This window comes from Leucobacter sp. USCH14 (assembly GCF_037619215.1).
Taxonomy (GTDB): domain Bacteria; phylum Actinomycetota; class Actinomycetes; order Actinomycetales; family Microbacteriaceae; genus Leucobacter.
In genome coordinates this window covers 56320-100014 of sequence record NZ_JAQPZP010000011.1, presented here as the reverse complement: position 1 = coordinate 100014, position 43695 = coordinate 56320, and the positions used below count along the sequence as shown (strand labels likewise).

At 68.0% G+C, this 43695-nt stretch carries 51 protein-coding genes (1 of these 51 only partly in view); 20 read left to right on the top strand and 31 right to left on the bottom strand.

What is annotated here, in order from left to right; all coding sequences use genetic code 11:
- Window positions 1-212 precede the first annotated feature (212 nt).
- The 7 genes from PQI23_RS11580 to PQI23_RS11550 all read right to left on the bottom strand — a co-directional run bounded on the left by PQI23_RS11580 (window position 213) and on the right by PQI23_RS11550 (window position 6873).
- Window positions 213-593: a nuclear transport factor 2 family protein gene (locus PQI23_RS11580; RefSeq protein WP_339974670.1), complete on the bottom strand. Its 381-nt coding sequence runs from the start codon at window positions 591-593 to the stop codon at window positions 213-215.
- Window positions 594-654: 61 nt separating this feature from the next.
- On the bottom strand, window positions 655-1761 hold the full coding sequence (locus PQI23_RS11575; RefSeq protein WP_339974668.1) for an ABC transporter ATP-binding protein: 1107 nt from the start codon (window positions 1759-1761) through the stop codon (window positions 655-657).
- Window positions 1762-1780: 19 nt separating this feature from the next.
- On the bottom strand, window positions 1781-2815 hold the full coding sequence (locus tag PQI23_RS11570; RefSeq protein ID WP_339974666.1) for an SIS domain-containing protein: 1035 nt from the start codon (window positions 2813-2815) through the stop codon (window positions 1781-1783).
- A 56-nt stretch (window positions 2816-2871) separates the two neighbouring features.
- Window positions 2872-3732, bottom strand: a complete 861-nt coding sequence (locus PQI23_RS11565) for a carbohydrate ABC transporter permease (protein ID WP_339974664.1) — start codon at window positions 3730-3732, stop codon at window positions 2872-2874.
- Window positions 3729-4649 (bottom strand): carbohydrate ABC transporter permease, encoded by a 921-nt coding sequence (locus tag PQI23_RS11560; RefSeq protein WP_058593688.1) that lies wholly within the window; start codon window positions 4647-4649, stop codon window positions 3729-3731. The genes PQI23_RS11565 and PQI23_RS11560 overlap by 4 nt, the downstream gene beginning before the upstream one ends.
- 6 nt (window positions 4650-4655) lie before the next feature.
- Window positions 4656-5957 (bottom strand): extracellular solute-binding protein, encoded by a 1302-nt coding sequence (locus PQI23_RS11555; protein WP_339974661.1) that lies wholly within the window; start codon window positions 5955-5957, stop codon window positions 4656-4658.
- Between the two features lie 28 nt (window positions 5958-5985).
- A complete protein-coding gene (locus PQI23_RS11550; RefSeq protein WP_339974656.1) occupies window positions 5986-6873 on the bottom strand; it encodes an N-acetylglucosamine kinase in 888 nt (295 codons plus the stop codon).
- Window positions 6874-7025: 152 nt separating this feature from the next.
- Between PQI23_RS11550 and PQI23_RS11545 the strand changes: the two genes are divergently transcribed.
- From PQI23_RS11545 to PQI23_RS11530, 4 genes are all read left to right on the top strand, one after another.
- Window positions 7026-8228, top strand: coding sequence for an ROK family transcriptional regulator (locus PQI23_RS11545; protein ID WP_339974654.1), 1203 nt, complete (start codon window positions 7026-7028; stop codon window positions 8226-8228).
- An 86-nt stretch (window positions 8229-8314) separates the two neighbouring features.
- The gene (locus PQI23_RS11540; protein ID WP_339974674.1) at window positions 8315-8722 is read left to right on the top strand and encodes a RidA family protein; all 408 of its coding nucleotides are present in this window, start codon (window positions 8315-8317) and stop codon (window positions 8720-8722) included.
- Window positions 8723-9062: 340 nt separating this feature from the next.
- Window positions 9063-9698, top strand: a complete 636-nt coding sequence (locus tag PQI23_RS11535) for a hypothetical protein (RefSeq protein ID WP_339974652.1) — start codon at window positions 9063-9065, stop codon at window positions 9696-9698.
- A 60-nt stretch (window positions 9699-9758) separates the two neighbouring features.
- The gene (locus PQI23_RS11530; RefSeq protein WP_339974651.1) at window positions 9759-10262 is read left to right on the top strand and encodes a PRC-barrel domain-containing protein; all 504 of its coding nucleotides are present in this window, start codon (window positions 9759-9761) and stop codon (window positions 10260-10262) included.
- A 13-nt stretch (window positions 10263-10275) separates the two neighbouring features.
- Here PQI23_RS11530 and PQI23_RS11525 read toward each other — a convergent pair whose 3' ends face one another.
- Entirely contained in the window at window positions 10276-11274 is a 999-nt protein-coding gene (locus tag PQI23_RS11525) for a cation diffusion facilitator family transporter (protein ID WP_339974649.1), read from the bottom strand.
- Window positions 11271-11717 carry a transporter substrate-binding domain-containing protein gene (locus PQI23_RS11520; RefSeq protein ID WP_339974647.1) on the bottom strand — a complete coding sequence of 149 codons (447 nt, stop codon included), beginning with the start codon at window positions 11715-11717 and terminating at the stop codon, window positions 11271-11273. The genes PQI23_RS11525 and PQI23_RS11520 overlap by 4 nt, the downstream gene beginning before the upstream one ends.
- Window positions 11718-11818: 101 nt before the next feature.
- Between PQI23_RS11520 and PQI23_RS11515 the strand changes: the two genes are divergently transcribed.
- The 3 genes from PQI23_RS11515 to PQI23_RS11505 are packed head-to-tail and all read left to right on the top strand — an operon-like array spanning window position 11819 to window position 14187.
- A complete protein-coding gene (locus PQI23_RS11515) occupies window positions 11819-12799 on the top strand; it encodes a diacylglycerol/lipid kinase family protein (protein ID WP_339974645.1) in 981 nt (326 codons plus the stop codon).
- Window positions 12800-12803: 4 nt separating this feature from the next.
- On the top strand, window positions 12804-13655 hold the full coding sequence (locus PQI23_RS11510; protein ID WP_339974643.1) for an alpha/beta fold hydrolase: 852 nt from the start codon (window positions 12804-12806) through the stop codon (window positions 13653-13655).
- A gap of 22 nt (window positions 13656-13677) precedes the next feature.
- Window positions 13678-14187, top strand: a complete 510-nt coding sequence (locus tag PQI23_RS11505) for a DUF6328 family protein (RefSeq protein WP_339974641.1) — start codon at window positions 13678-13680, stop codon at window positions 14185-14187.
- A gap of 14 nt (window positions 14188-14201) precedes the next feature.
- Here PQI23_RS11505 and PQI23_RS11500 read toward each other — a convergent pair whose 3' ends face one another.
- From PQI23_RS11500 to PQI23_RS11460, 9 genes are all read right to left on the bottom strand, one after another.
- On the bottom strand, window positions 14202-14537 hold the full coding sequence (locus PQI23_RS11500; protein ID WP_339974639.1) for a hypothetical protein: 336 nt from the start codon (window positions 14535-14537) through the stop codon (window positions 14202-14204).
- 102 nt (window positions 14538-14639) lie between these two features.
- Complete coding sequence (locus PQI23_RS11495; RefSeq protein ID WP_339974637.1) at window positions 14640-14960, bottom strand: hypothetical protein; 321 nt, start codon at window positions 14958-14960, stop codon at window positions 14640-14642.
- Between the two features lie 49 nt (window positions 14961-15009).
- Window positions 15010-16203 carry a carboxylate-amine ligase gene (locus PQI23_RS11490; protein WP_339974635.1) on the bottom strand — a complete coding sequence of 398 codons (1194 nt, stop codon included), beginning with the start codon at window positions 16201-16203 and terminating at the stop codon, window positions 15010-15012.
- A gap of 136 nt (window positions 16204-16339) precedes the next feature.
- Window positions 16340-17236, bottom strand: coding sequence for a prenyltransferase (locus PQI23_RS11485; protein WP_339974633.1), 897 nt, complete (start codon window positions 17234-17236; stop codon window positions 16340-16342).
- Window positions 17223-17549 (bottom strand): lycopene cyclase domain-containing protein, encoded by a 327-nt coding sequence (locus PQI23_RS11480; protein ID WP_339974631.1) that lies wholly within the window; start codon window positions 17547-17549, stop codon window positions 17223-17225. Before PQI23_RS11480 ends, PQI23_RS11485 begins: the two co-directional genes overlap by 14 nt.
- Entirely contained in the window at window positions 17546-17893 is a 348-nt protein-coding gene (locus tag PQI23_RS11475; RefSeq protein WP_339974629.1) for a lycopene cyclase domain-containing protein, read from the bottom strand. Before PQI23_RS11475 ends, PQI23_RS11480 begins: the two co-directional genes overlap by 4 nt.
- Window position 17894: 1 nt before the next feature.
- Window positions 17895-19580 (bottom strand): phytoene desaturase family protein, encoded by a 1686-nt coding sequence (gene crtI / locus PQI23_RS11470; protein ID WP_339974627.1) that lies wholly within the window; start codon window positions 19578-19580, stop codon window positions 17895-17897.
- An 11-nt stretch (window positions 19581-19591) separates the two neighbouring features.
- Window positions 19592-20527, bottom strand: a complete 936-nt coding sequence (locus tag PQI23_RS11465) for a phytoene/squalene synthase family protein (protein ID WP_339974625.1) — start codon at window positions 20525-20527, stop codon at window positions 19592-19594.
- Entirely contained in the window at window positions 20524-21666 is a 1143-nt protein-coding gene (locus tag PQI23_RS11460; RefSeq protein WP_339974624.1) for a polyprenyl synthetase family protein, read from the bottom strand. Before PQI23_RS11460 ends, PQI23_RS11465 begins: the two co-directional genes overlap by 4 nt.
- Window positions 21667-21701: 35 nt before the next feature.
- Here PQI23_RS11460 and PQI23_RS11455 point away from each other — a divergent pair, with 35 nt between their 5' ends.
- Window positions 21702-22328 (top strand): MarR family winged helix-turn-helix transcriptional regulator, encoded by a 627-nt coding sequence (locus PQI23_RS11455; RefSeq protein ID WP_339974622.1) that lies wholly within the window; start codon window positions 21702-21704, stop codon window positions 22326-22328.
- A 45-nt stretch (window positions 22329-22373) separates the two neighbouring features.
- Here the strand turns inward: PQI23_RS11455 and aztD are convergent, their stop codons facing one another.
- The 4 genes from aztD to aztB are packed head-to-tail and all read right to left on the bottom strand — an operon-like array spanning window position 22374 to window position 26756.
- Window positions 22374-23600, bottom strand: coding sequence for a zinc metallochaperone AztD (aztD, locus tag PQI23_RS11450; RefSeq protein WP_339974620.1), 1227 nt, complete (start codon window positions 23598-23600; stop codon window positions 22374-22376).
- Window positions 23601-23629: 29 nt separating this feature from the next.
- Window positions 23630-24556, bottom strand: a complete 927-nt coding sequence (aztC, locus tag PQI23_RS11445; protein ID WP_339974618.1) for a zinc ABC transporter substrate-binding protein AztC — start codon at window positions 24554-24556, stop codon at window positions 23630-23632.
- Complete coding sequence (locus PQI23_RS11440) at window positions 24553-25815, bottom strand: ABC transporter (RefSeq protein WP_339974616.1); 1263 nt, start codon at window positions 25813-25815, stop codon at window positions 24553-24555. The genes aztC and PQI23_RS11440 overlap by 4 nt, the downstream gene beginning before the upstream one ends.
- Before the next feature lie 8 nt (window positions 25816-25823).
- Window positions 25824-26756, bottom strand: a complete 933-nt coding sequence (gene aztB / locus PQI23_RS11435) for a zinc ABC transporter permease AztB (protein WP_339974614.1) — start codon at window positions 26754-26756, stop codon at window positions 25824-25826.
- A gap of 55 nt (window positions 26757-26811) precedes the next feature.
- Between aztB and aztA the strand changes: the two genes are divergently transcribed.
- The 3 genes from aztA (at window position 26812) to PQI23_RS11420 (ending at window position 29786) form a co-directional block, all read left to right on the top strand.
- Window positions 26812-27471, top strand: a complete 660-nt coding sequence (aztA, locus tag PQI23_RS11430) for a zinc ABC transporter ATP-binding protein AztA (protein WP_339974612.1) — start codon at window positions 26812-26814, stop codon at window positions 27469-27471.
- 103 nt (window positions 27472-27574) lie between these two features.
- Window positions 27575-28693 carry an alanine racemase gene (gene alr / locus PQI23_RS11425; protein WP_445238430.1) on the top strand — a complete coding sequence of 373 codons (1119 nt, stop codon included), beginning with the start codon at window positions 27575-27577 and terminating at the stop codon, window positions 28691-28693.
- A 253-nt stretch (window positions 28694-28946) separates the two neighbouring features.
- Complete coding sequence (locus PQI23_RS11420) at window positions 28947-29786, top strand: aldo/keto reductase (protein ID WP_339974609.1); 840 nt, start codon at window positions 28947-28949, stop codon at window positions 29784-29786.
- Window positions 29787-29825: 39 nt separating this feature from the next.
- Here PQI23_RS11420 and PQI23_RS11415 read toward each other — a convergent pair whose 3' ends face one another.
- Window positions 29826-30221, bottom strand: a complete 396-nt coding sequence (locus tag PQI23_RS11415; protein ID WP_339974607.1) for a winged helix-turn-helix transcriptional regulator — start codon at window positions 30219-30221, stop codon at window positions 29826-29828.
- A gap of 99 nt (window positions 30222-30320) precedes the next feature.
- Here PQI23_RS11415 and PQI23_RS11410 point away from each other — a divergent pair, with 99 nt between their 5' ends.
- The gene (locus PQI23_RS11410; protein ID WP_339974605.1) at window positions 30321-31190 is read left to right on the top strand and encodes an SDR family oxidoreductase; all 870 of its coding nucleotides are present in this window, start codon (window positions 30321-30323) and stop codon (window positions 31188-31190) included.
- An 82-nt stretch (window positions 31191-31272) separates the two neighbouring features.
- Here PQI23_RS11410 and PQI23_RS11405 read toward each other — a convergent pair whose 3' ends face one another.
- The 6 genes from PQI23_RS11405 to PQI23_RS11380 form a co-directional block, all read right to left on the bottom strand.
- Window positions 31273-31776, bottom strand: a complete 504-nt coding sequence (locus tag PQI23_RS11405; RefSeq protein WP_339974603.1) for a CarD family transcriptional regulator — start codon at window positions 31774-31776, stop codon at window positions 31273-31275.
- A gap of 212 nt (window positions 31777-31988) precedes the next feature.
- A complete protein-coding gene (locus tag PQI23_RS11400; protein WP_339974601.1) occupies window positions 31989-32540 on the bottom strand; it encodes a TspO/MBR family protein in 552 nt (183 codons plus the stop codon).
- Between the two features lie 199 nt (window positions 32541-32739).
- Window positions 32740-33315 carry a DUF3618 domain-containing protein gene (locus tag PQI23_RS11395; protein ID WP_339974599.1) on the bottom strand — a complete coding sequence of 192 codons (576 nt, stop codon included), beginning with the start codon at window positions 33313-33315 and terminating at the stop codon, window positions 32740-32742.
- On the bottom strand, window positions 33312-33725 hold the full coding sequence (locus tag PQI23_RS11390) for a phage holin family protein (protein ID WP_339974598.1): 414 nt from the start codon (window positions 33723-33725) through the stop codon (window positions 33312-33314). Before PQI23_RS11390 ends, PQI23_RS11395 begins: the two co-directional genes overlap by 4 nt.
- Window positions 33703-34599 (bottom strand): hypothetical protein, encoded by an 897-nt coding sequence (locus PQI23_RS11385; protein ID WP_339974597.1) that lies wholly within the window; start codon window positions 34597-34599, stop codon window positions 33703-33705. Before PQI23_RS11385 ends, PQI23_RS11390 begins: the two co-directional genes overlap by 23 nt.
- A gap of 124 nt (window positions 34600-34723) precedes the next feature.
- Window positions 34724-35230 carry a metallophosphoesterase family protein gene (locus PQI23_RS11380; RefSeq protein WP_339974596.1) on the bottom strand — a complete coding sequence of 169 codons (507 nt, stop codon included), beginning with the start codon at window positions 35228-35230 and terminating at the stop codon, window positions 34724-34726.
- A gap of 113 nt (window positions 35231-35343) precedes the next feature.
- On the opposite strand from PQI23_RS11380, the gene PQI23_RS11375 reads away from it, so the two are divergent.
- The 3 genes from PQI23_RS11375 to PQI23_RS11365 are packed head-to-tail and all read left to right on the top strand — an operon-like array spanning window position 35344 to window position 39006.
- Window positions 35344-37143 carry a glycoside hydrolase family 15 protein gene (locus PQI23_RS11375; RefSeq protein WP_339974595.1) on the top strand — a complete coding sequence of 600 codons (1800 nt, stop codon included), beginning with the start codon at window positions 35344-35346 and terminating at the stop codon, window positions 37141-37143.
- A 49-nt stretch (window positions 37144-37192) separates the two neighbouring features.
- Window positions 37193-38089: an SDR family oxidoreductase gene (locus PQI23_RS11370; RefSeq protein ID WP_339974594.1), complete on the top strand. Its 897-nt coding sequence runs from the start codon at window positions 37193-37195 to the stop codon at window positions 38087-38089.
- Between the two features lie 2 nt (window positions 38090-38091).
- Window positions 38092-39006 (top strand): SMP-30/gluconolactonase/LRE family protein, encoded by a 915-nt coding sequence (locus PQI23_RS11365; protein WP_339974593.1) that lies wholly within the window; start codon window positions 38092-38094, stop codon window positions 39004-39006.
- A 19-nt stretch (window positions 39007-39025) separates the two neighbouring features.
- On the opposite strand, the gene PQI23_RS11360 is transcribed toward PQI23_RS11365, so the two are convergent.
- Complete coding sequence (locus PQI23_RS11360; RefSeq protein ID WP_339974592.1) at window positions 39026-39385, bottom strand: hypothetical protein; 360 nt, start codon at window positions 39383-39385, stop codon at window positions 39026-39028.
- 177 nt (window positions 39386-39562) lie between these two features.
- Here PQI23_RS11360 and PQI23_RS11355 point away from each other — a divergent pair, with 177 nt between their 5' ends.
- The 5 genes from PQI23_RS11355 (at window position 39563) to PQI23_RS11335 (ending at window position 42455) form a co-directional block, all read left to right on the top strand.
- Complete coding sequence (locus PQI23_RS11355) at window positions 39563-39892, top strand: DUF7882 family protein (protein WP_339974591.1); 330 nt, start codon at window positions 39563-39565, stop codon at window positions 39890-39892.
- A gap of 27 nt (window positions 39893-39919) precedes the next feature.
- Complete coding sequence (locus PQI23_RS11350; RefSeq protein ID WP_339974590.1) at window positions 39920-40258, top strand: hypothetical protein; 339 nt, start codon at window positions 39920-39922, stop codon at window positions 40256-40258.
- Window positions 40259-40325: 67 nt separating this feature from the next.
- The gene (locus PQI23_RS11345) at window positions 40326-41126 is read left to right on the top strand and encodes a nitroreductase family protein (protein ID WP_339974589.1); all 801 of its coding nucleotides are present in this window, start codon (window positions 40326-40328) and stop codon (window positions 41124-41126) included.
- Window positions 41126-41914, top strand: a complete 789-nt coding sequence (locus tag PQI23_RS11340) for an alpha/beta hydrolase (protein ID WP_339974588.1) — start codon at window positions 41126-41128, stop codon at window positions 41912-41914. The genes PQI23_RS11345 and PQI23_RS11340 overlap by 1 nt, the downstream gene beginning before the upstream one ends.
- Window positions 41904-42455: a DUF488 domain-containing protein gene (locus PQI23_RS11335; protein ID WP_339974587.1), complete on the top strand. Its 552-nt coding sequence runs from the start codon at window positions 41904-41906 to the stop codon at window positions 42453-42455. Before PQI23_RS11340 ends, PQI23_RS11335 begins: the two co-directional genes overlap by 11 nt.
- Here PQI23_RS11335 and nhaA read toward each other — a convergent pair.
- Window positions 42440-43695, bottom strand: partial view of a Na+/H+ antiporter NhaA gene (gene nhaA / locus PQI23_RS11330; RefSeq protein ID WP_339974586.1) — the 3' portion only. Its footprint extends 82 nt past the window's final position; the window shows 1256 of its 1338 coding nt (coding positions 83-1338); its start codon lies beyond the right edge, outside the window; the stop codon is at window positions 42440-42442. The two genes, PQI23_RS11335 and nhaA, sit on opposite strands and share 16 nt — an antisense overlap.

Here is a 43695-nt window from a genome sequence, read left to right as displayed (position 1 = left end):
CGGCCTCCGAGCCGGGTGCGGTTCGCGCGCGCCGAGCGCAACGAACAGCCCCATCCGTTCTAGCGACGAGCCCGGCCAATACACTACGACGCGTTCAAAGTGGAGTTGCTCGTTACAGTCGTGCGTACTGGTCATCGGCGAACGGTCTACGAGAACGAAACTGCTCGAGGTCACTTAGCGCGCGCGTACTTCCGTCGCAGACCGGCGTTGGCTCAAGTGGTGATCGACGTCTGCTGGTACAGCGCCAATGCAGGTCGGCCTTCGACGAGCGTGTAATGGCTGGTCATGAGCGCGACGAACGGATCAGCTTCTCCCTCGCGTGACGCGCGCGCTCGATAGACGAGTGCGGCACTGCTACCGCTGACCGGGACGAGCTGCGCGTCCTCGATGAGGTACGACGACCACGGAGGCGCCGCGTTCAACGATGCGACGACACCGGGTCGGTCGAGCACCATCCCGTTCACGAGCACCATCACGGCATCGGGCGTCATGAGGTCGCCGTAGAACGAACCGCCCTCCGAGCGGCACAGTGCCGTCCACCCATCGTGTTCAAGGGTCAACAGGTGATCGATCGAGAGCGACTCGGATGACATGCATCGACGGTACCCCGGTCTTCTGGTTCCATCTACGGAAGGACGACATCACGTGCGCGGGTCAGTGCACCTCTACTCGGGCCGAGTCGATCCGCTCGCCTGTCGTGTGATCGAACAGGTGGACCCGGGACGGGGCAACCGGAGCGACGGTCACCGCATCGCCGATCTGCGGATGGTCGCGCCCGTCAACGCGGACGACGAGTTCGGTGCTCTCGTCATCGAGCGACGTCTCCCCGTACAGGTAGCCGTCCGCGCCGAGCTCCTCGATGAGTTTCGCGCGCACCGAGAGCCCGGGAGATCCAGTTGTGGAGACGGCGAAATCTTCGGGCCGCACCCCGACGGTGACCGTATCTGCCGAGAGTCGAGCGCGCGCCTCGCGGGAGATGGGGACGGTGAGGTCGCCGATCCTGACACCATCGGCGTCGACCGTCGTGGTGAACAGGTTCATGGCGGGTGAGCCGATGAACCCGGCGACGAACGTGTTCACGGGAGTGTCCAGCAGCTCTCGCGGGGTTCCGACCTGCTGCAGCACCCCGAGCTTCATCACCGCGATGCGGTCGCCCATGGTGAGGGCCTCGGTCTGATCGTGCGTCACGTAAACCGTGGTGACTCCGAGCTCGCGCTGCAGGGCCGCGATGCGGGTGCGGGTCTGCACGCGCAGTTTCGCGTCGAGGTTCGACAGGGGTTCGTCCATCAGGAAGACCTGGGGTTCGCGGACGATCGCCCGCCCCATCGCGACGCGCTGGCGCTGGCCGCCGGAGAGCGCCTTCGGCTTGCGGTCGAGGTACTCGGTGAGATCGAGCTGCTCGGCGACCGCCTCGACGCGCCGCCGGCGCTCCTCCTTGCCGACCTTCGCGATCTTGAGCGCGAAGCCCATGTTCTCCGCGACGGTCATGTGCGGGTAGAGCGCGTAGTTCTGGAACACCATGGCGATGTCGCGATCCTTCGGCGACAGATGAGTGACCTCCGCATCGCCGATGATGATGCGTCCGTCGGAGATCTCCTCGAGGCCGGCGAGCATGCGCAGCGCGGTGGATTTTCCGCAGCCCGAGGGGCCGACGAGCACGAGGAACTCTCCATCGGCGATCTCGAGATTCAGGTTCTGCACCGCCGGACGGTCGGTGCCGGGGTATGACAGGGTGACGTTGTCGTAGGCGACGTTTGCCATGGCGCGTTTCCTTCCGTGGTTAACCGGCGATCGGGAGTTTCGTGTCGTTCTGCTCGTAGCGCGTGCCTTCGACGGTGACCCCCTGGCGGCGCGCGACGGCATCGACGATCAGTTGCAGGATCACGGTCTCCTCGAGCACGCGGGTCAGGCCCGCGTCGGTGTGCCGCACGCGCACGACCGTCACGTTCTCGTGCGCGAGAGCGGCGACCCGCTCGTCGCTCGCACCCGTGATCACGAGCACGCGCGCTCCGGCCTCGGCCATCTGCAGCACCACGTCGAGCTCGCGGCCGTCACCGATGGTGACGAGCATGTTCTTCGAGTCGATGACCTCGTGGGGTCCGTGCACGAACTGGAACGTCTCCCAGCCGGTCGCCGGGAGACGCACGGCTTCGCGCAGCATGAGGGCGCCTTGAGCGGCGGACGAGACGCCCATCCCGCGACCGATGAGGTCGACTGCGGCGATGTCGTCGAAGATCGGGGCGAGTGACTCGGCGAGGTCTCGGTGGTGCCTGAGGAGGTCCGCGACCAGTCGCGAAGCGCCGGTGACATCGAGGTCGCTCTCGAGGCCGGCGCTCTGCATGATGGCCGAGTAGGACAGGAGTGTTGAGAGGTAACCAGAGGTGTAGACGGGGGAATCATCGATGCCGCCGTATCCGACGACGAAGTCGCTCACCTCCGAGATCGCTGCTCCAGGAAAGTTGGTGATCGCGACGCGCCGTCCCGACCCGCGACCGCGCGCCGCCGCAATGGGTTCCGGGCTGCGCCCGGATTCCGAAACGATGAGGTAGTGGTCGCCCGGCTCGAAGTCGCTCGGGTAGGCAGCGACCTCAGACGCGGTGAGATTCACACCTCGAACCCCCTGCTGTGCGAGGGCGGCCACCAGAGCGTGGCCGGAATTGCTCGACGCGCCCATGGCGAGTACAACAACCGTGTCGCCGGCGTTCCAGCGCGGAAGCTCAGCGGCGGCCAGCGATGCGGCGATCGCCGGGGCTGCCATCGTGAGGAGCTCCGGCTGCTGGTGAATGGCCTGGTGGAAGGGAATGCGATCGGACAAGGGTTCTCCTGAGGTGGAATGCGAAACGGCGAGAGGAACAAGTGGAGGTCGGGACGTCAGCCCTTTACTGCGCCCGCAGCCAGACCACTGACGATCTGACGCTGGAAGATCAGTGCAATGACCAGCGGCGGGATGGCCGCGATCACTCCACCGGTGGCCACCAGGCCGAAATCGGTCGTGTACCGTCCCGCGAACTCTGAGATCGCAACGGGAATGGTCTTCGACGCGTCGGACGAGGTGAAGATGAGGGCGTACATGAATTCGTCCCAGGCGAGAAGGAACGCGAACATCACGGCTGCGAAGAGGCCGGGTTTCGCCGAGGGCAGGATGATGCGGAACAGTGCCCCGAGACGGCTGGTGCCGTCGATGCGCGCGGCGTCCTCGAGATCCGCCGGCACGGTCATGAAGTAGTTGCTCAAGATCCACAGCGTGAACGGGATGACGAGCGAGCAATCCACCAGGATCAGTCCGATCGTCGTGTCCAGCATTCCGAGCGAATTCAGAATCATGTAGAGCGGGATCAAGAGTGAGATCTGCGGCAGCATGTACGTCGTCAGGAACAGCACGAGGAACCCGCGTCGGAATGGGAATTTCAGGCGGGCGAACGCGTAGGCGCCGAAGATGCCGACGACCATGGAGATGACCACTGTGGCGACGCCGACGACGAGGGAGTTCATGAAGGCGGCACGGAATGAGGCGCCCACAGATGACGTGGGGTCGAAGAGTATCTCCTGATACCGGTCGAGATGTAGTTCGCTGGGCCACCAGCGCATGGGTTTCGCGACGATGTCCGCCTGCGTGGAGATGCTCGCGATCGCCAACCAGCCGAGCGGCGCGATGCACCCCACCGCGACGATGAGCGCCGCGAGGTACGTGAGCGCCTGACCGAGGATTCGACGATTGTGGTGCTGTTTCATAGTGTGCTCATTTCCGATCGGCGCAGCATCCGAAGGTAGGCCGTGGTCAGCACGAGGATGATGATGAGAACGAGGAACGAGATCGCAGACCCGAGGCCGTAGTTCTGCTCCGAGAACGCGGTGACGTAGGTGTAGTACGAGATGGTCTGGGTGCCGTTCGCGGGCCCGCCTCGAGTCATCGCGTAGATGATGTCGAAGACCTTGACTGCTTCCACGGTGCGCAGCACGAGTACCAGAGCGACGGAGGGCAGCAGCAGGGGGAGCGTGATGGAGAAGAACCGGCGGAAGGCTCCCGCGCGGTCGACTTTCGCGGCCTCGGTCAGTTCACTGGGAATCGAGGTCAGGCCGGCGAGGAGGAAGATGGCCACGAGCGGCGTCGTCTTCCATGCGTCGGCGATGATGACGAGGTTCAGTGCGGTCGTCGGGTCGGAGAGCCAGGCCTGGTAGCTGTCGATCACACCGAGGTGGCTGAGCACACCGTTGAGCGCGCCGTACTGCGCGTTGTAGATGCCTTTCCACATAGCAGCGTTCACGATGGTGGGCACGGCCCAGGGCAGAACGACCAGCGCTCGGAGGATCCAGCGACCGCGGATCTTCGCGTTGAGGAGGAACGCGATCCCGAGTCCGAACACCAGCTCGATCGAGGTCGAGACGAGCGTGAAATAGAGTGTGCGCCCGAGCGCGCCCCAGAAGCCGTTCGCGCTCAGGGCCTCGATGTAGTTGCCGAGGCCGACGAAAGGAGTATCGACCGCAACGGCGGAGGTCACCTCGAAGAGCGAGATGAGCAGCGTGCGGCCCAGCGGATACAGGATGACGCCGAAAACGGCGAGGATCGCGGGGAGCAACAACCAGAAGGCGAGTCGCCTCTCGCTGTCGCGCCGCTTCCTGCGTGGCGCCGATGCGGTCGATACTGCCATGAGGTCTTAGTCCTCCAACTCTGCGTTCGCAGCCTCGACGGCGTCATCGAGGGCTTCCTGCGGTGTCTTCTTACCGAGAAGCGCGTTTTGCAGCTCGACCTGAATGATCTGCGAGACGGTCGAGTAGTTCGGTACTGCGGGGCGCAGGATGGAGTCGGCGTAGGCCTCTTCCGACACCGCGAAGACTTCAGGATTGACGTCGATGACTTCCGGCTTCTCGTAGCTGGCCTTCCAGCTCGGCTGCGATGAGTGGACGTATTCCTCCTGCGTCTCCTCGCTCGTCATGTAGTCGATGAATTCCCACGCAGCATCCTGATTCTTCGAAGTGGCCGTGACCGAGTACGCCATGGCGCCGTTCACGCCGGGCCGAGCACCGCTCGGGCCCTGCGGCGTCGCCAGGACGCCCGCAGCGTCGGCGATCGTGGAGATCTCCGGATCCTGGAGATCTCGCATGGTCGAGTCCCAGTTCAGACCGAACGCCGTCTCGCCCTGGGCGAGCGCCTTCGACACGTCGTCCTCGAGGAACGTGGTGGAGGCGGGGTTCGTGAGTCCGTCGTCGATGGTCTGCTTCATCCACTCGAGGGCGGCGACTCCCTGCGCATTGTTGATGATCAGTTCACCATCGTCATTCGTGAACTCTCCGTCGAACGCCCCGAGCAGCTGTGCGTAATCGCAGATGAGCGCCTCGGCCTGCGCCCAGCTCCATGCGATCGGATACTCGCTGATCCCCGCCTCTTTGATCTTCTCGGCCGTCGCGAGTACGCCGTCCCAGGTCTCCAAGTCCTCCGGCGTGGCGCCCACTTCGGCGATCATCTCCTCGTTGTAGAAGAAGAGCTTCGTCGACGGGCCGTTCGGCACGCCGTAGAACTTGTCCTGGTACGCGGCCGTCGGAATCACCCCCGACAGAAGTTCGTCCTCGGCCGCGCCGGGGAACTTATCCCCGAGGTCCGCGATGATCCCCTTCGACGCGAACTCCGCGGGCCAGATCACATCGATCAAGACGACGTCGTACGTCCCGGCGGGGGCCGAGGTCACGATCTTGTCGTGCAGGGCTTCGTACGACACGAAGGTGGGGTTGACGGTGATATCGCCCCCGTTCTCCTCTTCGAAATCGGCGATGATCTGCTTGTAGTCATCCTCGGAATACCCGGCCTGCTTCATGAAGAGCGCGTTGATCTCGCCGGTTCCGTCGCCCGCGTCACCACCGCCACCGCCACCGGTGACGCTGCAGCCGCTCAACGTGAGACCTGCGGCTGCGACACCAGCGATGAGGCTTCGTTGCAATCGCTTGAGGTTCTTGCCTTTCATGAATTTCTCCTTTGATTTTCGGTGTAGGTCAGATGAGGGTTCGAGCGAGGGCTATGGCTCCGGCGACGGGCTCGTCGTGCAGCACCACGAAGGGCAGGTCGATCCCCTGGTCTGCCAGGGCTCGCGCGAGCTCACTCTGCAGGAGCGGCTGCGCGGTGACGACGCCGCCCGCGGCGACGATGGCATCTGCTCGAGCCTGACGCCCGAGCACATCTCCGACGCTCGTCGCCAGCTCGTCGGCTGCAGCGCTGATGACCCGGCGGGCCAAACGTGAGCCCTCGGTTGCGGCGGTGAAGATCACGGGAGCGGCCTTCGCCCAGCGATGCATCGTCGCGCGGTGGGTGAAGATGAGAGAGAGATCGTCGACGGTGTCAGTCGCGAAATGCTCCATGAGCCGGCGCGCAAGGAGGCCGGGGCGTCGGCCGGTATCGTGCTCTCGCTGCACCGCGCGCATCGACTCGCGAGTGATGCCGGGTGCGCTTCCCGGATCTCCGATCATCCATCCATAACCGCCCGCAGTCAGGTGTTCTCCCGCTGGAGTGCGGCCGACCACGATGGAACCCGTGCCGGCGATGATGCCGACGGCGTCGGTGAAGCCGGCCGCTGGTCCCACGAGCAGCGCGTCATTGAGTACGAGGAGCGGGCCGACATGATGTTCCTCCAGCGCTTCTCTGAAGGCCCGTATCTGCGCTTCGGAATCACAGCCGTGCGCGCCCACGGCCAGTGCGGCGTGCTGATCCGCCCCCAGTTCGTGCGCGTGGGAGAGAAGCGCTTTGGCACCCTCGCGATCCCGAAGCCCACTGGGGCCGAGCCACTCCGAGGTCGGAAGCCTCGCATCTGCGACCTCGGTCGAAATGGAGTCCGCGACGCGCACCCGTGTGTTGGTGCCGCCGATATCGATGCCAATGAGCTTCATTGCTAACCTGGAGTTACTTATCTGTCAGAGTGAAAAGAAGGTGGTCTGAATCTACCGCTGCCCGCTCGAGCGCGTCAAGTCACGGAGATCGCATGCGCCTGTTTTTGCTCGACGTCAAGGCGCCGAACGCGTCTGGCCGTAAACTGACGCCCATGTACGACCACCATGCGACGCCGCCCGCCGGTACGCAGGAGTGGCCGGCGAGCACGAGCGTAATCGCGGCGTCCAATCAGGGAGCGCTCGTCGAAGCACTGCGCCAGCGCGGAGCCCTCTCGAAGATGCAACTGAGCGAACTCACCGGGCTCAGCGCGGCGACTGTGAATCGTGTACTCAAGGGACTGATCGAACACGGCTTCGTCGCTCAGGCGGGCACGGAAGAATCCACAGGCGGTCGGCCTCCTGTGCTCTTCGATGTCGTACCGACGGCTCTCGTCTCGGGGGCGGTGCAGGTTCGGCGCGATGGGATCACGGGAGCTCTCGTCGGGTTCAACGGCGAGATCATCGAGCGCTTCGAGCGAGAGTTCGATGCTTCCGGGCCGGGCGAGGGCCCTCGTGCGCTGCACCGCATGATCACTCATCTCGCCGAGCGTTGCGCCGCGCTCGACATCCCGCTCCACGTCATCGGCGTCTCGGTCGGGGGCATTGCGAGCCCGAGCGGAACAGTCACGGGCCTGAACCCGCGATACTGGCCGGAAGCGACGCTCACCGAGTTGGTCGGCGAGCATGACGTTCGCGTCGTCGTGGAGAACGATGCGAACGCACTCGCGCTTGGCGAGCTGTACCGAGGGGTGGGGCGTTCCAGCCGTCAGTTCGTCGCATTGGTACTCGACCGGGGTCTCGGATCTGGAATCGTCGCCAATGGAGAACTGGTTCGCGGTGCCCGATTCGCGGCCGGCGAGGTCGGCTACCTGCTCATCGATTCGGATTCCCTCACGACACCGCCGCAGGGGCGCGGGGAGCTCGAGAGCAAGATCGATCCTGTCGCGGTTACCGGCGCAGCGCATCAAGCGGGAATCGATTCGGCGCATCAATTGACCGCAGCCGAGATCGTCTCGAGGGAATCCGCAGGGGATCAGCGAGCGGCACCGGTCGCGTCGATGGTGCTCGATATGCTCGCTCGCGGTGTGGCCGCCCTCGTCAGCATTCTCGACCCGGATGTCGTCGTCCTGGGAGAAGGACTCGACAAACGCGCGGACATCGTGATCCCCGGTCTTCGGAAGCGGTTGGAAGGCAGAATCCAGTTCGTTCCTGAGATTCGCACGGCGTCGCTCGGTGCAGATGCCGTGCTGCTCGGCGTGGCGGAGACGGCCCTGCGTGCGGTCCCTGGGCCCGTGAGGATCTCCCGATCCGTGTGACCTCGGCTTCATAGACGGCGGAATACTCGCCGACGTGAGTGTGGGAAGGATTGAAGAAAATCGTCCCCGGCGCAGAAAGGTCAGCCTTGCCCAAAGCCGTGACTCTTATCCGCTCCTCCTCGCTATCCGACACCGCTGAGTACGCGTATGCGGCGACCGCGCCGGCTGATGCCCGGCTGATTTTCCTCGCGGGCTCGTGTCCGCTGAACCGTGACGGGTCAACCGCGGGCGTCGGCAGCTTCACTGACCAAGCGGCGAAATGCGTTGAGAACATGGAGATCGCGCTCGCCGAGGCGAACGCTGAGATCACCGACGTCATCAGCACGCGCGTGCTGGTCGCGTCTACGCGCCAAGCGGATCTGGTGGCGGCATGGGAAGTCATCCGAGACGCGTTCGGCGAGCACGACGTCCCGAGCACGCTTCTCGGAGTGACTGTCCTCGGCTATGACGACCAGCTCGTGGAGATCGAGGCAGTAGCAGCTGTCCGCGATTGAACGAGCCCGGCAATCAGCGGTGCTCGAGCGCGAGCTTCGCCCCGAAGCCAGGTGGGACTGCGTTCCGGTGACGAACGAGCGCATCAAACCGGGACCGACCGGTAGGCAATCTGAGGCGCTGCGCGGAACGCCGCAGCGCCCGCGAATGAGTGCGGAGCAAAGCACGAGCGTCGTATCCAGCTCGGGAATGGCGATGAGGATCGGGGCCCGGTGCATCTTCGCACGTCTGCGTGGGAGGTCAACCCCCGCGCGGGAGGCGACAGGATCGCCGAACCTGGAGGTGCGTGCTGCGAGTTGGGCGGGCGCATCCAGCATCCACTTCGAGGTCAGGAGCATGGAAATGAACACTCGGAACACCCCCGAACATGCCGACGGTGCTGCAGCGGTCGCAGCGGAGCGCGGCCCGACTCATCGAGAGGAGGTGCTCGACCGGGAGAAGGAGCAGTTCGGCGGGATCAAATGGGGATCCGCATTCTTCGGTTGGCTGACTGCCATGGGTACGGCGGTACTCCTGACCGCGATCCTCAGCGCGATCGGCGCAGGGGTGGGGCTCGGCGCCACGAACGGCGACGTGGAGAACGCCGCCGATGAGCTCGCGTCGAACGCCGACACGGTGGGAATCGTCGGAGCGATCGTGCTCGCCGTGATCCTCTTCGTCGCCTACTTCTGCGGCGGATACGTCGCCGGGCGCATGGCGCGCTTCTCGGGAGCCAAGCAGGGCATCGCCGTGTGGGTGTGGGCCATCGTCATCGCGGTGATCGTCGCCATCGTCACGGCCATCGCCGGGGCCCAGTTCAACGTCCTCGGAAATCTGAACGGGTTCCCGCGCATCCCGATCGACGAGGGGACGTTGACCGTAACCGGCATCATCACCGCGATCGCCGTCGCAATCGTGAGCCTCGCCGGCGCGATGCTCGGCGGAGTGTCGGGAATGCGCTTCCATCGCAAGGTCGACCGCACCGGTCTCGGCCGCTGACCGCCGCTGACTGCCCCGGACCATCGGCCTCACGTCATCTGATCGAAAGGACGTACCATCATGATTGATTCCGCATCCACCAACAGCCTTTTCGACGCGAAGGTGTTTGACGTCGACGGGGAGAAGATCGGCTCCGTCAAGCAGGTGTTCGTCGGCCCTGACGGCGGTGAGCCGCTGTTCGTCAGCGTGGCGACCGGCCTGTTCGGCACCTCCGAGACATTCGTGCCGCTCCGAGACGCGACGTTCGACGGAGAAGCGATGCGCGTCGCCTACGACAAGGCCACGGTGAAAGACGCGCCTCGGATCGACGCGGATGGATCGCTCTCCGACGACGAGCACGACCGACTCTGGGAGTACTACGGCGACGAGCACGATGACCGGGATGACCGGGATGGCCGGGCTGACGACCGTTCTGCGCCGTCCGATGCGAACGGGGCGGTGCGGGCCGAGCATGCGGCCGCGCCGAAGTTCGTCACGGGGCGGGTGCCGCTGCGCAGGCATATCGTCACCGAGGTGCGGCACGGAGACTCGCCGGAGCACGGCGCGACGGGCGTCTCCCGCTAGAGGTGGCGCACCATCACTCGTTCCGCTCCGACTGGCGGGTATCGCGCGCTCCTCCCACCTCCTCCGGCAGCTCGTCGATGGGAACGAGCACGATGTCCTCCACCTTCCAGTCGAGTTCGATGCACCCGTCGCGCGCCTCCAGCAGCTGCTGCACGGTCGGCGATTCGCCGGGTCGGGGCACGATGAAGGACTCGACGTGGAAGACGTGGCCCTGATCCCGCACCCGTGATCCCACTTCGGCCGCCCACGGAAGATCGCGGAGATAGTCGTCCACCTTCTGCGATACCGGGTGGGGTTCGCCGTCGTCGAAGGTGGTCGCACGCGTGTCCATGAGGTCGGTGATCGCGGCGCGCAGGTTCTTCACGCCGTCCCACACGATGCTGACCGCGATGAACAGCGCCGCGGCAGCATCCGCCCACCACAGGCCGATGCCGATGCCGGCGACACCGACGATGGATCCCACGGCCGTCATCCAGTCGGCCTTGTTCATGTCGGCGTCGGCGTACAGCACCTTGTCGTGCAGTTCCTTCGCGAGCTTCATCTTGACCCGTCCGAAGTAGATCGGCAGCGGGATGGTCAGCGCCATGACGATCATCATGAGCCACCCGAGCCAAATGGGGTTGCCGAAGAGCACGATCGAACCGATGGGTGGGTGCTCCGCGGTGATGAGCCCGGAGAGCGAATCGATGATGAGGAAGGCGCCCATGGCGAAGAGAGCGACCCCGGCGACCAGGTGCGCGACGCCCACGCTCCTGTGGAAGCCGTAGGGATACTTCTCGGTGGGGCGCTTGTTCACGATGCGCACCGCGATCAAGAACGCGATGGGCGGAGCGAGGGAGAGGAGATCCTCGATCCACGCCGCCTTCATCGCCTGCGAGCTGCCCATGACGAGGAAGACGAGGGTGATGGCGACGGCGAGGAAGATCAGCGTGTAACGCTCGAAGCGGATCGCTCTGCGGAGTGCGGAGGCCTGGGCAGGGGGAAGCTCGGTGCGCCCGAAGTGCGTGGTCATGCGGTGGCCCCCTCCGCGAGCAGGAATCGCTCGAGAGCGACGAGGAACGCGTTCTCGCCCATGCGCACGATCATGACGTGCTTCTCGCGAGCTCCTTCGTACTCCTCCTCGGCGTACGGCACCGTGAGCGCACCGTAATCGACCCACGGAGTCTGATCGGTGAAGCCGCCGATGACGACGTCGAGCTCCCCGCGCTCGAGCGCTTTCAGCAGCCGCTCCTCGCCGCCTTCCGTCCACTCCGTCTCGGCGTCGATGCTCTCCGCGAACTCGCGGATCAGTTCGGGCTCGGTTCCCCCGGGCTCCTCGCCCTCCGCGGTCTCGACCCACGGCGGCCTCTCCGAGACGCCCACTCGCAGGGTGCCGCCGGTGACCCGGTCGAGCGTGCCGTCCGGGTCGGTGGGAATCGCCATCGAGCAGCCCGTGAGCAGTGCCACGCAGGTCACCGCGAGAAGACTCCGAAATCGACGCATACCCGACCATAGGAACAGAGCGACGACGATTTCAACTCCCTCCACTTTCACCGCAGACCTCGTACGATGAGCAGATGAGCGATATTCGTCAGAGCACGGCCGCCGTCATCTACAACCCGATCAAGGTCGACGTCGACGTGCTGCGGAAGGAGATCGTCCGGGCCGCCGCCGACGCCGGGTGGAACGAGCCGATCTGGCTGGAGACCACTGCCGAAGATGCCGGCCAGGGCATGGTCGAGGAAGCGAAGCAAGCCGATGTCGATCTCGTGATCGCCGCCGGAGGGGACGGCACCGTGCGGGCGGTGGCCGAGGGGCTCAGAGGATCGCAGATCCCGCTCGCACTGCTCCCGTCAGGCACGGGCAACCTGCTGGCCCGCAATCTCGACCTGACGCTGAACGACATGCCGGGATCCGTCACCGCAGCGTTCACCGGAAAGGATCGGCCGATCGATCTCGGCGTCATCGACATCGAACGCGAAGACGGCACGCGTGAGCGGAACGTGTTCGTCGTCATGGCGGGCATGGGCATCGACGCGAAGATGATCAAGAACACGGACGACGACCTCAAGAAGCGCGCGGGATGGTTGGCTTATCTCGGTGCGATCGTGAAGTCCCTGCGGGATCCGGCCGAGCTGCACCTCCGCTATCGACTCGACGAGGGTCGGACGAAGCGAGCGACCGCGCACACGGTGATCATCGGGAATTGCGGATCTCTTCCCGCCAACATTCTGCTTCTCCCCGAAGCAGTCGTCGACGACGGCCAGTTCGACATCTTGCTGATCCGACCCGGCGGCCTCCTCGGCTGGATCCGTGTCTGGGCGAAGATCGCCTGGGTGAACGGCATCGTCCGCCGCACCAAGTCGGGCCGAGCGCTCGCCGGGGAGCAGAAGGACGACGGCGATCTCAAGTACCGTACCGGGAAGCGCTTCGTTGCGCGGCTCTCGCGCGCGGAGGAGATCGAACTCGACGGCGACGGCTTCGGCAAGGCGGCGGCGTTCAACGCGTGGATCGAGCCGGGCGCGCTCACGGTTCGCGTTCCCGGCGACGACCGCTGAACGCGTGCGCTCTCGTCGTCGCCCCAGGGCGCACTCCGGCGCGGCATCTCCTCGGGCCCGAAGCGTCACGGTCGGCGACCTGACCTTCTCGATCGTCGGTGCAGAGACGCAGGCGCAGGCGCCGGCGACGTCGCGAACCCGCTACGTGCTCATTCACGGCATCGGAACATCGCACCACTACTTCGCTGGGCTGCACCGGGAACTCGCGCGCACCGCTGACACGTGGTCGGTGGACCTCCCCGGGTTCGGCGGTACGCCGAAGCCCGCGGCATCGCCGACCGTGCACGAGATGGCCGCGGCGCTCGGGGTGGTGCTCGATCACTGGGGCGGCCCGCCCTACGTACTGATCGGCCACTCCATGGGAGCGCAGTGGGCGGTGGAACTCGCCCGCGTGCGGCCCGATCTCGTCGCGGCGGTAGTGCTGATCGGCCCGGTCGTGGATCGGGCGCACCGTTCGCTGCGCGCCCAGTTGCTCGCGTTGCTCATCGATGCCTGCAAGGAGCCGCCCCGCGTGAACACGCTGGCGGTCATGGCGTACCTCCGGTGCGGGCCGCGCTATTTCCTCCGTCAGGCGAAGCAGATGAAGCGTTACCGCACCGAAGCGGCCGTGTCGGACCTGCGCGTGCCGATCCTCGTGCTCCGCGGTGCGCGGGATCCGGTCGCCGGTGCTCGATGGGCGCGGGAGCTCCGCGACACCGCGCGCGCGGGCAGCCTCGTCACGGTACCCGGCCGCGCCCACGCCGTGCACGCCACGGCTCCGCGCTCAGTGGCCCGGGCCGTACGCGCCTTCGCGCGCGAGCGCGTCACCGATGGCACGAGCTTCGGCGGCGACGGCCCGCCGCTGGCGCACGCGTGACGAAAGCCCGTACAGTCTGCGTATGACCGACGTGAACGGTGACGGCCGCGCCGAATCGACGAACGAGCGCGCCGACCGCAACTGGAACGAGATCCTGCAGGAGCTGCGGGTGGCGCAGACCGGTACGCAGATCCTCGGCGGGTTTCTGCTCGCGCTCGCGTTTCAGCCGCGGTTTCAGGAGCTCGATCGGTTCCAGCTGACGCTCTACCTGGTGCTCGTCGCTCTGGCGGGCATCGCCGCTGTACTCGGACTCGCGCCCGTGACGCTGCATCGCACGTTCTTCGGGAAGGGGCGCAAGCCCGAGATCGTGCGTCTCGGCGGCCGCCTGCTCTCGGCCGACCTCGTCGTGCTCGCCCTGCTCGCAGCGGGGGTGACGGCCTTGGTCTTCGACGTCGCGGTGGGACGCACCGCTGGCTTCGTGACGCTCGCGATCGGCGTCGTGGTCGTGGTCAGTCTCTGGAGCGTGCTGCCGCGCCTCGTATTCCGGCGCGGCAGCGGCCCGGACCCTCGGGGCCCCGCAGACGACATGTGATGCGTCAGAGCTGATCAGTCGGGGGTATCCACCGTGATGTGGTCGAGGTCGTCGCGCTCGCCGCCCTCGTCCCGGCTGTTGCGATCGGCTTCCTGCTGCGTCTCGAAGGCGTCTGCACCCTCGTCGTCGTCGAGCTCTTCGTCGGATGCCGGGTCCGAGGTCTTCCCGTCCAGCTTCGCATCGCTATTGGGCTTGCCGTTCGTGCTGTCGAGCGGCCCCGGATCGCCGGCGCGCGGCGGATCGGCTGCGTCAGGCCCCGTCTGGCCCACACGATCGGCGGCCTCGGGAACCGAGTGCTCCACGGAGTCGGGCGATTCGGCTGTCGGGTGTGCTGCGTCCTTCGATGTCATGATGTACGACCTCCTTCCCGAGCGACGGTACGCGAGGTCGGCGCCTCGCGGATCGGGGTTGTCGTCGCGGAGCGCTGCTGGTAACGGCGGGCCGAGTCACCGCTACGCGGCGGCGGTCTCCTCAGCGTCGCGAGCCGGTTCCGCGGCGCCGCCCGACGCCCACCGCAGATACGAGACGTAGGGATCATCATCGGGGAGCGCGGTCTCAGTCGGAGCTGATCGACGACGGCCGAGGCCGAAGAGCGCGGCGAGACCGGCGAGCCGCAGCGGATGCTGCTCCCCGGTTCCGGTCCCGGGCTCAGTCGGGGGCGGGATCACGGGGTGCGAGCGGGCGGTCGCCGACAGCGAGACCGCAGTGGCGGCCGCGACGGGGGCGGCTGAGGCTGAGGGTGACGCGGGTCGAGCGCGGAGCGGCTCGGTCACAGTGAGCTCCTTTACGGGCTGATGGGGAAGAGCGAGGAGTCGGTGCGATTCAGATCGGCAGTGGATCGAGGACCGAGGTCGTCGGGCCGATCGGCCGGTGCGTCTGCTCGATCGCCTCCTCGACGAGCGCCCGAGCGCTGCGCCGTGTACGGAGTGCTCGGCGCTGCCGCTCGGCACCGGTGCCGTTCGTGAAGACGTCGTCGATCATCTCCGAGACGCGCTCCAGGTCTCCCGCTGCTGCGAGCGCGGGCGCGATATGCGCGAGCAGGGCCTCCATCGCGACGTCGGGATCGCACGGCTGCCCGAGGATCGGGTTCAGCAGGGGCCCGGAGACCCCGTGCCGGCTCGCCGACCACATGGCGAGACGCAGCACCGAAGTGGGAAGAGGGTCGGGCGAGAAGCCCGCGCGCCACTCATGGGAGGCGATGGTCACCAGGGCCCGGATGATGCCGGCGATCGCAACGGAATGCGCCGCCTCGAGGCAGACGTCGGCGACGCGCACTTCGACGGTCGGGTAGCGCGCGCTGAGGCGGGCATCGAAGTAGATCATGCCGTCGTCGACGAGCACGTCGGTCGCGAGGAGTTCGTCGACCGCGCGGTGGTAGTTCGCGGATGACCCGAAGGTATCGTAGGCGCCGGCCGTCGGCCACCGGCTCCACACCTGATAGCGCTGGCTGGCGTACCCGCTATCGGCGCCGTTCCACATCGGCGAGTTCGCGCTCAGAGCGAGCACGAGCGGCAGCCAGGGACGAATGCGGTCGAGCACCGCCACACCCTCGGCGTCGTCGCACACTCCCACATGCACGTGCAGACCGCACGTCAGCTGTTCGCGCATCATGCCCTGGAAGCGCTCCTCCATCTCGGAGTACCGGCCGGAGACGGTGAGTTGCGTGGTGCCCGCGGTGGCGCTCGTCGCCATGGCGACGGCGCGCAAGCCGAGCTGCTGCGCGGCCGCGTCGGCGAGCGCCCGGCCCGCAGTCACGCTCTGCGCGAGATCGGCCAGCGAGGTGTGCGGGATCGAGATGACCTCCATCTGCTCGCGCTTGCTCTCGCGCTCGAGATGAGTGACGCGGGCCGCTTCCGGCACCAGCGCGGCGACGTCTGCGGAGGCGGCAGCGGCGAGTACGAGTTCGACGGCCGGGGCCGGGCGGCCGGTGCGCGGGTCGACGAGCAGCAACTCCTCTTCGACTCCGACCGTGCGAAGGGCTTCGCGTTCGCGGCTGTGATCCGGTGGGATACGCATGCCATTCTCCTTCTGAACTGCCGCGGCAGGGGATCCCCGCAGCGCGGCTCCTGCATGCATCAGCGTATGAGCGGGCGTCGCTCGGCGATAAGCCCTTGACGAAACGCGGCTCGTAGGGCACTCCCTCGCGCGAGTGCTACGAGGTGCGCAACCACCACGCGATCAGGATCATGGTGACGAGCGCTCCCGACGCGTAGTTGAGCCAGATGAAGCGACGCCACGCGCGGTTGGTGCGGCCGGAGTCATCGTCGGCGACCCGTGCGTACGGCGCGCAGTTCACCAGGTACGGGATGGCGACGACGGCCGCGAGCGAGCCCGGGAACGGCGTGAAGAGCATGAGGGCTCCGGCGAGGGCCCAGAGCGCGAGGGCGAGGCGCACGGTCGGCGCTGCGCCGAGCACGGTCGCGATCGATCCGATGCGGGCCTCGCGATCCGGCACGACGTCCTGCACCGCACCGAAGGCGTGCGCCGCCATGCCCCAGCAGAAGAAGGCGAGCAGGATCAGCCAGAGCTCGGGGGTGAACTGCGCGCCCGCCGCCGTGAGGCCGACGATCGCGGGGCTCACGAAGTGGGTGCTCGACGTCGCGGAGTCGAGGAAGGGGCGCTCCTTGAACCGCAGCACGGGTGCCGAGTAGGCGACGACCGCGAAGGTGCTCACGGCCAGGGCGAGCCACGAGCCCGGCCCTCCCGCGATGGCGAGCACCGCGAGGAACGGGACGTTCGTCAGCACGGCGAGCCAGAGCATCGGGCGATGGTACTTCGGGGCGAGCAGGGCCCCCTCGATGCCGCCCTTCCGCGGGTTGTTGATGTCGGAGGCGTAGTCGAAGACGTCGTTGATGCCGTACATGGCGAGGTTGTACGGGATCAGGTAGTAGAGCGCGCCGACGATGAGCAACCAGTCGACCTCGCGCGTGGTCAGCAGCATCGCCGCCGCGAACGGGTAGGCCGTGTTGATCCAGCTCACCGGCCGCGAGGCGACGAAGGCCTGACGCAGCAGCTGCGCGTTCCAGCCGGAGTGCTCACGCGTGCGCATCGGAAGCGTCCTTTCGCGTCAGCCGGGTCCAGAGCGCCGGTGCGAGGAGCGCGGCGGCGATGGGGTAGCTGAAGTCTTCGACGGGAACGAGGCCGACGGTCGGCCCGAGGGTGTGCCCATGGCCGTACGAGAACAGATCGGCAGCGATCATCAGCGAATCGAAGACGGCGGTGAGGATCGCGAGAACGACGATCGCAATGCCGGTCGCGGCCCACTGGCGCCGTGCCGCCCTTCGCTCGCGCCACGGCGTCAGCGCGAGCGCGGCGAGGAGCGCCGCGGAGAGGAACGGGATGCTGATGAGGAGGTAGGTCATCGATCCTCCGCTCCGGCCCGGCGTCGCTCCGACCGATGCTCGATGATGCGCACCGCGCCCGTGAAGATCACCATGGTGCACAGCACGAGGAAGGCGAGGAATACGGGCTCCTCGATCGGGAGCTCGTGCGCGATGAGGATGCCGGTCATGCCCTCGCTCGCACCCATCTGGAACACACCGGTCAGAATCCCGACGAGATCCCAGGCGAGGAGGAAGAGCACGCCGACGATCGTCACGACGGTCGCCGCGCGCCAGTCGCGCCAGAAGAAGAGCCGAAACCGCGCGTCGAGCAGCAGCATGCACGCACTGGCGCCGAGGAGGCAGACGAGGTAGACGACTCCCATCTCAGCCGCGCTCCGGTGCGCGCGCCGGCTCGGGCGCATGCGTCGGCAGCGGACCCGGGGAGTGGTCGCCGCGAATGCGCTTCAGCACGAGCTCCGCGCTGATGAGGCACATGGGAATGCCGACTCCCGGCGCGGTCGTCGCGCCGGCGTAGTACAGGTTGTCGACCCGCTTCGAGCGGTTCTGCGCCCGGAACATCGCGCTCTGGCGGAGCACGTGCGCCGGTCCCAGCATGCCGCCGCTCCAGGAGTGGTAGTCGTCGACGAAGTCGCGCGGGCCGATGGTCTCGCGCACGACGATGCGCTCGCGCAGGTCGGGAATGCCCGCCCACGTGCTGATCTGGTCGATCGCGGCGTCGGCGACCCGTTCGACGACCGCATCGCCGGCGCCGTCGGAGCCGCCGCGGCCGATTCCGGGATCGGCCGGCACGGGCACGAGCACGAAGAGGTTCTCGTGCCCCTCGGGCGCGACTCCGGGGTCGGTCTCGCTGGGCTTGCACACGTATGACGATGCCGGCGTGGGAATGCGCCGCGGCTCATCGAAGATGTCGCTGAAGTTCCGGTCCCAGTCGCGCGTGAAGTAGAGCGAATGGTGGGGGAGCTGCGGCAGCGCCCCGCGCACGCCGAGCAGCACGAGCACGGCCCCCGGCCCGCTCACCTGCTTCGACCACCACGCATCGGGGTACGTCCGCGCCGCCTCGGGCAGCAGCTGCGTCTCGGTGTGGTGCAGGTCGGCGGTCGACACGACGATGTCAGCCCGAAGCCGGTGCTGCTCGCCGTCGGCGCCCCGCCATCGCACGGCCCGCGCCGTGGACGAGAAGCCCGCACCGCGGTCGGCGCCGTTCGCGCCCGGGCCGGGCGATCCCGCACCGACCTCGATCTCCGTCACGTCGGCGTCCAGCACGATCCGCGCGCCCGCCTGCTCCGCGAGCGCGGCGAGGCGCTCGACGAGCGCGTGGAATCCGCCCATCGGGTACCGCACGCCGTCGTCGAGGTCGAGCGCGCTCATCAGGTGGTACATGGCCGGCGCGTCCTTCGGATTCGTGCCGAGGAACACCGCGGGGTAGCCGAGCACCTGGCGCAGCACGGGGTGGCGGAAGCGCTGCGCGACGAAGGATCGCAGCGAGGTGCCGAGCAGCCGGGCCAGGCGCGGCAGTGCGCGCAGCACGGGCGAGACGCCGAGCGCGCGCAAGCGCGTGAACGGGTTGTAGAGGAAGTACCGCTCCGCCATCACGGTCGTCTCGGCGGCCGAGTCGAGGTAGGCGTCGAATGCCGGCCCGCTCTGCGGCTCGAGGCGCTCGAACACCGCGCGCGCGGCGTCCCTGCCCGCGGGAATGGTGACCGGCTCGGGCAGCGCTCCGCCCGCCTCCGGTTCGCTGAAGACGCGGTAGCCCGGGTCGAGCAGACGCAGATCGAGCTGCTCCTCCGTCGACGTGCCGAGCATCGCGAAGAAATGGTCGAAGACGCCCGGCATGAGGTACCAGGAGGGGCCGGTGTCGAAACGGAAGCCGTCGCGCGACACGGTGCCGGCGCGGCCGCCGACTCGGTTTCCGCGCTCGAGCACGGTCACCGAATGTCCCTCCCGCGCGAGGAGTGCCGCGGTCGCGAGCCCCGCGATGCCGCCGCCGATGATGACGGTCTCGAGGGCGGTGGTGCTGGTTCCGGTGGGGCTTGTGCCGGTGCTGCTCATGGGTGCCTCGCTCATCGTGCTTCGGTCGCGGTGCGGGCGATGGATCGCGCGATGATGACGGACTTCTGCCAATCGGGCACGCGCACCCTGCGAGCGTACAACTCGTCGATCGATGTGCGCGAGATCCGTCGACTGAGCGCCGAGAAGAGGTTCAGCGCGCAGCGCACCGCCGTTCGGGCGTCCTTGGGCAGCAGCGGGAGCACCGCACGGGCGTCGGCGAGTTCCGCCTCGATGCGGCGCACCCAGTCGATGCGGTCGGCGTCCGTGAGACGCTCCTGCGTTGCGAGGTAGCTGCGCCCGAGGCGCGCGGTGTCATCGGCGAGATCGCGGAGGAAGTTGACGTTCTGGAACGCGGCTCCCAGGCTGCGGGCGCCCCGCTCCAGGCGATGCTGCTGGAGGGCGTCGAGGGAGCGGTGACGGGTGAAGATGCGCAGGCACATGAGTCCCACGACTTCGGCCGAACCGTAGACGTAGACGCCGTGCTGCTCGGCATCGAACCCGCGCAGCCTCCCGTCGTTCGCACCTGCGTCGGCGTCAGGGTCGGGGCCGGCGCCGTCGTCGCTCGGCGCCGGAAGATCCGCGCGCATCGAAGCGAAGAAGGGAGTGACGAGCGAGGCGTCGATGCCCGCGGCGCGCGCCGTCTGCGCGAAGGCGTGCACGATGAGGTCGCTCGAATACCCCGAGGTGATCGCGCGAGCCACCTCGGCTTCGAGGCGCTGCAGGGCCGCCGCCTGCTCGTCTCGCGTGAGCCCGGCGCCCTCGGTAACGCCGTCCACCAGTTCGTCGGCGACACGGACCAGCGCGTAGACGTTGCGCACGTGCGAGCGGTGCCGCCTCCCGAGCAGTCGGGTCGCAGCGCCGAACGACGTCGAGTAGCTGCGGATCACGACGGCGGAGGCGCGCGTCGCCGACCGCGAATACCGGTCGAGCGGGGAGCGGGCCCTCACGAGCGCCGCCCATCGAGGCGCTCGGCGAGCGCCGCGAGCGTGCGCCGTGCGGCGTCCGGGAGTCCGGAGGCGGGATCCGCCAGCGTCTCGTGCAGCGCGCGCATCTGATCGTCGATCAAGCCGTGCACGAACGCCTCCGCCCCGCAGTCGCGCAGGATGCTCCGCATGCGCTCGCCCTCCGCGTTCGTGAGCGAACCCGTGCCGAAGGACGGCTCGATCTCAGGCCAGGCGCTGGTCATCCGAGCCGCCGAGATGACGGCGGTCTCCTTGCCCTCGCGCAGATCCGAGAATGCGTCCTTGCCGTGCGCGGCGGGGTCTCCGAACGTCGAGAGCACGTCGTCCTGCAGCTGGAAGGCGAGGCCGAGGTGCGCCCCCGCCGTTGCGAGTGCGGCATCGGTCGCAGGGGAGTCTGCGCCGGCGAGGATCGCGGCAGCGCGCAGCGGCAGCTCGAACGTGTACGTCGCGGTTTTGAGTCGGCACATCTCGAGCACGGTCGCAGTGTCGGCCACCACGGTGCCGTCTTCGAGCCCGATGTCGAGCTGCTCCCCGACCACGGACTCGGTGATCGCGTGCGAGAGGAGGTCGAGGAGGCGCGTTCGCACAGCGTGCTCGGCATCGATGCGTGCGAAGATCTGGTGCACCTCGGCGAGCAGGAGATCGCCCATCAGAATGCCGCAGCTGCGCGCCCAGTGCAGTCGCTGCGGAGACGGGGGCGACGACTCGGACTGCTCGTCATGCGCCAGCAGGCCGACGAGGTTCAGGGCTCCCCGGCGGGTCAAGTCGCCGTCGAACACGTCGTCGTGCAGCAGGAACGAGGCGTGCAGCAGCTCGATGGCAGCGGCGATCTCGATCGCCGCCGATGGAACGGCGCTCTCCGTCAGCGCTCCGAACACGTCGAGCATCAGGCGCGGCCGGATGCGCTTGCCTCCCGCGACGCGCTCGCCGCAGATCTTCCAGAGCTGCGCGAACGCAGGGTGGTACGCCTCCGCTTCGCGCGTTCGTCGCGTGAAGACGTCGGTGATCGCGAGGGTCACCCGGGCGGTCTCGTCTGGAGGGGCAGCGGTGCCGGGCACCGGGCGCCTTTCTCGCAACTCGTTCACGCTGCCCCCGCTCATCATGTAGAAATCTTGATTACTCACCCAGAAAGTGATCAACTTCAGGATAATATTCTGCTGTGACGAAAAACAAGCGAAGCGAGGAGACCGACGTGTCGCCGTCGCTCGCCGACCCCGCGGCGCTGTACCGCCTCGATCACTCCGACCCGAGCTCGGAGCTCATCGACCGCGCCGGGCTCGAAGACGAGGACCTGCAGCAGATCGCACGGCTCATGGAGGCGCTGAGAGCGTTGCGCGAGGCCGAGGAGCGTCTCTCGGAGGCGTCGCTGAAGTACATGCGGTTGAGCAGCGTCGATATGCGCGCTCTGCACTTTCTCATCGTCGCGGGCAACACCGATGTGCTGCCGACGCCGGGCGCGATCGCCGCCCATCTCGGAATCTCGAGCGCTTCGACGACGAAGCTGCTCGACCGTCTGGAGCGCGGCGGGCACATCTCACGTGAGCGGCACCCCGAAGATCGGCGGGCGCTCGTGATCCGCATCACCCCGGATACCCACGAGGCTGCGAAACGCACGGTCGGTCAGCAGCAGGCGAACCGCTTCAACGCGGCCGCGCGTCTCGCGCCGCATGAGCGGGACGTCGTCGAGCGCTTCCTCAGGGACATGACCGCCGAGATCGATGTCAGCGGAATCGCCTGGGCCGAGGCGGCCGAGCACGACACTGCGGAGGGCGCCGCATCCGAATGATGCGACGCCCTCCGCAGCGATCATGCCGGGCCGAAACCCGTCCGCTCAGTGCTCGCCGAGGGCGACGGCGAACTCGTTCGGCGTGTGGTCGAGCTCGACGGTCGCGGTGATCTCGCCGGTGGTCAGATCGACTGCGTGCACGGAGTTCGCCGCGGGCTCCGTCACGTAGGCGATGTCGCCCCCGGTGCCGGCGATCGCGGGGTGCGCGTCCTGCCACTCGGTCGGGCCCTCCCAGGCGTCGATCACGGGGAACTCGTCGACCAGCTCGCCGGTCTCCGGATCCAGCACGTGGATGGAACCGTCGGTCGAGAGGATGTACGCGAGATCATCCGGCCCGCGAGTGACGTCGCGGAAGGTGTAGCGCACGTTCTCGGGCAGGTCGACGACGTTCAGTTCTTCGGTCGCGGTGTTGATGAGCGCGACCGAACCGAGCAGGTAGCCCTCGGCGTCGGGGTCGGACTTGTAATCGCCGACCACGATCGGGCTCGTCTCCGAGACGAAGGCGTTGCCCATGCGGCCGTACTCGTCCGGAGCCTCGAGCTTCGTGAATGCGCCATCGGTGTAGAGCAGTGCGCCGTTCTCGCAGCCGAAGACGACGGCCTCGTCGGCCGCGGTGCCCTCGCCGTGGATGCCCGGGCACTGGTCGCTCGAGGCGACCTCGTCCCAGTGGTCGTCGTGCGCGTGCAGGGCGACTGCGCCCGAGCGCGACGTCTCGTCGCCGACGGTGGTCACGAGCGTGCCGTCCTCGAGCTGGATCGAGACACCGTGGTGCGCGTTCTTGGAGGTGTGCGTGATCGCTTCGGGGAGCTCGCCCTCGACGTGCGCCAGGTCGTGAGTGTCGAAGATGGTGGTCTCGCTGGCTCCGTCGTCGTAGAGCACCGTCTTGCCGGCGTGTCGCACGACGTGTCCCGGGGCTGAGGAGGGGACGACGAGGTCGGTCAGGGCGGGCTCCGCGGTATCGAGCAGCTGGAAGCCCTGCGACGTCGAGACGAAGACGTGCCGGCCATCGCCGGCGGCGTTCAACCGCGTGAACTCTTCGCTTTCGAGCTCCTCGACGAGTTCGAGGGTCTCGCCGTCGAGCACGGCGATGCCGCCCTCGTACGAGACGGCGACGCGCTGATCGCCTTCGTGCGCATGCTCTTCGCTCGAGGAGTTCGCGGGCGACTCGTCGGCCGCCGCATCGTTCGCCGCGTTCGAGGAGCACCCGGTCGCGAGCAGCGCGATCCCGAGCAGCGCTGCCGGCGCGCCGTATCGGAGGTGTCGTCGGGTCATGGTGTTGTCCTGCTTTCTTTCGGTGGGTATTACTGCGTCAATCCCGCTGAGATGCGCTCGGTGTTCGCGCGCATCATCTCGAGGTAGGTCTCTGCGCCCTCGCCCGGTTCCGTCAACGACTCGGTGAAGAGCTCTTCGACGTTCACGTCGATGTCGGCCTCGCTCGCCAGCACCTGCACCAGTCGGTCGGGCTGCGACGACTCCGCGAAGATCGTGGAGACGCCCGCCTCCGTGATCGCGTCGCTGAGCCCCTGCAGATCGGCGGCGCTCGGAGCGGCGAGCGTGGTGCCGCCGGGAATCGCCGCGCCGATGACGCGGAAGTCGTATCGGTCGGCGAGGTATCCGAACACGTGGTGATTCGTCACGAGCGCCCTCCGCTCCGCCGGGATCGCCTCGAAGGCCTCCGTCATCTCCGCGTCGAGCGCCTCGAGCTCGCCCCGGTACGACTCGGCGTGCTCCGCGAGCTGATCCGCGTCGACGCCGTCGATCTCGGACGCTCGTTGCACGACCGCATCGACGACGTCGAGCATGGTGGCCGGGTCGGTCCAGAAGTGCGGGTCGGGGTTGCCCTCGGCGTCGCCGCTCGCGTAGGGCAGCGCCTCGACGACGTCACCCGCCACGAGCACCGGCGCTCCGGCATCGGCGGCCCGATCGAGGTGCTGCTGCAGCCCCTCCTCGAGCCCGAGCCCGTTCGACACGATCAGGTCGGCGTCGCCGAGCATCGCAGCCTCCTGGGCCGAGATCTCGAACGAGTGCGGGTCGGCGTTCGGGCGCATGAGGGTGGTGACCTCCGCCTCATCGCCGACGACCTCCCCGACGACATCGCCGAGGATGTTCGTGGTGACGACGATCTGCGGTCGATCCGCGTCGCCCGCCTCTCCCGGCGACGAGCAGCCGGCCAGTGCGAGCGACGCCACTGCGAGCGCCGCGATGACCATGGAGCGCCGCGCGGTCATCGTCCGGTCTCCGCGAAGAAGTCGGCCGCGACCGCGGGCTCCAGCGTGCGGGCGACTCGGGCGCCATCGGCGTAGTCGATCTCGTGAACGACGCCCGTGGCGGGGTCGTTCACGTAGGCGCGCTGCGCATCGACGGTGAGCGACACCTGTGCGTTGCGGTCGGCATCGGTGACGAGCGGGTCGGTCGCAGCGATCTCAGCTCCGCTCGCGTTGAGGACTCGCACGGAGCCGTCGGTCGCCAACGTCACGATGTGCTCCGATTCATCGTCCACTGCGGCCGCGGCGGCGGGGCGCTCGGGCATCGCGATCCAGCTCCACGACTCCTCGCGAGTGTCGAGCAGCCAGACCCCGCTCCCGTCTCCGAGGCCCGCGACGGTCGGGCGGCCCTTGCGAGCGGAGAACTCGGTCGCCGCAGGTGCGGCATCGGCGGGGTACGCCACCTTCGTCAGCTCGGTGCTGCCCTCTTCAGCGGTTGCGAGGACGGCGCCGTCGGCGCATCCGACGACCAGCGCGAGCCGCGTGGTGATCGTGCCCGACGCGTCGACGCACTCGATGGCGTCGATCTCGGATCCCTCGGCGTCGACGGCGCGCAGCCGCTCGATGTCACCGTTCGCATTCGCCTCGGTGACCAGGGCGCCCGTGCCGAGCGGGGCGATCAGCCCGTCGTGCGGTGCGACGTCGAGCCGCATCGTCTCGTTGATCTCGCCCTTCGACAGGGCGGCGTTGTCGAGCAGCACGGCTTCACCCGATTCGGGGAAGAAGACGCCGGTGCCGCCCGCCGTCGCGAGCATGCCGGTGGCGACCGTCGCGACCCCTGAGCCCTCGACGGTGCCCGGCATGGCCGGATCAGCGCGGTAGTAGTGGAAGTGGTCGACGTGATCCCACGTCCATTTTCCGCTGTCGACGATATCGACGCCGCGATCGTCTGCGACGAACGCGTAGCGCCCGTCCGATGTCACCGCCTCGGGTGCGCGAACGTCGTCGAGATCGGTCTCGGTGCCGTCGAGCAGATCGAGGAGCGACACGGATCCGCCGGCGTCGATCGAGACCAGGTGCAGCGGCGGCTCGGGGGCCTCGACGGCGCCTTCGACCTCGCCGTGGCCGGCGCCGGTGTCGTCGGAGGATTCGGCGGACGTCTCGGTGTCACCGGAAGCGGGCGCATCGGAGGGTGAGGCGCTGCAGCCGGCGAGCAGGAGACCCAGGGCGGTGGCGCAGGCCAGAGCGGCCGTGCGGGATGGGCGGAGGGAGAGCGGAGACATCGTGCCTTTCACGAGAGAGGAGTGGTGCGGGGAAGTGCGGTGGATCGAGGAGTCGGAGTGCGGGCCACGGGCGATGCGTCGCCCGCGGCGGAGGGGGAGGCGCTCGTTGCGTGTCGAGCGCGACGGAGGCCGGTCGCGATGCGCATGAGCAGCCCCGAGAGCGCTGCCAGGGCGATGGCGCTGCCGGCGATCGAGGCGCCCGCGGCGGTGCCGAAATGCCATGAGGCGAGCAACCCGATGAGCACCGCGCACGCGCCGACGGCGGTGGCGAGCACCATGCGGGTCGCGATGCTGCGCGTCCAGGGCGTCGCCGCCACGGCCGGAGCGAGCAGGAGCCCGACGACCAGCAGCGATCCGACCGCCTGGTACGAGCTGACGACCGCCAGGGTGACCAGGCCGACGAGCACGATCTGAGCGAGCTGCGGTCGCAGGCCGAGCGTTGCGGCGATGCGCTGGTCGAAGGCTGCTGCGACGAAGCGGCGGTGGAAGCCTGCGGCGACCCCGACCGTCACGACCGCTGCGCCGGCGAGGAGCCAGAGGTCTGCGGTGGTGATGGCGAGGATGTCGCCGAACAGCATGGCGGTCGCGTCGGTGGCGAAACTGCGGGAGTGCGACACGATGATGACGCCCAACGAGAGCATGGCGACGAACAGCAGGCCGATGCTCGTGTCGTACGAGAGACGACCGCGACGCTGGACCCAGCCGATCAGCACGCTCATCGCGATCGCGCTCACCGCCGCTCCGAACGTCGTGGGCAGCCCGATCACCGTGGCGAGGGCGACGCCTGGCAACATGCCGTGCCCCAGCGCCTCGCCGAGAAAGGCCATGCCGCGAATGACGACCCAGGTCCCCACGACGCCGCAGACGAGCGCCACCAGGGCGCCCCCGATGAGAGCGCGCAGCACGAAGTCGGCGGTGAAGGGTTCGAAGATCAGGAGCACTCGACCATCCTATTTATAAGCGAGAATCATTATCAAAATCAGTTAGACTGGCGGCATGTCCCTCCTGCCTGAGGCCCGCGAATCCCGCGCGGCCGCTTCGCGCCCTGCCCTCCACGCCACCGATCTCCACTTCGCATTCGACGGCGTGCCCGTGCTCAAAGGAGTTGACATCGCCCTCGAATCGGGCGTCGTCACGGCGATTGCGGGCCCCAACGGGGCGGGTAAATCCACGCTGCTCGAGGTGATAGCCGGCGTTCGGGTGCCCTCGCAGGGACGGGTCGCGCGATCCGGATCGATCGCACTCGTCGTGCAGCGCATCGCCGCCCCCGACGCCCTGCCCGTCACCGTGCGAGAAGTGGTGACGATGGGCACATGGGAGCGCAGGCGGACGAGCCGGGCCGATGCGCGGCGACGAGTGACGGATGCGCTCGAACGCGTCGCCCTCGACGAGCTGGCGGATCGTCCGTTCACGGCGCTCTCCGGGGGTCAGCGGCAGCGAGTGCTGCTCGCCCAGGGCATCGCGCGGCAGGCGCAGATCTTCCTGCTCGATGAACCGGCCTCCGGGCTCGACTCCGAGAGCCGTGAGCGCACGCAGGCGATTCTCGCCGAAGAAGCCGCACGCGGGGCGGCTGTCGCGTGCGTGACCCACGACGACGCCGCGATCGCGATCGCCGACCGCGTCGTGCGGCTCGACGGCGGAGTGCGCGTGGCATGAGCGCAGCACTGCGCACAGCCGGAGCGCAGAGCGCGGCCTAGACTGGTCGGTACGCTGCGTTGCGCGCGCAGGGGTGGACCGAGGAAGGGTGGTTGCCGCTCAGATGATCACCGAACCCGTAGCCGAGATCGATCTCGACGCGATCGCATCGAATATCCGCGTGCTCTCCGCGCTCGCGCCGACCGCCGAACTCATGGCGGTCGTGAAGGCCGACGGGTACGGGCACGGTGCCGTGCAGGTGGCGCACGCCGCGGTGGCCGCGGGAGCCGGATCGCTCGGAGTGGCCACCATCCCCGAAGCGCTGGCGCTCCGGGACGGGGGCGTGCGGGCGCCGATTCTGGCCTGGTTGTCGACGAGCGGCTACGCCGATGCGATCGCGCGCGATGTGCGCCTCGGCGTCAACTCGCAGCGTCAACTCGTGGCGATCGCGGCCGCGGCTCGCGAGGTCGGGCGGCCGGTCGAGGTGCACGTGAAAGTCGACACCGGGCTCAGCCGCAACGGCGTCAGGGAGTCGGAGCTGCCGGACGTGCTGCGGCAGCTCGGGCAGCTGCGGGCGGAGGGCGCGGTGCGGGTGCACGGGCTCTTCAGCCACCTGTCGCACGCCGATGTTCCCGAGCATCCGCAGAACAGCGTGCAACTGGAACGGCTTCTGTCAGCCCGCGCGGCGTTCGACCGGCACGGGATCCCGGTCGAGCAGATGCATCTGGGCAACTCGGGCACCGCTCTCGCGAGGCCCGACCTGCACCTGGACGCTCTGCGCCCGGGCCTCGCGATGTACGGCTACACGCCGTTCGAAGCGCCCGACTCGTCGCTGACGCCGGTCATGACCCTGAAGGCGCCGCTCGCGCTCATGAAGCGGGTGCACGCCGGCGACGGGGTGTCGTACGGGCACACCTGGATCGCGGAGCGCGACACCACGCTGGGCCTCGTGCCGCTCGGCTACGCGGACGGCGTGCCGCGCATCATGTCGGGCAGGTTCGAGGTGGCGATCGGCGATCGGCGCTTCCCGAGCGTCGGTCGCGTCTGCATGGATCAGTTCGTCGTCGATCTGGGCCCCGACGCATCGGGGGTCGCCGAGGGCGATGAGGTGGTGCTCTTCGGCCCCGCGCAGGGGTGGCGCCCGAACGCGCGCGAGTGGGCGAACGCTGCGGGCACGATCCCGTGGGAGATCCTCACCAGCATCGGCTCGCGGGTGCCGCGCAGCTACGTTCGCACGGCCTGACCCCCGCCGCGCCACCCCTCCGTCCCTCCCTCTCCCTCCCTCTCCCCATCCCCCTTTTTGCGAGCGGGGTCACTTTGGGAGCGTGTCACTCCTCGTTTACGACGCGACACCCTCCCGAAGTGACCCCGCTCGCAGGATGGGTGGGGCGGGTGGGGCAGCGCGGGCCGGGCGGGGCGGGGCGGGTGGGCAGCGCGAAGCGGGCGCAGCGTGGTAGACAGGGAGCACCCGCGCCCGCGACCGATGGAGGAGCACCATGGCAGAGCACGCACCGTTCACCGCGCACAACGGATTCGTCCTTCCCCCGATCGGCCTCGGCACATATCGCCTGAACGGTGATGCGGGAGCCGAGGCGGTCGCCGAAGCGGTGCGCGCGGGGTACCGGCTGCTCGACACGGCCGTCAACTACGAGAACGAGGGGTCGGTCGGGCGCGGCGTGCGGCTCGCGGGTGACGCCGGCGAGGGCGTCATCGTGACGTCGAAGCTCCCGGGGAGGCACCACGAGGCGCCCGCGAACCGAACGAGCATCGAGGAGAGCCGCTCCCGGATCGGCGTGGATGCGATCGGTCTCCATCTGATCCACTGGCCCAATCCATCGCAGGGGCAGTACGTCGACGCTTGGCAGGGACTCGTCGATGCGCGTGAGCGCGGTGTCGTCGAACAGATCGGCGTCTCGAACTTCCTCCTCGATCACCTCGAGCGCATCGAGGGCGAAACGGGCGTGCGCCCGGTCGTGAATCAGCTCGAGGTGCACCCGTACTTCCCTCAGGTGGAAGCCGTCGAAGCGCATCGCGAGCTCGGCATCATCACGGAGGCGTGGAGCCCGATCGGCCGCGCGGGGGCGATTCTCGAGGAGCCGGTGATTCGCGAGCTGGCGCAGTCGCACGAGTGCACGCCCGTGCAGGTCGTGCTGGCCTGGCACGTCGCCCGCGGTGTCGTATCGATCCCTCGCTCTCAGCAACTGGAGCGACAGCGGCAGAATCTCGCCGCCGCAGATGTGCAGCTCGACGACGCCGAGGTGGAGGCCATCACCGCACTCGGCCGCCCCGATGGTCGGCTGTTCGGGGCGGATCCCAGAACGCACGAGGAGCTGTAACCCGACGTCGGGCTGTCGGGCGCTGCCCGGGGTCGGCGGTCAGCGGGCCACTGTCGAGGCGGGCGCGTTCGCCGGGGCAGTCGCGTCGCCGACGATGTCATCCGCGCGCACCGCGATCCACTCGATGAGCGGAAGCATGCGCTCCATGAGTTCGCGCCCGCGTTCGGTGAGGCAGTACTCGACGTGCGGCGGCACGGTCGGCAGCGATTCCCGGTGCACGATGCCGTCCGAGACGAGCTGACGCAGCGTCGAGGCGAGCATCTTCTCGCTGATCCCCTCGACCTCGCGTCGCAATTCTCCCCACCGGTGAGTGCCGTCGGACAGGGTGCAGAGCACCAGCACGCCCCATCGGCTCATGACGTGGTCGAGCACGACACGCGTGGAGCACGCCGGCGAGAAGGCGCCGGTTTCGCGAAGTTCCGCATAACTTACCATTTGGAGAGTACCTTACCGGAAAGTGGGTACCTGCGGAAGGGAATGTAGACGGCGCTCCGACCGCTGGACTGCGTGAACCCCCGTCGAAAGGAACTCACCATGACCATCCTCGTGACCGCCGCAAGCGGAGCCCTCGGGCACCTCGTGATCGATGCCCTGCTCGCCCGAGGCGTCGCGCCCTCCGAAATCGTCGCGGGAGCGCGCACCCCCGCCAAGGCCGACGACATCGCGGAGCGGGGCGTCACAATCGTCCCGCTCGATTACGACGACGCCGCGTCGGTGGAGGCAGCGTTCGTCGGTGTCGACCGCGTACTGCTCATCTCCGGAAGCGAAGTCGGGAAGCGCGCTGCGCAGCACCAGGCCGTCATAGATGCGGCCGTGCGCGCTGGCGTGAAGCAGATCGCCTACACGAGCCTGGCGAATGTCGAGCGGAGTTCGCTGGTGCTCGCGCCCGAGCATCTCGCGACCGAGCGCGCCATCGCGGAGTCGGGCCTGCCCGCGACGATTCTCCGAAATGACTGGTACGCCGAGAACTACGCTGCGAACCTCGATCAGGCCGCGGCCACGGGCGTGCTGCTCTCGGCGACGCGCGGCGGACGCGTCTCCGCTGCGGCACGCGCCGACTATGCCGAGGCCGCTGCTGTCGCGCTGATCGGCGACGCGCACATCGGCGAGGTGTACGAGCTCGCGGGGGATCCCCTCACCTATGACGAGATCGCTGCGGCGATGGGGCGGGCGCTGGGGCGCGACGTCGAGCATCGCGACGTATCCGCGGCGGATCTGCGGGCCGCGCTCGAGAGCGCCGGCCTCGACGCGGGCACCATCGATTTCCTCACCGGTCTCGATGAGGGCATCGCGGCAGGCGATCTGGACCTCGAGGACCCGACGCTCGCCGCGCTGATCGGGCGGCCGACGACTCCGCTGGTCGAGGTGCTCCGCGCCGCCCGCGGCTCGGAGCCCGCGAGCTGAGCGACGCTCGTCGAGCGTCACCCCGAAACGCAGAATGGGCCGCGCACGAGATGTCGTGCGCGGCCCGTTCTGCGAGACGAACTCAGACGGCGATCTTCTCGCCGGCGAGGATCTTCTCGACCTCTTCGTAGGCATCCGCTTCGGAGATGCCACGTGCGAGGGCGAACTCGGTGACCAGGATGCCGCTCGCGCGCTGGTACATGGCCTTCTCGCCCGTCGAGAGCTTCGCGCCCTGGCTCCGGCGCCACAGGTCTCGCACGACCTCGCCGACGCGGTGCACGCTGCCGGAAGCGAGCTTCTCGCCGTTCGCCTTGAAGCGGCGCGACCAATTGCCGGGCTCCTCGGTGAACTCCTCCTGCAGAATCTGGATGAGCGACTCGATGCCGTCGCGGTCGATGAGTTCGCGAACTCCGATTTCGCTCAGCTGGTCTGCCGGGATCTGAATGGAGAGTTCGTTGAGCAGCGGCTGCAGAGTGAGCCACGTGCGCTCCACGCCGCCGATCTTCTTCACCTCGATCGCAGTGATCGTAACCGCACCGTGATGCGGGTACACGAGGGTGTGTCCCACGACGTGAGACTGCTGCATAGTGATCTCCTCAGGCAATGTCGTGTGCGGACGCATGGGCTGGATGCCTCACGGTCTCGACGAGCGCGAGGGGAGCGAACGCTGCGAAACGCGGCCCGACTGCGCCCCCGAACTTGCGCTTCCTACTAATTTTACCCGATTCGGTCGGATTTTTCCAATCGCAGGCAGTATGATGCCCCGCCTCCGGTTGCTTGCAGCGCGCGGGAGAAAGCTCAGTTCAGCGCGATGATGCCGATGTTGAGGGTGGTGGCGAAGCCGAGCCAGAGCAGGTAGGGCACCATGATCCAGCTGGCGATCCTCGACCACTTCGCTGCGGACACGGCGAGCGCGATCACGACGAGGATCAGCGCGATGATGATGACGGCGGCGATCCACCAGGCGGCCGCTCCGAACACCGGGTATCCCGCGAAGAATACGGGCGTCCACAGCGAGTTCAGCACCATCTGCACGACGAAGAGCATCAATGCGGAGTGAGCGGCGTTCGGCCCGCCCATGCGAAACCCTGAGCGCCAGATCAGAAATCCGGCCAGGGCGATCAACGCGTACAGCACGGTCCATACTGGGCCGAAGACGGCGTTCGGCGGGTCCCAGGGGACCTTCTCGGCGTTCGCGTACCAGCCGTCCACGTTGCCCGACGAGGCGAGCGACCCTCCGAATGCGACCGCTGCGACGATGAGGAGGAAGGCGATGGCGACGATGACCTGGCGCAGCGTCGTCGGCCCTTTCGCCCGAGCGATAACGTCTTCATCTACGTGCGTGGGCATGTTCGCTGCGCTCCTCCCATTGGCCTTCCGGCTCGTTTCATCAGCCGCATCTCACTCTGCCTACCGGGAAACCTGGGCGCCAGGGGGTTGCGATCGCCGTCGGTGCACGCGCGCCGCCCACGAGAAAGGTCCGGCGCCGACGCGTCGCACGATCGTGTGCGCGACGCGTCGGCGCCGGACCTTCTCCTGGCTCCGAGCCCTACTGGCCCGAAATGTTGTCTCGAGCCTCTCCGGCTCGCGACTGCACGTCATCCTTCGCCGAGGCGGCCTCGTCCTTGACGTGCTCCACGGCTTCCGTCGCGGTCGACTTGACCGCTTCGGCGGCCTCCGCAGCGGGGTCCTGCAGGTTCGACGCCACCGACTTCGCGGCGGCGGTCGCCTCGTCGACGAGCGGCTGCGCGCCCTCGCGGAGTGACTGCGACACCTCCTTCTCCTTCTCGGTGCTCGGGATCAGCGATGCCGCGACCAGCCCGACGCCGAACGCGATCAATCCGACGGCGAGCGGGTTGCCCTCGGCCTTGGCCTTCACGGTGTGCGCGGCATCGTGGGCCGCGTCACCCGCCCGCTCCGCCGCGTCCGAGGCCGACCCGCTCGCGTCGTCGGCGGCGCCCATCACGCGATCCTTGAACGAGCCGAACTTCGACCGGACTTTGTCCTTCTGACGGTCGACGATCTTGCCGGGCGTGACCTTGTCGACCAGTGCGTCGGTATCCGCCCCGAGGGAACGGCGGGTGCGCTCGATGTCGGCGCGAATGGCATCAGGTGAATCGTTCATCGGTTCTCCTCATTTCGTTTGAGTGTGGGAATGAATTCCTGAAGGGTCTCCATCGTCTGCGGAGCGCCCTTCACCTTCTTCAGCTGCGCCTTGCCGATCACGAACAGCACGGCGGCGATCACAGCCCAGATGACGGCGACGATGAGCCCCGACCAGCCGCCGCCGACGAGCGTCGCCAGCGCGGCCCAGAGGGCGATCGAGAGGAAGAGCACGACCATGCTGCCGGCGTAGGCCGCGCCGCCGAGCATCCCCGCACCGCGCCCGGTGTTCTTCGCCGACTCGCGCAGTTCGGCCTTCGCGAGCGCGAGCTCCTGGCGCATCAGCGTCGAGAGGTCGCCGGTCACCTCGCTGAGCAGGTCACCGAGCGATTCGTTGGCTGCGCGTTCTTCAGAGGGGGTTGGATCGGCCATCTGCGCCTCCTCCCGTGATGTCGCCGTGGCGGGAACCGCCCTGAACACCCGGGGTCGAGGCCGGGGCGCCAGGGGCCGTACCCGGGGCGCCGGGGCCTCCGCCGGGAAGGGGCGATTCAGGGGCGACCGGTGCGGGCGGTCTCGGATGGCCAGACGCCGGAGCGACCGGCGCCGGAGGGGCCGCGGGGGTCGAGGCGGGAGCCGCGGGCGTCGAGACCGGAGCCGCGGGCCGCGAAACGGGGGCGGCGGGGCTCGTGCCCGGCGTCGACGTGCCGGCGACGGGGCGCACCGCAGATGCACCGGTGCTCGACGAGCCCGAGCCCGATGATCCCGTTCCGCTCGACTGCTGCTCGTGCGCGCTCGAAGCGAGCGCCCGGGTGAGTCGGCCGGCGACCACGCCGGCAACCGCGGCAATGCCGATGAACGCTCCAGGTCGGCGGCGCGCGAACGCCTTCACCTCGTCGAGCACCTCACGCGGCTCGTGACCTTCGAGCCAGTCGCCGATCCGCGCGACCTTCTGCGATGTCTGCCGCACGAGGTCGGGCGCGACGCCGCCGCCCGATGCGCTCGAGGCCATCGCATCGAGGTCGTCCCCGGCGCGCTGGAGGCCGGTCGCGAGGCGCGACTGCTGCTTGGACGCCTCGTCGCTCAGTTCACGGGTCGTCTGGGCGACGAGCTCATGGAACTGCATCGACGCCTCTTCGACGACGTGACCGGCTTCGTCCTTGGCCGTGTGGGCGACATTGCCGGCGCCCTCCTGCACGGTGTGGGCGAGTTCGCCGGCCTCCTCCTTCGCGGTGTCGACCGTGCCGGACGATGGGGTGCGATTCGGATTCGCGTTTCCGCTCCCGAGGAGCTCATTCTCATGGGACATGTTCTCTCCTTCCACGCCGGATCGTTGCCGGTGTGACACCGTTTGTAGTCGAAGGCGTTCGAGAGGTAACGGGCCTTGCACGGTCGGCGATCATGTGCCATCCGCGCGGATGAAGAGTGCTGAGTCAGACGCTCCGGTCGACGGGGATCAGTGCGACGGAGATGTCGCCTCCCGACACCTCGGCGAGCATCATGGTGCATCGAGGCTGCCGACGCCGATCCGTCGGCGAGCCGGGGTTCAGCAGGCGCATGCCGCAGGGTGTCGTGGAATCCCACGGGATGTGCGAGTGCCCGAAGACGAGCACGTCGGTGCCGGGGAAGCCGACGTCGGCCCGACGCTCGCGCCCCGCCGCGGCGCCGGTTTCGTGCACGACCGCGATGTCGAGCTGTTCGACGCGCACGCGCGCAATCTCGGGAAGCCGAACGCGCAGCTCGGGCCCGTCGTTGTTGCCCCATACCCCGACGAGTTCGCGCGACGCGGATTCGAGCAGGTCGAGCGTATCCGTGTCGACCCAGTCTCCCGCGTGAATCACGAGGTCGACCTCGGACGCCGCCGCGAGCACCGCCGACGGCATCCGCTTCGCCCGCTTCGGGAGGTGCGTGTCGGATACGAGGAGCAGACGGGTGGCCATGCCCCACTCATATCGCGGCACACGTGCACGACGCAAGGCACTGCCGCGATCCTTCGCCGCATTTCACCATTGCTCCATGCAGTCCTGGATCGCGACCACCGTGGCAGTCACCCGTGGCGCGCGCGATTGAGTCGTACGCTCCGATCGGCGACGGTCGCACCGTCGCGCTGGTCGGTACGAACGGGCGCATCGACTGGCTTCCGCTGCCGAACCTGACGAACGTTCCGGTATTCGCCCATCTGCTCGATGAGCGCACCGGAGGGTACTTCGAGCTCGCCCCCGACCTCCCGGAGTCGGAGTACCGCACGCAGCGCCGCTACGTGCCGAATACCAATGTGCTCGAGACGACCTTCATCACCGAGGAGGGATCTGTGCGCGTGACCGACGCGCTGGTCTCGGGCATTGCGGGCCGACTGCCCTGGGCTGAGCTCGCGAGGCGCGTCGAGGGCCTCGACGGCCGAGTGCCGATGCGCTGGGCCGTGCACCCGGGTACATCGCTGCAGACCGCGGCCCCGTGGATCGAGCGCACCTCGCACGGGCATGTGGTGCGCAGCGGCGCGACCGCGTTCACCGTGATCGGTCTGGAGCACGGCCCGTCGGATCCCGACGTCGACGGCGAACGGGGGCCGGAGCTCGAGGGACGCTTCGAGGCCCGAGCAGGATCGCGGCACCTCGTCGCGCTCGCCGCCACGCACGACGAGCCCCTGCACTTCCCGAACCCGGAGAAGGTCGATGTCGGGATCGACCGTACGATCGACAACTGGCGCCACTGGTCGCACGAGTTCTCGTACGAGGGCCCCTACTCCGAGCTGATGCAGCGCAACGCGCTCGCGCTCAAGCTGCTCATCTACAGCCCGACGGGCGCGATCGCGGCGGCGGCGACCACCTCCCTTCCCGAGAACCCGGAGGGCGGGAAGAACTGGGACTACCGCCTCGCCTGGGTGCGAGACCTCGCCTACACCGCGCACGCGCTCGTGCGCTTCGGGCTCCGGGAGGAGACGCAGGCCGCACTCTCCTGGATGCTGCAGACGATCCGGAAGCTCGGCCCTGAGCTGCACGTGATGTACACGCTCGACGGCGAGCTCGTGCCCGAACCGCAGCGACATCACGTGCCCGGGTGGCGCGGCATCGGCCCGGTCGTCTCGGGCAACCCCGCGACGCAGCAACTGCAGCTCGGCGTATACGGCGACCTCATCGCGATCTGCCGCACCTACGTCGATGCCGGGAACGTGCTCGACGTCGCCACTGCCCGCATGCTCGCGGGAGTCGCCGATCGCACCTGCGATCTCTGGCGCAACCCCGACTCCGGCATGTGGGAGCTGGGCACGGACCGCCACTACGTCTCGTCGAAGATGGGGTGCTGGAAAGCGCTCGACGACGCGGCCGCGCTCACCGAGGCCGGTTCGATTCCGGGCTCCGCTCACCGTTGGCGGGCCGAGCGCGATCGGATTCGCGAGTGGATCGACGAGCACGGCTGGTCGGAGGAGCGCCGCTCGTACCTGTTCTACGCCGGCGGCGAGGAGCTCGACGCCTCGGTGCTGCTGCACGCACCGACCGGCTTCGACCGCGGCGAGCGCATGTCCGCGACGATCGATGCCGTGACCGCCGAGCTCGGAACGGGCCCGCTGCTGTATCGCTACAGCGGCGCCGAGCGCGAAGAGCACACGTTCGTGGCGTGCGCCTTCTGGCGCGTCGAGGCGCTCGCGTGCGTCGGGCGTCACGAGGAGGCGCTCGAGCTGATGGACGCGCTGGTCGACTGCGCGAACGACGTCGGCATCTACGCCGAGATGATCGACGCCGATACCGGGTCCGCGTGGGGCAACACCCCGCAAGCGCTCAGTCACCTCGCGTTTCTCGGCGCCGCGATGACGATTCACGACGTCGTGCCCCCAGAACTGCTCGAAGGCCGCTGACGGCTCCGAGCGCCAGACCCACCCAGGAAAACGAGTGAAAGGAAACACCATGTCACGTGACCAGTACACCTTCGTCAACCCTGCCGAACTCTATGCGGACATCAAGCCGCAGAAGCAGCACATGCCCGAACCCGGCCTCGATGCGGACCTCACGCCGAAGGCCGATCTGGGAGAGGAGAGCTATCGGGGGAGCGGGCGTCTCAAGGGACGCAAGGCGCTCATCACCGGCGGCGACTCGGGCATCGGGGCGGCGACCGCCATCGCCTTCGCACGCGAGGGCGCGGACGTCGCGATCTCCTATCTCCCCGAGGAGGAGACGGACGCGCAGCGCGTCGCGGGCATTCTGCGCGACGCCGGCGTGACGGTCGCGACCCTGCCGGGCGATCTGCGCGATGCCGGCTACTGCCGCTCGCTGGTCTCCGATGCGGTTTCGCAACTCGGAGGCCTCGATATCCTCGTCAACAACGGTGGGAAGCAGGTCTACCAGGAGGCCCTCACCGACCTCACCGATGAGCAGTTCGACGACACGTTCAAGACGAACGTGTACGCGATGTTCTGGATCACCAAGGCGGCACTGCCGCACCTGGCTCCGGGGTCGGCCATCATCAACACCACGTCGATCCAGGCGTACTCGCCGGCGGCGATCCTCGTCGACTACGCCTCGACGAAGGCGACGATCAACGCGTTCACCAAGGGGCTTGCGGCTCAGCTGGCGCCGAAGGGCATCCGCGTGAACGCCGTCGCTCCGGGGCCGATCTGGACGCCTCTGCAGCCGAGCGATGGTCAGCCGCAGGAGAAGATCGAGGAGTTCGGCGCCGAGACCCCGCTGGGCCGTATGGGTCAGCCGGCCGAACTCGCCCCCGCCTACGTCTTCCTGGCGTCCGCCGAGTCGAGCTACGTCGCAGGCGAGACGCTCAACGTCAACGGCGGCATGCCCACGCCGTGACGATGACGCGCAACGTGCGGATGTTCCGGTCGTCACCCGGCATTCTCGTCGAGAGCATTTGGTGGGATGCGCGAACGGAAGAGGTGGTGTGGGTCGACATCGTCGCGGGCCTGCTGCACCGCGGGCGACTCGACGGAGCGGCGGACGGCAGCGAGGATCGCGTGATCCGGCTGCCACCGCCGCTATCGGCCGTGCAGCCGGCGGCGGGCCCTGGCCCCGAGGGCGGATACGTTGTCGCACTGGAGGACTCCGTAGCGCTGCTCGACGCCGACGGCGAGCTCGTGCGGGAGGTGGCGCGATTGCGCCACCGCCGCTCCGGCATGCGCCTGAACGAGGGGAAGGTGGACCCGTTCGGGCGGTTCGTGGTCGGGGGCCTGAGCGTGATCGGCGATACCCCGGATGCGGATCTCTGGTCGGTCTCGGCTGATGGGGACGTGACGGTGCTGCGCGGCGGGTTCGGCATCACCAACGGCATCGAGTGGTCCGACGACGGCCGCACCATGTACGTGACCGATACGTCGACCTCGACGATCTACCGCGGTTCGTACGGCCCGGGCGGCCTGCTCGGCGAACTCGAGCCCTTCGTCACAGGGCGCCCGAGCGACGGACTCGCGCTCGCGGAGGACGGGACGTTCTGGAACGGCCTGTACGGTGAGGGCGTCGTCGCCCGCTGGTCTCCGAACGGAGATCTGCTCGAAGAAGTGGCGATCCCCGTGCCGAACGTGACGTCGGTGGCGTTCGCAGGGCCTGACCTCGAGGTCGTGCTCGTCGGCACGGCCCGCGAGAATCTCACGGAGGAGCAGCTTCGGGCGGCTCCGGATTCGGGTGCGATCTACATCTTCGACGGCGGAGTTCGCGGTCGGCCGGTCCACGCGTTCGGAACGACGACGAACACGGGGCGACCCGATACGGAGTGATTCGGTCGCCGGCGCCTTGTCAGGGGCGGTCGAAGCCCTCGAGTTCGAAGTCCCAGCCGGTGGCCTGCATCTCCTCGTCGAGGAGCGGGCCACCGGTGATCGGCTGCGGATAGCTCGGGTGCGTTCGGAGTTCGTCCGCCTGCTGCGAGAAATCGGGCTGCTCGTCGCCGGCCCACGGTGCAGGCAGCGAAAGCACATCGTTTCCGACCCCGATGACGAGATCGGCGGTGCCGACGTGGTCGTGATCCTCCGTGACGATGGGGATCCTCACCGCCTCCGCACGTCCGTTCTTGGCGACGGCGGCGGTGAGTTTGACCAGCGCCTCAGCGACATCGTCAGTGGTGGTGACGGTTTCTCCGGCGTAGGTGATCGTTCTCATGCTGCAACACTCGCACGCAAAACCGCGGAGCATCAGGCGCTTGTGCTTTTCGGGGAGTGCCGGGTATACGCGGGGCAGCGTGCGCATCCTCCACCGCCTTAGCGCCCGCCCCTCGGCCTCGGAGGAGGATCGAGGAAGAGCCTGCCCGAATCTGCCCGAGTGTGCCATGCTGCTTGCATGGGTTTTCTCATTCACGGCGGAAATGATTACGAGTTCGAGGATCGCGTGCTCACGCACCTCAAGACCGTCATCGGCCAGAAACTTCTGAAGCAGGAGAGCTTCTTCCTCAGCTGGACCCGCACGCCCGAGCAGGGCAGCGGCCGGGTGTCGGTGTGGCTCTCGCCGTATGTAACCGTGGCGTTCCGTTTCTCGGGGAGCAAGCGCCCGGAACTCAACGTGACGTGGCTCAGAGCGTTGAACGCGCTGTCGAACACCCCCCGCGGGTTGATCGTGATCAGCGAGGAAGAGGCCGAGGCTTACGCGAAGAAGAACCCCGACCTGGTCTGACGGCGTCGTCAGCAAGCGGGTGGGTTCATGTTCGCAGAGTTGCCGTGGACCGTCCTCGCATGCGCCGCATACGCGGCGAATGTCGGCATCGGCACCGCGAGCCTGCGAGGCCGCCGCGTTCCCAGAGCGTGGCACGGACGCGTCTTCTTCGTGGCCCTCGGGCTCACAGCGGTCGCGGCGCTGACGTCGTTTCCCGGCCAGCCCGCCCGGGGAGCGGCACTCATCGTCGCACTGGTGCCGCTCGCCTCACTGCCGTTCTTCGGAAGACCGGTGCGGCGCAGCCCCAGCACGCACATCATCATCGGGCTGGTGGCGGCGCCGTGCTTCGCGATCGCGCTGCTGCTCTGGGCGGCTGCGGTGTTCTGACGCTGCCCGGCGTCGGGTTCTGACGCTGCCGCGTATCGAGTTCTGCAGGAGTGAGAGGAAGGCGAGCATGGAGTTTCGCGACGTGCTGTTCAATCGGAGAACGACGAACGGGCCGTTCCTGCCGGATCCCGTTTCCGAGGAGCATCAGCGGTTGCTCATCGCCGCCGCTGCTTCCGCGCCATCGCAGTTCAACAGTCAGCCGTGGCGCTTCGTGGTGATCGAGGATCGCGACACGATCGACACGATAGCGCGCGTGAGCGGCGAATCCATGACCGCGGTCATCGGCGAGGGGTCGTTCTTCACGCGCTACAAGCGGCACTTCAGGTTCAGTGCGGAGGAGATGGCGGAGCATCGCTCCGGCATGTACTTCGACAAGCTGCCGGCTCCCCTCCGCCCGTTCACCCGCGCCGTGTTCACGGCCTCCGGGCTCGCGATGATGCGCATGCTCAGAGTCCCTCAGACGCTCGGCGAGGAGAATCGGAAGCTCGTCGCCGGGTCTCCGCTGATCTTCGGCGTCATGCTCGACCGAGAGGAGCGGGCGGCTCACCCGCTCGCCGACTTCTACTGCCAGTTCAGCATGGGCGCCGCGGTAGAGAACATCTGGTTGACGACCGTCGAACTCGGGATGGGCATTCAGTTCATCTCGTTCCCGATGGAGGCGCCGAAGCAGTGGGAACGCCTGTCGAAGCTGCTCGACGTGCCGGATCACCTGGAACTGATGGCGCTCTACCGTCTCGGGTACGTGCCGAAGGACCAGCAGCGGCCGAAGATCGATTGGTCGAGCCGGGAACGCCGCCCGCCCTCGCAGTTCGTGTACCGCGAGACGTGCCGCACGCCGCAGCAGGGCTGGGACGACGCGACCGTCTGATGCGCGCGACGAAGAACCGTTCGAGGCGCGTGATCGGCGTCGTCGGAGCCTCGGTGTTGGGAGTGCTCGTCCTCGCGATCGGGGCGTTCGTGTTCTGGGCGAACCTCACCTACGCGGCGCTGCCGGAGCCGCTCACCGAGGTCGCTCGCGACGACCGCGTCTCGGTGGCCGAGCGCGACGGCGCGATCGTCATGACGCCGACGAGCGGCGCCGGCGAGAGCGGCCTCGTCTTCTTCGCGGGAGCGAAGGTCGAGCCCGAGGCGTACGAGGCTACGTTCCGGGAGACCGTGGCGCAGGGGCGGACGGTGGTCATCGTGCAGTCCTTCCTGAACCTGCCATTGCTGGAGACGCGTCCGCTCAGCGACTTCACCGGCCTCGCCCCCGAGGTCGATACGTGGGCGGTCGGGGGCCACAGCATGGGGGGCGTGCAGGCGTGGCGATTCGCCGCCTCCGACCCGAAGACGGTGCAGGCGCTCGTGCTGTTCGCCTCGTACTGCGCGGACGACGCCCTCGCCCACCGCGACGACCTCGATGTGCTGTCGCTCTCGGCGGCGAACGACGGCCTGGCGACGCCGGAGAAGATCGAGGTGTCGCGCGCCGATCTTCCCGATGACACGGTGTTCGAGGCGATCGAGGGCGCGGTGCACGCGCAGTTCGGCGCCTACGGCGAGCAGCCGGGTGACGGAACGCCGACCATCTCTGACGATCGAGCGCGGGCGGAGATCAGTGCAGCGCTCGAGAGTTTCTTCGGCCTCGCTGCGGAGGAGGGAGGCGTTCGTGGTCGATGATGGCGGGGGCGCGCAGATCCTGACGGTCGGCCACTCGACTCACCCCATCGAGGAGTTCATCGAGCTGCTCGGCGAGGCAGGGGTGACTCGCATCGTCGACATCCGCAAGCTGCCGGGCTCTCGCAGATTCCCGCAGTTCGACGCCGATGCACTCGCCGATTCCCTGCGCGGCGCGGGCATCGCGTACGAACGGGAGGAGCGTCTCGGAGGGCTTCGGAAGTCGACGGCCGAGGTCGATCCCGGGGTGAATGCGTTCTGGCGCAACGCGAGCTTCCACCGGTACGCAGACTACGCGACGACAGGTGAGTTCCACTCCGGTCTGCAGCGACTGCTTCAGCTCACGAGCACTGACGGGCTCTCGGCACTCATGTGCGCCGAGGCCGTGTGGTGGCGCTGCCATCGGAGAATCGTCGCCGACCATCTCATCGCCCATGGCGTGGAGGTCGGGCATCTGATGCCGGACGGCCGCTGCTCGCGCGCCGAGCTGACCGCCGGCGCTCGGATCGGCGCGGGCGCGACCGTGCGCTACCCCGCCGATTGATACACGTCGGGAATGCCGTCGTCGTCGGCGTCGACGGCCTCGCGCTGCGCGATGCGACGATATCGACGATTGCGCGAGCCGAGGAGCAGCGAGGCGAGAATGGCGGCGACGACTGACGCGCTGAGAATGGCGACCTTCGCGATGTCGTGCTCCTGCGTTCCTGGAGCGAACGTGAGCTCGGCGATGAGCAGCGATACGGTGAAGCCGATTCCGGCGAGCAGGCCGACGCCGACCATGTCGATCCATCGCAGTTCAGGATCCAGCCTGGCGCGCAGCACTTTCGTCATCACCCACGTCGACGTGAGGATTCCGATCGGCTTGCCCACCACCAGCGCGATCACGATCGCGAACGTGAGCGGGTGGGTGAACGCGTCGCGCAGCCCGTCGACGCCTCCGATCGGAACGCCGGCCGCGAAGAACGCGAACACCGGGACGGCGAACCCGGCGGAGATCGGTCGGAAGCGGTGCTCGAACTCCTCAGCGAGCCCCGGGGTTCCGAGAGCCTCGTCCCGCACTTCTCTCCGATGCAGAACAGGGATCGCGAAGCCGAGGAGTACGCCGGCGATCGTCGCGTGGATACCCGACGCGTGCATCAGGGCCCACGCGACGATGCCGACCGGCAGCAGGATGCACCACGCCGCAGCGGCGTGACGGCTGAAGAACACGCGGAACCGTTGTGCGACCACGGCGTACACCGCGATGACCGCAATGGCCAGCACCAGCGGGACGACCTCGATGTGGTCGGTGTAGAAAAGCGCGATGATGCTGATCGCGAGCAGGTCGTCGACCACCGCGAGGGTGAGCAGGAAGATGCGCAGGGCGGGCGGCAGGTGGGAGCCGATGATCGCGAGCACCGCGACGGCGAAGGCGATGTCCGTCGCGGTCGGGATCGCCCAGCCATGGTGCAGCTCGGGTCGCTGCGACGCGATCGCCGTGTAGATCAGCGCGGGTACGAGCACGCCGCCGGCGGCGGCGGTGATCGGAACGATCGCGGAGCGGAAGTTCCGCAGATCCCCCTCGACGAATTCGCGTTTGAGCTCCAGCCCGACGAGGAAGAAGAAGATCGCGAGCAGGCCGTCGGCGGCCCACGTGCCGAGGCTCAGCTCGAGGTGCCAGGGCTCGTACCCGATCTCGAAATCGCGCAGGGCGACGTAGGCGTCGGACCAGGGGGAGTTCGCCCAGATGATCGCTACGGCCGCGGCGATGACGAGCAGGATGCCCCCGACCGTCTCCTTGCGGA

Excerpts from the sequence above, each read along its gene's own strand:
- PQI23_RS11580 (WP_339974670.1), bottom strand. The coding sequence starts at position 593 with ATGTCATCCGAGTCGCTCTCGATCGATCACCTGTTGACCCTTGAACAC.
- PQI23_RS11575 (WP_339974668.1), bottom strand. The coding sequence starts at position 1,761 with ATGGCAAACGTCGCCTACGACAACGTCACCCTGTCATACCCCGGCACC.
- PQI23_RS11565 (WP_339974664.1), bottom strand. The coding sequence starts at position 3,732 with ATGAAACAGCACCACAATCGTCGAATCCTCGGTCAGGCGCTCACGTAC.
- PQI23_RS11560 (WP_058593688.1), bottom strand. The coding sequence starts at position 4,649 with ATGGCAGTATCGACCGCATCGGCGCCACGCAGGAAGCGGCGCGACAGC.
- PQI23_RS11555 (WP_339974661.1), bottom strand. The coding sequence starts at position 5,957 with ATGAAAGGCAAGAACCTCAAGCGATTGCAACGAAGCCTCATCGCTGGT.
- PQI23_RS11550 (WP_339974656.1), bottom strand. The coding sequence starts at position 6,873 with ATGAAGCTCATTGGCATCGATATCGGCGGCACCAACACACGGGTGCGC.
- PQI23_RS11545 (WP_339974654.1), top strand. The coding sequence starts at position 7,026 with ATGTACGACCACCATGCGACGCCGCCCGCCGGTACGCAGGAGTGGCCG.
- PQI23_RS11535 (WP_339974652.1), top strand. The coding sequence starts at position 9,063 with ATGAACACTCGGAACACCCCCGAACATGCCGACGGTGCTGCAGCGGTC.
- PQI23_RS11530 (WP_339974651.1), top strand. The coding sequence starts at position 9,759 with ATGATTGATTCCGCATCCACCAACAGCCTTTTCGACGCGAAGGTGTTT.
- PQI23_RS11525 (WP_339974649.1), bottom strand. The coding sequence starts at position 11,274 with ATGACCACGCACTTCGGGCGCACCGAGCTTCCCCCTGCCCAGGCCTCC.
- PQI23_RS11515 (WP_339974645.1), top strand. The coding sequence starts at position 11,819 with ATGAGCGATATTCGTCAGAGCACGGCCGCCGTCATCTACAACCCGATC.
- PQI23_RS11505 (WP_339974641.1), top strand. The coding sequence starts at position 13,678 with ATGACCGACGTGAACGGTGACGGCCGCGCCGAATCGACGAACGAGCGC.
- PQI23_RS11500 (WP_339974639.1), bottom strand. The coding sequence starts at position 14,537 with ATGACATCGAAGGACGCAGCACACCCGACAGCCGAATCGCCCGACTCC.
- PQI23_RS11490 (WP_339974635.1), bottom strand. The coding sequence starts at position 16,203 with ATGCGTATCCCACCGGATCACAGCCGCGAACGCGAAGCCCTTCGCACG.
- PQI23_RS11485 (WP_339974633.1), bottom strand. The coding sequence starts at position 17,236 with ATGCGCACGCGTGAGCACTCCGGCTGGAACGCGCAGCTGCTGCGTCAG.
- PQI23_RS11480 (WP_339974631.1), bottom strand. The coding sequence starts at position 17,549 with ATGACCTACCTCCTCATCAGCATCCCGTTCCTCTCCGCGGCGCTCCTC.
- PQI23_RS11475 (WP_339974629.1), bottom strand. The coding sequence starts at position 17,893 with ATGGGAGTCGTCTACCTCGTCTGCCTCCTCGGCGCCAGTGCGTGCATG.
- crtI (WP_339974627.1), bottom strand. The coding sequence starts at position 19,580 with ATGAGCAGCACCGGCACAAGCCCCACCGGAACCAGCACCACCGCCCTC.
- aztD (WP_339974620.1), bottom strand. The coding sequence starts at position 23,600 with ATGACCCGACGACACCTCCGATACGGCGCGCCGGCAGCGCTGCTCGGG.
- aztC (WP_339974618.1), bottom strand. The coding sequence starts at position 24,556 with ATGACCGCGCGGCGCTCCATGGTCATCGCGGCGCTCGCAGTGGCGTCG.
- PQI23_RS11440 (WP_339974616.1), bottom strand. The coding sequence starts at position 25,815 with ATGTCTCCGCTCTCCCTCCGCCCATCCCGCACGGCCGCTCTGGCCTGC.
- aztA (WP_339974612.1), top strand. The coding sequence starts at position 26,812 with ATGTCCCTCCTGCCTGAGGCCCGCGAATCCCGCGCGGCCGCTTCGCGC.
- alr (WP_445238430.1), top strand. The coding sequence starts at position 27,575 with ATGATCACCGAACCCGTAGCCGAGATCGATCTCGACGCGATCGCATCG.
- PQI23_RS11420 (WP_339974609.1), top strand. The coding sequence starts at position 28,947 with ATGGCAGAGCACGCACCGTTCACCGCGCACAACGGATTCGTCCTTCCC.
- PQI23_RS11415 (WP_339974607.1), bottom strand. The coding sequence starts at position 30,221 with ATGGTAAGTTATGCGGAACTTCGCGAAACCGGCGCCTTCTCGCCGGCG.
- PQI23_RS11410 (WP_339974605.1), top strand. The coding sequence starts at position 30,321 with ATGACCATCCTCGTGACCGCCGCAAGCGGAGCCCTCGGGCACCTCGTG.
- PQI23_RS11405 (WP_339974603.1), bottom strand. The coding sequence starts at position 31,776 with ATGCAGCAGTCTCACGTCGTGGGACACACCCTCGTGTACCCGCATCAC.
- PQI23_RS11400 (WP_339974601.1), bottom strand. The coding sequence starts at position 32,540 with ATGCCCACGCACGTAGATGAAGACGTTATCGCTCGGGCGAAAGGGCCG.
- PQI23_RS11395 (WP_339974599.1), bottom strand. The coding sequence starts at position 33,315 with ATGAACGATTCACCTGATGCCATTCGCGCCGACATCGAGCGCACCCGC.
- PQI23_RS11390 (WP_339974598.1), bottom strand. The coding sequence starts at position 33,725 with ATGGCCGATCCAACCCCCTCTGAAGAACGCGCAGCCAACGAATCGCTC.
- PQI23_RS11385 (WP_339974597.1), bottom strand. The coding sequence starts at position 34,599 with ATGTCCCATGAGAATGAGCTCCTCGGGAGCGGAAACGCGAATCCGAAT.
- PQI23_RS11380 (WP_339974596.1), bottom strand. The coding sequence starts at position 35,230 with ATGGCCACCCGTCTGCTCCTCGTATCCGACACGCACCTCCCGAAGCGG.
- PQI23_RS11370 (WP_339974594.1), top strand. The coding sequence starts at position 37,193 with ATGTCACGTGACCAGTACACCTTCGTCAACCCTGCCGAACTCTATGCG.
- PQI23_RS11365 (WP_339974593.1), top strand. The coding sequence starts at position 38,092 with ATGACGCGCAACGTGCGGATGTTCCGGTCGTCACCCGGCATTCTCGTC.
- PQI23_RS11360 (WP_339974592.1), bottom strand. The coding sequence starts at position 39,385 with ATGAGAACGATCACCTACGCCGGAGAAACCGTCACCACCACTGACGAT.
- PQI23_RS11355 (WP_339974591.1), top strand. The coding sequence starts at position 39,563 with ATGGGTTTTCTCATTCACGGCGGAAATGATTACGAGTTCGAGGATCGC.
- PQI23_RS11350 (WP_339974590.1), top strand. The coding sequence starts at position 39,920 with ATGTTCGCAGAGTTGCCGTGGACCGTCCTCGCATGCGCCGCATACGCG.
- PQI23_RS11345 (WP_339974589.1), top strand. The coding sequence starts at position 40,326 with ATGGAGTTTCGCGACGTGCTGTTCAATCGGAGAACGACGAACGGGCCG.
- PQI23_RS11340 (WP_339974588.1), top strand. The coding sequence starts at position 41,126 with ATGCGCGCGACGAAGAACCGTTCGAGGCGCGTGATCGGCGTCGTCGGA.